The 54101-nt window shown below is 72.6% G+C and carries 57 protein-coding genes, 1 tRNA gene and 1 pseudogene (2 of these 59 cut by a window edge); 33 read left to right on the top strand and 26 right to left on the bottom strand.

The window, feature by feature from the left end:
- A protein-coding gene (locus D1J60_RS18840) for a hypothetical protein (RefSeq protein WP_241253316.1) crosses the window boundary here: on the bottom strand, positions 1-572 show its 5' portion. Its footprint begins 1126 nt before the window's first position; only the first 572 of its 1698 coding nucleotides appear in the window; the start codon lies at positions 570-572; its stop codon lies off the left edge, out of view.
- Between the two features lie 258 nt (positions 573-830).
- Between D1J60_RS18840 and D1J60_RS18845 the strand changes: the two genes are divergently transcribed.
- From D1J60_RS18845 to D1J60_RS18860, 4 genes are all read left to right on the top strand, one after another.
- On the top strand, positions 831-1418 hold the full coding sequence (locus tag D1J60_RS18845; RefSeq protein WP_125599908.1) for an AmfC protein: 588 nt from the start codon (positions 831-833) through the stop codon (positions 1416-1418).
- Positions 1419-1521: 103 nt separating this feature from the next.
- Positions 1522-2766 carry a GNAT family N-acetyltransferase gene (locus D1J60_RS18850; protein ID WP_125821871.1) on the top strand — a complete coding sequence of 415 codons (1245 nt, stop codon included), beginning with the start codon at positions 1522-1524 and terminating at the stop codon, positions 2764-2766.
- Between the two features lie 93 nt (positions 2767-2859).
- Positions 2860-3645: a putative protein N(5)-glutamine methyltransferase gene (locus tag D1J60_RS18855; RefSeq protein ID WP_125821872.1), complete on the top strand. Its 786-nt coding sequence runs from the start codon at positions 2860-2862 to the stop codon at positions 3643-3645.
- Between the two features lie 52 nt (positions 3646-3697).
- Positions 3698-4606 carry a sigma-70 family RNA polymerase sigma factor gene (locus D1J60_RS18860; protein ID WP_164721071.1) on the top strand — a complete coding sequence of 303 codons (909 nt, stop codon included), beginning with the start codon at positions 3698-3700 and terminating at the stop codon, positions 4604-4606.
- A 30-nt stretch (positions 4607-4636) separates the two neighbouring features.
- Here D1J60_RS18860 and D1J60_RS18865 read toward each other — a convergent pair whose 3' ends face one another.
- Positions 4637-4978, bottom strand: a complete 342-nt coding sequence (locus D1J60_RS18865; RefSeq protein ID WP_125603806.1) for a DoxX family protein — start codon at positions 4976-4978, stop codon at positions 4637-4639.
- A 122-nt stretch (positions 4979-5100) separates the two neighbouring features.
- Entirely contained in the window at positions 5101-6048 is a 948-nt protein-coding gene (locus tag D1J60_RS18870; RefSeq protein WP_125821874.1) for an NAD(P)-binding domain-containing protein, read from the bottom strand.
- Between the two features lie 66 nt (positions 6049-6114).
- On the opposite strand from D1J60_RS18870, the gene D1J60_RS18875 reads away from it, so the two are divergent.
- The gene (locus D1J60_RS18875; protein WP_125821875.1) at positions 6115-6468 is read left to right on the top strand and encodes a helix-turn-helix domain-containing protein; all 354 of its coding nucleotides are present in this window, start codon (positions 6115-6117) and stop codon (positions 6466-6468) included.
- A 94-nt stretch (positions 6469-6562) separates the two neighbouring features.
- On the opposite strand, the gene D1J60_RS18880 is transcribed toward D1J60_RS18875, so the two are convergent.
- Positions 6563-7225 (bottom strand): maleylpyruvate isomerase N-terminal domain-containing protein, encoded by a 663-nt coding sequence (locus D1J60_RS18880; protein ID WP_125603803.1) that lies wholly within the window; start codon positions 7223-7225, stop codon positions 6563-6565.
- Between the two features lie 122 nt (positions 7226-7347).
- Between D1J60_RS18880 and D1J60_RS18885 the strand changes: the two genes are divergently transcribed.
- From D1J60_RS18885 to D1J60_RS18895, 3 genes are all read left to right on the top strand, one after another.
- The gene (locus tag D1J60_RS18885; protein WP_125821876.1) at positions 7348-7776 is read left to right on the top strand and encodes a helix-turn-helix transcriptional regulator; all 429 of its coding nucleotides are present in this window, start codon (positions 7348-7350) and stop codon (positions 7774-7776) included.
- A gap of 23 nt (positions 7777-7799) precedes the next feature.
- Complete coding sequence (locus D1J60_RS18890; RefSeq protein WP_125821877.1) at positions 7800-8375, top strand: hypothetical protein; 576 nt, start codon at positions 7800-7802, stop codon at positions 8373-8375.
- Positions 8376-8499: 124 nt separating this feature from the next.
- Positions 8500-8838: a DUF2516 family protein gene (locus D1J60_RS18895; protein ID WP_125603800.1), complete on the top strand. Its 339-nt coding sequence runs from the start codon at positions 8500-8502 to the stop codon at positions 8836-8838.
- Positions 8839-8842: 4 nt separating this feature from the next.
- On the opposite strand, the gene D1J60_RS18900 is transcribed toward D1J60_RS18895, so the two are convergent.
- From D1J60_RS18900 to D1J60_RS18910, 3 genes are all read right to left on the bottom strand, one after another.
- On the bottom strand, positions 8843-10069 hold the full coding sequence (locus tag D1J60_RS18900) for a fused response regulator/phosphatase (RefSeq protein ID WP_125824092.1): 1227 nt from the start codon (positions 10067-10069) through the stop codon (positions 8843-8845).
- Between the two features lie 284 nt (positions 10070-10353).
- Entirely contained in the window at positions 10354-11484 is a 1131-nt protein-coding gene (locus D1J60_RS18905; RefSeq protein ID WP_125821878.1) for a C40 family peptidase, read from the bottom strand.
- Positions 11485-11727: 243 nt separating this feature from the next.
- Positions 11728-12540 carry a class I SAM-dependent methyltransferase gene (locus D1J60_RS18910; RefSeq protein ID WP_125821879.1) on the bottom strand — a complete coding sequence of 271 codons (813 nt, stop codon included), beginning with the start codon at positions 12538-12540 and terminating at the stop codon, positions 11728-11730.
- Positions 12541-12794: 254 nt separating this feature from the next.
- On the opposite strand from D1J60_RS18910, the gene mshA reads away from it, so the two are divergent.
- Complete coding sequence (mshA, locus tag D1J60_RS18915) at positions 12795-14144, top strand: D-inositol-3-phosphate glycosyltransferase (protein WP_125824093.1); 1350 nt, start codon at positions 12795-12797, stop codon at positions 14142-14144.
- A complete protein-coding gene (locus D1J60_RS18920) occupies positions 14137-14622 on the top strand; it encodes a YbjN domain-containing protein (protein ID WP_125605078.1) in 486 nt (161 codons plus the stop codon). The genes mshA and D1J60_RS18920 overlap by 8 nt, the downstream gene beginning before the upstream one ends.
- Before the next feature lie 64 nt (positions 14623-14686).
- Here the strand turns inward: D1J60_RS18920 and D1J60_RS18925 are convergent, their stop codons facing one another.
- The gene (locus D1J60_RS18925; RefSeq protein ID WP_125821880.1) at positions 14687-15961 is read right to left on the bottom strand and encodes an MFS transporter; all 1275 of its coding nucleotides are present in this window, start codon (positions 15959-15961) and stop codon (positions 14687-14689) included.
- 139 nt (positions 15962-16100) lie between these two features.
- Between D1J60_RS18925 and D1J60_RS18930 the strand changes: the two genes are divergently transcribed.
- Positions 16101-16859: a phosphoglyceromutase gene (locus D1J60_RS18930; RefSeq protein ID WP_125605574.1), complete on the top strand. Its 759-nt coding sequence runs from the start codon at positions 16101-16103 to the stop codon at positions 16857-16859.
- 626 nt (positions 16860-17485) lie between these two features.
- Here D1J60_RS18930 and D1J60_RS18940 read toward each other — a convergent pair.
- From D1J60_RS18940 to D1J60_RS18950, 3 genes and pseudogenes are all read right to left on the bottom strand, one after another.
- Positions 17486-18134: pseudogene (locus tag D1J60_RS18940) on the bottom strand (site-specific integrase); the annotation flags it as partial.
- Positions 18135-18350: 216 nt separating this feature from the next.
- Positions 18351-18842 (bottom strand): hypothetical protein, encoded by a 492-nt coding sequence (locus D1J60_RS18945; RefSeq protein WP_125821882.1) that lies wholly within the window; start codon positions 18840-18842, stop codon positions 18351-18353.
- Positions 18843-19174: 332 nt separating this feature from the next.
- A complete protein-coding gene (locus D1J60_RS18950; RefSeq protein WP_125821883.1) occupies positions 19175-19393 on the bottom strand; it encodes a hypothetical protein in 219 nt (72 codons plus the stop codon).
- A gap of 251 nt (positions 19394-19644) precedes the next feature.
- Here D1J60_RS18950 and D1J60_RS18955 point away from each other — a divergent pair, with 251 nt between their 5' ends.
- The 5 genes from D1J60_RS18955 (at position 19645) to D1J60_RS18975 (ending at position 22904) form a co-directional block, all read left to right on the top strand.
- Positions 19645-19938: a hypothetical protein gene (locus D1J60_RS18955; protein ID WP_125821884.1), complete on the top strand. Its 294-nt coding sequence runs from the start codon at positions 19645-19647 to the stop codon at positions 19936-19938.
- Entirely contained in the window at positions 19931-20926 is a 996-nt protein-coding gene (locus tag D1J60_RS18960; protein ID WP_125821885.1) for a hypothetical protein, read from the top strand. Before D1J60_RS18955 ends, D1J60_RS18960 begins: the two co-directional genes overlap by 8 nt.
- A gap of 269 nt (positions 20927-21195) precedes the next feature.
- Complete coding sequence (locus tag D1J60_RS18965; protein WP_007265508.1) at positions 21196-21456, top strand: hypothetical protein; 261 nt, start codon at positions 21196-21198, stop codon at positions 21454-21456.
- A gap of 54 nt (positions 21457-21510) precedes the next feature.
- Positions 21511-21831, top strand: a complete 321-nt coding sequence (locus tag D1J60_RS18970; RefSeq protein WP_125821886.1) for a hypothetical protein — start codon at positions 21511-21513, stop codon at positions 21829-21831.
- 146 nt (positions 21832-21977) lie between these two features.
- Positions 21978-22904 carry a helix-turn-helix transcriptional regulator gene (locus D1J60_RS18975; RefSeq protein ID WP_007265510.1) on the top strand — a complete coding sequence of 309 codons (927 nt, stop codon included), beginning with the start codon at positions 21978-21980 and terminating at the stop codon, positions 22902-22904.
- A 108-nt stretch (positions 22905-23012) separates the two neighbouring features.
- Here the strand turns inward: D1J60_RS18975 and D1J60_RS37320 are convergent, their stop codons facing one another.
- Both D1J60_RS37320 and phoU read right to left on the bottom strand, forming a co-directional pair.
- Positions 23013-23162, bottom strand: coding sequence for a hypothetical protein (locus D1J60_RS37320; RefSeq protein ID WP_164720922.1), 150 nt, complete (start codon positions 23160-23162; stop codon positions 23013-23015).
- 120 nt (positions 23163-23282) lie between these two features.
- Positions 23283-23960 carry a phosphate signaling complex protein PhoU gene (gene phoU / locus D1J60_RS18980; protein WP_007265512.1) on the bottom strand — a complete coding sequence of 226 codons (678 nt, stop codon included), beginning with the start codon at positions 23958-23960 and terminating at the stop codon, positions 23283-23285.
- 227 nt (positions 23961-24187) lie between these two features.
- Between phoU and D1J60_RS18985 the strand changes: the two genes are divergently transcribed.
- Positions 24188-25426 carry an ATP-binding protein gene (locus D1J60_RS18985; RefSeq protein ID WP_125821887.1) on the top strand — a complete coding sequence of 413 codons (1239 nt, stop codon included), beginning with the start codon at positions 24188-24190 and terminating at the stop codon, positions 25424-25426.
- Complete coding sequence (locus D1J60_RS18990; protein ID WP_007265514.1) at positions 25423-26103, top strand: response regulator transcription factor; 681 nt, start codon at positions 25423-25425, stop codon at positions 26101-26103. Before D1J60_RS18985 ends, D1J60_RS18990 begins: the two co-directional genes overlap by 4 nt.
- Before the next feature lie 98 nt (positions 26104-26201).
- On the opposite strand, the gene D1J60_RS18995 is transcribed toward D1J60_RS18990, so the two are convergent.
- Entirely contained in the window at positions 26202-26873 is a 672-nt protein-coding gene (locus tag D1J60_RS18995) for a DUF461 domain-containing protein (RefSeq protein WP_125821888.1), read from the bottom strand.
- 555 nt (positions 26874-27428) lie between these two features.
- Here D1J60_RS18995 and D1J60_RS19005 point away from each other — a divergent pair.
- From D1J60_RS19005 to D1J60_RS19030, 6 genes are all read left to right on the top strand, one after another.
- A complete protein-coding gene (locus D1J60_RS19005) occupies positions 27429-27911 on the top strand; it encodes a CarD family transcriptional regulator (RefSeq protein ID WP_003953493.1) in 483 nt (160 codons plus the stop codon).
- Between the two features lie 438 nt (positions 27912-28349).
- Positions 28350-29096 carry a 2-C-methyl-D-erythritol 4-phosphate cytidylyltransferase gene (gene ispD / locus D1J60_RS19010; RefSeq protein WP_125821889.1) on the top strand — a complete coding sequence of 249 codons (747 nt, stop codon included), beginning with the start codon at positions 28350-28352 and terminating at the stop codon, positions 29094-29096.
- On the top strand, positions 29086-29583 hold the full coding sequence (ispF, locus tag D1J60_RS19015) for a 2-C-methyl-D-erythritol 2,4-cyclodiphosphate synthase (RefSeq protein ID WP_125821890.1): 498 nt from the start codon (positions 29086-29088) through the stop codon (positions 29581-29583). The genes ispD and ispF overlap by 11 nt, the downstream gene beginning before the upstream one ends.
- Positions 29584-29698: 115 nt before the next feature.
- Positions 29699-31099, top strand: coding sequence for a cysteine--tRNA ligase (gene cysS, locus D1J60_RS19020; protein WP_125821891.1), 1401 nt, complete (start codon positions 29699-29701; stop codon positions 31097-31099).
- A gap of 101 nt (positions 31100-31200) precedes the next feature.
- Entirely contained in the window at positions 31201-32172 is a 972-nt protein-coding gene (gene rlmB / locus D1J60_RS19025; protein ID WP_007265519.1) for a 23S rRNA (guanosine(2251)-2'-O)-methyltransferase RlmB, read from the top strand.
- 156 nt (positions 32173-32328) lie between these two features.
- A complete protein-coding gene (locus D1J60_RS19030) occupies positions 32329-33885 on the top strand; it encodes a DoxX family protein (protein ID WP_125821892.1) in 1557 nt (518 codons plus the stop codon).
- A gap of 99 nt (positions 33886-33984) precedes the next feature.
- Here D1J60_RS19030 and D1J60_RS19035 read toward each other — a convergent pair whose 3' ends face one another.
- The 3 genes from D1J60_RS19035 to ugpC form a co-directional block, all read right to left on the bottom strand.
- Positions 33985-34755 carry a nucleotidyltransferase family protein gene (locus D1J60_RS19035; RefSeq protein WP_241253317.1) on the bottom strand — a complete coding sequence of 257 codons (771 nt, stop codon included), beginning with the start codon at positions 34753-34755 and terminating at the stop codon, positions 33985-33987.
- 54 nt (positions 34756-34809) lie between these two features.
- Positions 34810-35220, bottom strand: coding sequence for a hypothetical protein (locus tag D1J60_RS19040; protein ID WP_007265522.1), 411 nt, complete (start codon positions 35218-35220; stop codon positions 34810-34812).
- Positions 35221-35411: 191 nt separating this feature from the next.
- Complete coding sequence (gene ugpC, locus D1J60_RS19045) at positions 35412-36488, bottom strand: sn-glycerol-3-phosphate ABC transporter ATP-binding protein UgpC (protein WP_125821893.1); 1077 nt, start codon at positions 36486-36488, stop codon at positions 35412-35414.
- Positions 36489-36772: 284 nt separating this feature from the next.
- Between ugpC and D1J60_RS19050 the strand changes: the two genes are divergently transcribed.
- Positions 36773-36846: transfer RNA gene (locus D1J60_RS19050), tRNA-Thr, on the top strand.
- A gap of 86 nt (positions 36847-36932) precedes the next feature.
- On the opposite strand, the gene D1J60_RS19055 is transcribed toward D1J60_RS19050, so the two are convergent.
- Positions 36933-38312: an FAD-binding oxidoreductase gene (locus D1J60_RS19055; RefSeq protein WP_125821894.1), complete on the bottom strand. Its 1380-nt coding sequence runs from the start codon at positions 38310-38312 to the stop codon at positions 36933-36935.
- A 144-nt stretch (positions 38313-38456) separates the two neighbouring features.
- On the opposite strand from D1J60_RS19055, the gene D1J60_RS19060 reads away from it, so the two are divergent.
- Together D1J60_RS19060 and D1J60_RS19065 are read left to right on the top strand one after the other, a co-directional pair.
- Positions 38457-38933 carry a GNAT family N-acetyltransferase gene (locus D1J60_RS19060; protein ID WP_125821895.1) on the top strand — a complete coding sequence of 159 codons (477 nt, stop codon included), beginning with the start codon at positions 38457-38459 and terminating at the stop codon, positions 38931-38933.
- A 37-nt stretch (positions 38934-38970) separates the two neighbouring features.
- Positions 38971-39648 carry a pentapeptide repeat-containing protein gene (locus D1J60_RS19065; protein WP_125821896.1) on the top strand — a complete coding sequence of 226 codons (678 nt, stop codon included), beginning with the start codon at positions 38971-38973 and terminating at the stop codon, positions 39646-39648.
- Between the two features lie 67 nt (positions 39649-39715).
- Here D1J60_RS19065 and D1J60_RS19070 read toward each other — a convergent pair whose 3' ends face one another.
- From D1J60_RS19070 to D1J60_RS19085, 4 genes are all read right to left on the bottom strand, one after another.
- A complete protein-coding gene (locus D1J60_RS19070; protein ID WP_125821897.1) occupies positions 39716-41557 on the bottom strand; it encodes a serine/threonine-protein kinase in 1842 nt (613 codons plus the stop codon).
- 115 nt (positions 41558-41672) lie between these two features.
- Positions 41673-42176 (bottom strand): hypothetical protein, encoded by a 504-nt coding sequence (locus tag D1J60_RS19075; protein ID WP_125821898.1) that lies wholly within the window; start codon positions 42174-42176, stop codon positions 41673-41675.
- Between the two features lie 88 nt (positions 42177-42264).
- Positions 42265-43350: a M4 family metallopeptidase gene (locus tag D1J60_RS19080; RefSeq protein WP_125821899.1), complete on the bottom strand. Its 1086-nt coding sequence runs from the start codon at positions 43348-43350 to the stop codon at positions 42265-42267.
- A 391-nt stretch (positions 43351-43741) separates the two neighbouring features.
- Positions 43742-44971, bottom strand: a complete 1230-nt coding sequence (locus tag D1J60_RS19085) for a serine hydrolase domain-containing protein (RefSeq protein WP_125821900.1) — start codon at positions 44969-44971, stop codon at positions 43742-43744.
- A gap of 224 nt (positions 44972-45195) precedes the next feature.
- On the opposite strand from D1J60_RS19085, the gene D1J60_RS19090 reads away from it, so the two are divergent.
- Positions 45196-45963, top strand: coding sequence for a helix-turn-helix domain-containing protein (locus tag D1J60_RS19090; RefSeq protein WP_125821901.1), 768 nt, complete (start codon positions 45196-45198; stop codon positions 45961-45963).
- Here D1J60_RS19090 and D1J60_RS19095 read toward each other — a convergent pair.
- Both D1J60_RS19095 and D1J60_RS19100 read right to left on the bottom strand, forming a co-directional pair.
- Positions 45960-46583: a response regulator transcription factor gene (locus tag D1J60_RS19095; protein ID WP_007265532.1), complete on the bottom strand. Its 624-nt coding sequence runs from the start codon at positions 46581-46583 to the stop codon at positions 45960-45962. The two genes, D1J60_RS19090 and D1J60_RS19095, sit on opposite strands and share 4 nt — an antisense overlap.
- Positions 46580-47722, bottom strand: coding sequence for a sensor histidine kinase (locus D1J60_RS19100; protein ID WP_241253580.1), 1143 nt, complete (start codon positions 47720-47722; stop codon positions 46580-46582). The genes D1J60_RS19095 and D1J60_RS19100 overlap by 4 nt, the downstream gene beginning before the upstream one ends.
- A gap of 428 nt (positions 47723-48150) precedes the next feature.
- Between D1J60_RS19100 and D1J60_RS19105 the strand changes: the two genes are divergently transcribed.
- Together D1J60_RS19105 and D1J60_RS19110 are read left to right on the top strand one after the other, a co-directional pair.
- Positions 48151-48681 (top strand): heme-binding protein, encoded by a 531-nt coding sequence (locus tag D1J60_RS19105; RefSeq protein ID WP_125603215.1) that lies wholly within the window; start codon positions 48151-48153, stop codon positions 48679-48681.
- 29 nt (positions 48682-48710) lie between these two features.
- Positions 48711-50114: a M1 family metallopeptidase gene (locus D1J60_RS19110; protein ID WP_125821903.1), complete on the top strand. Its 1404-nt coding sequence runs from the start codon at positions 48711-48713 to the stop codon at positions 50112-50114.
- Between the two features lie 125 nt (positions 50115-50239).
- Here D1J60_RS19110 and D1J60_RS19115 read toward each other — a convergent pair whose 3' ends face one another.
- Positions 50240-50815, bottom strand: a complete 576-nt coding sequence (locus D1J60_RS19115) for a TerD family protein (RefSeq protein WP_125603209.1) — start codon at positions 50813-50815, stop codon at positions 50240-50242.
- A gap of 144 nt (positions 50816-50959) precedes the next feature.
- Between D1J60_RS19115 and arfB the strand changes: the two genes are divergently transcribed.
- Positions 50960-51385, top strand: a complete 426-nt coding sequence (gene arfB, locus D1J60_RS19120) for an alternative ribosome rescue aminoacyl-tRNA hydrolase ArfB (protein WP_125821904.1) — start codon at positions 50960-50962, stop codon at positions 51383-51385.
- Between the two features lie 17 nt (positions 51386-51402).
- On the opposite strand, the gene D1J60_RS19125 is transcribed toward arfB, so the two are convergent.
- Positions 51403-51975: a flavin reductase family protein gene (locus D1J60_RS19125; protein ID WP_241253318.1), complete on the bottom strand. Its 573-nt coding sequence runs from the start codon at positions 51973-51975 to the stop codon at positions 51403-51405.
- A 303-nt stretch (positions 51976-52278) separates the two neighbouring features.
- Here D1J60_RS19125 and cdgB point away from each other — a divergent pair, with 303 nt between their 5' ends.
- Positions 52279-54027, top strand: coding sequence for a diguanylate cyclase CdgB (cdgB, locus tag D1J60_RS19130; protein WP_125821905.1), 1749 nt, complete (start codon positions 52279-52281; stop codon positions 54025-54027).
- Positions 54028-54095: 68 nt separating this feature from the next.
- Positions 54096-54101: the 5' portion of a CBM35 domain-containing protein gene (locus D1J60_RS19135; RefSeq protein WP_125821906.1), read on the top strand. Its footprint extends 1023 nt past the window's final position; 6 of the gene's 1029 nt are visible here — the first part of the coding sequence; the start codon lies at positions 54096-54098; its stop codon lies beyond the right edge, outside the window.

Raw genomic sequence — 54101 nt, forward strand, 5'->3', positions numbered from 1 at the left:
GCGAGGTTGTGCCGTACCGTCGCCAGACGGCGGCCCCCCACCACGATCGCGGGCCGACCTGCATCGATCCGCTGCTCGAGCTCTGCCAGGCGCGCGGCGAGCACCTGCAGACGGCGCTGCTTCAGCGCCCGCTCCTGCTGGGTCGAGTAGCCCCGGACACCACCCGCGCGCTGACAGCACGGCACCGCCAAGCGCTGGGTGATCTTCGAGATGGTCCGGCGCAGGGAACCCCGCTCATCGAGCAGGCAGCGCAGGCTGAGCTGGTACTGGTCTTCTGATGCACGGGTGATGGTGCCCGCCCAGCGTGACGACGACATCCTCGTCAGCGCGCGCTTGCGGTCCGCCCGCCTGTTCTCACTGAGGGGCACGATCCCGATCCGGATTCGCTCGGCCAGATCGGCGCGGGCGTGGCGGCCGAGGTGGTCGCCGACGATCAGCAGGACCTCCGCGTCCCGGGCGGACAGCCGCAGACGGTCCCGGATACGGGCTCCCCGGGGTGGCGACACAGTGAAGGACTCGGTCGGCACGCGCAGTGCGCCCTTCCGTTTCCGCCCATCCGTTCCGCGCTTCACCGGTGGCCCCCTCCCGTTCTTCCCGACAGCACTGACGTTCTCCACTGAGACTGACGTCCCGGCCGGGTTCGGACGGCCGTTGCTGCCTCCGTTCACCCATACGGGATATCCGACGACAGGTCCTGGGCAAGACGCATCACGAGTTGGCATATCCTCCGGGGCCATCCGGTTGACTGGGACTGCGTACGGACCACGGAGAGTGGCACCATGCACGCAGGCGGTGCCCCCAGCACCGGTCGAGGGGACGGATACAACGTCATGAACACTTCTGGTACCTCCGCACCTGCACCCGCGTCACCCGCTCCGGACACCCCCGCGGGCACCACGGGGCGGCCTCCCGCGCAGCGCACCGGCGAGTCGCTGGGGCCGACCACCCCCGCCACCGCCCTGGGCCTGCCCGAGCTGCGCGCGCTGCGCCGCGACGCGCAGCGCGACGAAGCCGACCTGAGCTACGTACGCAGGCTCCTGCAGGGCCGCATCGACATCCTGCGCGCCGAACTGGCCCGCCGGACGGCCACCGAGGCGCCGGTGGTGGACCGGCTCTCGGAGATCCTCGCCGACGCCCCGTCGAGCCGCAGTGCCTCCGCCCGGCACGTCACCCTCGGTACCCCGCACAACGAGGAGTTCCGGCTGCTGGCGGCGGAGATGCTGTCCGACGTGGAGCTCTCCGACCTGGAGGCGCGCACGGACGGGGAGCTGCACGCCGCGATGGGCCGGCTGGTCCGCTACGAGCAGCAGGTCTCGCGGCGCCGGCAGCAGCTCCAGCGGATGGCCGACGACTCCAGCGCGGAGATCACGCGCCGCTACCGCGAGGGCGAGGCGCAGGTGGACGACCTGCTGGCGTAGGGCGGGGGCGGCCGCCGGGGCCGGTTGCCGGGCCGCTCGGGGGCCGCTGGGCTGCGGAAATTGGGGCGACCGGTGTGGGGCGCGGCGGTTAGCGTGGCCGGTTATGAGTGCTGACGTGCGGCCGATCGCCGCGTCCGAACTGCCCGCCTGGCTCACCACGCTGAACTCGGGCTTCCTGACTCCGGGCACCGCGACGGAATCCGATGTGGCCCAGCGTGCCGCGCACACCGATCTCGCGCGGGTACAGGGGGCCTTCGACAAGGAGACCGGCCGGTGCGTGGCCACCTTCCGGTCCTTCGCCCAGGAAGTGACCGTCCCGGGCGGTGCCGCCGTCGGGAGCAGTGCGGTCTCCAACGTGGCCGTGCTGCCCACCCACCGCCGGCAGGGGCTGCTGACGCGGATGATGGAGGCCGAGCTGGCCGCCGCGCACGCGCGCGGTGACGTCCTGTCGACGCTGATCGCCGCCGAGTACCCGATCTACGGGCGCTACGGCTACGGCGCCGCGACCGTTCACGCCGAGTGGGAGGTCGACGTCGCCCGCACGGGCCTGGACCGCAGCCGTCCGGCGCCGGTCGACGGCGGCCGGATCGACCTGGTCGACGCCGCCGAGGTGCGGCGCGTGGGTCCCGCCCTGCACGAGCGGCTGCGGGCCGCCCGGCACGGCATGGTCGACCGGGACGCGCGCTGGTGGAGCCTGAAGACGGGCCTGGAGCAGATGTCGCACCGCCCGTACCGGGAGAAGATGCAGGCCGTGTACCGGGACGCGGCCGGTGAGGTGGCGGGGCTGGCCGTCTACCAGGCCGACGACCACTGGACGGACGCGAAGACCCCGCTGAACACCGTCCAGGTCGTCGACTTCCTCGCGGCGACCCCGCAGGCGGAGCGTGCGCTGTGGCACTTCCTGTGTTCCATCGACTGGGTGCTGAAGGTCCGTACCGGCAACCGCGCCCCCGACGACCTGCTGCCGGAGCTGCTGCCCGACGCGCGGGCGGCCCGGCCGGTGTCGGCGGCCGACTTCCTGTGGGTGCGGGTCCTGGACGTCGTACGGGCGCTGGGGGCGCGGGCGTACGAGGTGCCGGGGGTGCTGGTGCTGGAGGTCGAGGACGCCACGGGTCCGGCGGGCGGCCGCTACCGGCTGGACGCGGGCGCCGGCACGTGTACGCGTACCGAGGGGCCGGCCGGGGTGCGGCTGGACGTGTCCGCGCTGGGGTCCCTGTACCTGGGGGACGCGTCGGCGGTGCGGCTGGCCGCGCTGGGCCGGGTCGCCGAGCTGGAGCCGGGGGCCGTCGCGCTGGCCGACGCGGTGTTCCGCACCGCGCGCCGGCCGTGGTGCCCGGACGTCTTCTGAGCCCCGGCGGGCGGTGACATGACGGACCGGGCCGTCCGGCCGGGTCCGGGCGCCGCCGGGGGCCTATCGTCGGCACCGGCAGAACCAAGAGGATTGAGCTACGTGACTTCGATTGTGGAACGGCTGCGCGCGGCGGGCTGTGTCTTCGCGGAGGAGGAGGCCGGCCTGCTGGTCGCGGCCGCCACCGACGACGGGCACCTGGCGGGCATGGTCGCCCGCCGGGTGGCGGGTGAACCGCTGGAGCACGTCGTGGGCTGGGCGGAGTTCTGCGGACTGCGGGTGGAGGTGGGCGCGGGGGCGTTCGTGCCGCGCAGGCGCACGGAGTTCCTGGTCCAGGAGGCGGTGGAGCTGGCCCGCCCCGGTGCGGTGGTGCTGGACCTGTGCTGCGGTGTCGGCGCGCTCGGCGCGGCGGTGGCGGCCCAGGTCCCGGGCGGGGTCGAGCTGCACGCGGCCGACGTGGACCCGGCGGCGCTGGTGTACGCGCGGCGCAACGTGGCCCCGTACGGCGGTGCGGTGTGGCAGGGCGACCTGTACGCGGCACTCCCGGCGGAGCTGCGGGGGCGGGTGGACGTGCTGGTGGTCAACGCCCCGTACGTGCCGACGGGGGAGATCGGGCTGATGCCGTCCGAGGCCCGCGACCACGAGCCGCTGGTGTCCCTGGACGGGGGCGCGGACGGCCTGGACGTGCACCGCCGGGTCGCGGCGGGGGCGCTGGAGTGGCTCGCGCCGGGCGGGCACCTGCTGATGGAGACCAGTGCCAGGCAGGCGCCGCTGACGGCGTCCGCGCTGACCGGGGGCGGTCTCGTGGTGCGGGCGGCCGGTTCGGAGGAGCTGTACGCGACGGTGGTCATCGGACGGGCGCCGGCTCCGGCTGCCTGAGGAAGCAAGGGGAGGGGCGGAAGTGGACGAGGTCGTGGACGCGGACGAGGGCGTGGGCGGGGGCGGCGACGCCGGTGGCGGGGCTGCGCTGACGGAGCTGTTCGAGGAGCACCGCAGCCACCTGCGGGCGGTCTCCTACCGGATGCTCGGTTCGCTCAGCGAGGCCGACGACGCCGTCCAGGAGACCTGGCTGCGGCTGAACCGCACGGACGTGAGCGGGGTGGAGAACCTCGGGGGCTGGCTGACGACGGTGGTCTCGCGGATCTGCCTCAACCTGCTGCGCTCGCGCGAGGCGCGGCGCGAGGACCCGGTGGAGCGGCTGGAGACGCGGGTCCCGGACCCGCTCATCAGCCCGGCGCGGCGGATCGACCCCGAGCAGGAGGTGCTGCTCGCCGACTCGGTGGGGCTGGCGCTGATGGTGGTGATGGAGTCGCTGGCTCCGGCGGAGCGGCTGGCGTTCGTCCTGCACGACATGTTCGCGGTGCCGTTCGACGAGATCGCGCCGCTGATCGAGAAGTCCGCGGCGGCGACCAGGCAGCTCGCCAGCCGGGCGCGCCGCAAGGTGCAGGGTCAGGCCCCGGCGCCCGACGCGGACCTGGCCCGTCAGCGGGAGGCGGTGGACGCGTTCTTCGCCGCCGCGCGGGACGGGGAGTTTGAGGCGCTGGTGGCGGTGCTCGACCCGGACGTGGTGCTGCGTTCCGACGGGGGTGTGGGCGGCCGGCAGACGGTGGTCTTCACCGGTGCGCGGGAAGTGGCGGGCCAGGCGGCGAGCTATCGCGCGCTCACGCCGTTCGTGCGGCCCGCGCTCGTCAACGGCGCGGCCGGGGTGGTCGTCGTACCGAAGGCGAACGCGGTGGCCGTCATGGCCTTCACGGTCGTCGGGGGGAAGATCGTGGCGATCGACGTGCTGTCCGACCTGGCGCGGCTCAAGGAGCTCGACCTGTCGGCGCTGGAGGGCTGAGGCGGCGGGGCCGCCGCCCCGCCCGGGCCGTCAGACGGTCAGGGCGAGGGCGACGGCCATCGGCGCGGAGTAGATCACCGGGAAGACGACGTGGGCGTAGTCCCGGGCCCGCAGGGTGACGATGACGGCGCCGATGAAGTACAGCACCAGGCCGGTGCCGGCGGCGATGCCGAGGGCGGGGACGACGAACCCGGCGAGGAGGCCGAGGCCGCCGGCGAGCTTCGCGGTGGCGAGCAGGTTCCACGTCTTCTCGGGGACGCCGTACTGGACGAGGGGCTCGACCGTGTACTTCGAGCGGGTGTAGAGCGAGATGGCCGAGTAGATGGCGAGGACGGCGGCGATGATGGTGAAGACGGTGGCGGTGGTGGACATCGGGGGCTCCTTCGGGGCGGTCTCGCTTGCTGCGACATCCCTTTGACCCGCCGCGCCGCGCGGATGTGACAGCCCGCCGGAAGTTTTTTCCGGCGGGCCGCGTGGGGGGTGTCGCGGGGGTGTCAGCCGGCCGCGGGGACGGCCGTCCTGCCGAGGAGTTCGGCGACGCGGATGAAGCCGTCGCCGCCGTGGCCGTGGGCGATGGCCCGCTGGGCCAGGCCCTCGGTCGCGCGCATCAGGGCGGCTTCGATGCCGTGCGCCTCGGAGGCGTGGATGATGTGGGCCATGGACGAGGCCCCGGAGGTCAGCGGGTTGAGCCGGCCGGAGTAGCTGCCGCTGTCCACGTCGGCGGCGAACTCCTCGAAGAGCGGCGGCAGGATCGTGGCGATGCCCTGGGCGAACGGGGTCAGTTCGCCGGCGCTGACGCCCTCGGCCTTCGCCACCGCCAGGGCGTGGGCGTAGCCGGCCATCGAGGTCCAGAAGATGTCCAGCAGGGCGATGTCGTACGCGGCCGCGCGGCCGATGTCCTGCCCGAGGTGGGTGTGGGTGCCGCCGAGGAGGTCGAGGAGGGGCCGGTGTTCGCGGTAGAGGTCCTCGGGGCCGCTGTGGATGAACACCGCGTCCGGGGTGCCGATGGTGGGGGTCGGGGTCATGATCGCCCCGTCGAGGTAGCGGATGCCGTGGCCGGAGGCCCAGGCGCCGGTGTCGCGGGCCCGGGCGGGGGTGTCGGCGGTCAGGTTGAGGAGGGTGCGGCCCTTCAGGGCGGCGGTGACGGCGTCGGGCCGCAGGATCGCGTCGGCGGCGTCGTAGTTGACCACGCAGACCACGGTCAGCGCGCTGGCGGCGACCGCCTCCTGGGCCGACGCGGCGGCGACGGCACCGCGTGCGACGAGGTCCTGGGCGCGGCCGGGGGTGCGGTTCCAGACGGTGGTGCGCACCCCGGCGTCGAGGAAGGCGCCGGCCAGGGCCCGGCCCATCGGGCCGAGGCCGAGCACGGTGACGGCGGGCTGCCGGGCGGAGGCGGAGGCGGACGTGGAGGTGGAGGTGGAGGTGGACGTGGACGTGGACATGAAGAACTCAACTCCCGTGGAAACATGGGTGGTACGAGAACGGGCCGGCAGGAGAGGGACGGGGAGATGACGCGGAGTCGCGCACAGGATCCGAACGTCTGCGGGGTCACCGCCGCGATGGCGGTGATCGACGGGAAGTGGAAGACGTCCCTGCTGTGGATGCTGGAGGACGGTCCCCAGCGTCCGGGCGAGCTGCGGCGCCGGATGCCGGGCCTCAGCGAGAAGGTGCTGACCCAGGCGCTGCGCGAGATGGAGGCCGACGAGATCGTGCACCGGGAGGTGCACGACGTGCTGCCGTTGAAGACCGAGTACTCGCTGACCGACTTCGGCCGGGCGCTCGCGCAGGCGGTGGCGCCGCTGTCCGACTGGGGTCACCAGCGGCTGGACCGTATGGCGGAGTCCCGCCGCGCGGCTTCCTGATCCCTTCCTTCCGGCCGCTGGACCAAGCTTCGCCGGGCGGCGGCGCCCCGCCAAGTACCCACCTTTTTGTGGGTACCCGGGGGCGGGGGCCGTTTCAGGCGAGGTGGAGCGGTACGCGCGCGCCCAGTTCCCCGGGCTGTGAGAGCGCGGCCTCCTCGGCCGGGGTCGGGGCGCGCCGGCCGGTGCCGACCAGCAGCGCGTCCTCGTCGCGGAACCCCGCCGGGAACGCCGCCCCGGCGATCCGTTCCAGCAGCGCCCGGGCCCCGGCGAGGGCCTGGGCGGGCGGCCGCGGCGCGTGCGGGAGGTGCGCGACCAGGTCGAGGTGGTGCAGCGTCCACTCCAGGACGTACGCGGACAGGTAGTCGCCGGCGGTGAGTACCTGGTCGCGGGTGCCGACGCGGGCCGAGGGGTCCGCGAGCGCGCCGGCGCGTCCGGCGGCGGAGCCGACGTCGTCGAGGTGGAACTGGAGCAGCCGGGGCTCCCCGTAGGCGGCGGCCAGCCGCACGGTCAGCGCGTCGAGCGGGTCCTGGCCGTCGGGGGCGTCTCCGGCCTGCCAGTAGCCGGCCGCGTCCCGGGTGGGCTCCGCGTCGGAGGGCGTGGCGAGGGTGATCAGCACGTCCTGGGCGTCGATGACCAGATGGCACACCAGGTCGCGTACGAGCCACCCGCGGCAGCCGGACGGCCGTGCGAAGTCCTCGTCGGCCAGGCCGGCGACCGCCGCGCGCAGCGCCGCCCACGACAGTGAGAAGAGGTCCACGCCCGCAAGCTAGCACCGGGCGGGCCGGGGAGGCGCGGACTTCGGCCGGGTGGGTCGGGCCCGGTGGGAGCTATTGCTAGCAAGCGCTTGCAATAGTTAGCAGGGTGCGGCAGGATCGGGGCATGGCATCGCTCAACGTCGGAAACCTCGGCGAATACCTCCGCGAGCAGCGGCGGCAGGCCCAGCTCTCGCTGCGGCAGCTCGCCGACGCGGCGGGGGTGTCGAATCCGTACCTGAGCCAGATCGAGCGCGGGCTGCGCAAGCCGAGCGCGGACATCCTCCAGCAGCTGGCCAAGGCGCTGCGGATCTCCGCCGAAACGCTGTACGTGCAGGCCGGGATCCTCGACGAGCGGGACCGGGACGAGGTGGAGACGCGGGCCGTCATCCTCTCCGACCCGTCGATCAACGAGCGGCAGAAGCAGGTGCTGCTCCAGATCTACGACGCGTTCCGCAAGGAGAACGCGCTGGAGGCCGACGAGGCTCCCGGCGAGGACGCGGCCGGCCGTGCCGGCGGCGCCGGTGACGACGTCGCGATGCCCCCTACGAATTGACTGTGATCCGGGAGGACCCGCACATGGCCATCGCCGATGACCTGAAGAAGACCCTCACCGACCCCACCCCCCTCTACTTCGCCGCCGGCACGGCCGACCTCGCCGTCCAGCAGGCCAAGAAGGTGCCCGCGCTCATCGAGCAGCTGCGCGCCGAGGCCCCCGCGCGCATCGAGGCCGTGAAGAACACCGACCCGAAGGCCGTGCAGGAGGCCGTCACCGCCAAGGTCACCGGCGTCCTCGGCTCGATCGACCCGAAGAAGCTCGGCGAGACCGCCCAGGACCTGGCGCTGCGCGGCGTCGGCGTGGCCGCCGAGTACGCCGTCCGGGCCAAGGAGACCTACGACAAGGTCGCCGAGCACGGCGAGCAGACCGTGCGCGCCTGGCGCGGCGAGGTCGCCGAGGAGATCGTGGACATCGCCGGGGCCGTGGAGCCGGAGCCCGTGCGGGAGCCGGCGCAGGAGCCCGCCCCGGCCGAGGCGTCGGGACAGGCGCCGGCGTCGGCCGAGTCCGCCGACGGGGAGAAGCCCGCCGCGAAGAAGCCCGCCGCGCGCCGCACCGCAGCGAAGAAGGCCACCGCCGAGGTCGGCGAAGGGGCCTGAACGACCCCATAACGGACCGGGCACCTGGCGGGTGCCCGGTTCGTTGTCGTTTGGGAAGACGGCTCCGGCGGTAGCGTGGAGCAGTGGAGCCAGTGGTACCGGATGCGAGAAGGCGGTCGAGACGATGCTGATGCAGGGGTTCGATAACGGGGTGCTCCCGTTGCTCGGCTACGCCATGCTGGCGCTCGCCGTCGTGGCCTTCGTGCTGGCGCTGCTGGCGCGCGAGGACGCGTACCGGGCCGCCGAGAAGCAGACGAAGACCTTCTGGCTGGTCATCCTCGGGATCACCGTCCTCGTGGACTTCTTCCTGGGGATGCTGTTCCTGCAGATCGCGGGCCTGGTCGCCAGCATCGTCTTCTTCGTCGACGTGCGCCCCGCCCTCAAGCAGGTCTCGGGCGGCGGCCCGCGCCGCGGCGGCAGCAGCAGCGACGGCCCCTACGGTCCGTACAACGGCGGCCGCTGAGCCCCTATCCGGCCGCGCGGGAGAGCAGGACCACGGCGACGTCGTCGGTGAGCTCGCCCCCGTTGAGGCGGCGGGCCTCGGTGACGGACGCCTCCAGCAGCGCCTCGCCGCTCAGGCCCCGCTCGATGTGCCGGTTGATCATCTCGACCATGCCGTCCTGCCCGAGGCGCTCGCGGCCGTCGCCGATGCGGCCCTCGATGAGCCCGTCGGTGTAGAGCATCAGGCTCCAGGTGCCGCCCAGGTCGACCTGGCGGCGGGGCCAGCGGGCCCGGGGGAGCAGCCCGAGCGCCGGGCCGCTGTTCTCGTACGGGAGCAGCCGGGCGGGCTTGCCCGGCCTCGATATCAGCGGGGCCGGATGCCCGGCCAGGCACAGGCCCGCGCGCCGGCCGTCCGGGGAGATGTCCACGGTGCACAGCGTCGCGAAGATCTCCTCGCAGGGCCGCTCCACCTCCAGGACCTCCTGGAGGGTGGCGAGCAGGTCGTCCCCGCACAGCCCCGCCAGCGTCAGCGCGCGCCAGGCGATGCGCAGCTCGACGCCGAGGGCCGCCTCGTCGGGGCCGTGGCCGCAGACGTCGCCGATCATGGCGTGCACGGTGCCGTCGGGGGTGCGGACGGTGTCGTAGAAGTCGCCGCCGAGCAGGGCCCGGCTGCGGCCGGGGCGGTAGCGGGCGGCGAAGCGGAGGTCGGAGCCGTCCAGGAGCGGGGTGGGGAGCAGGCCGCGCTCCAGGCGGGCGTTCTCCTGGGCGCGCAGTTTCGATTCTGCGAGCTTGTACTGGGCGATGTCCGCCCGCTTTCTCTCCACGGCGTAGCGGATGGCGCGGCTCAGCAGCCGGCCGTCGAGCTCGTCGCGGTAGAGGAAGTCCTGGGCGCCCACGCGGACGGCCTCGGCGGCGCGGTCGGCGTCCGCTTCGCCGGTCAGGACGAGCACGGCGTGGCGCGGGGCGATGCGGAGCACCTCGCGCAGGGCGCCGAGGCCGTCCTCGTCGGGGCCGGGCAGGGCCAGGTCGAGCAGTACGCAGTGCACGTCCGGGGTGAGCAGCCGTGCGGCCTCGGTGAGGTTGCGGGCGCTGCGGATCCGGATCCGGTGGCCGTCGGCGTCGAGGATCTCGGGGACGGTGAGGCCGCCGGCGGGGTCGTCCTCGACGACCAGCAGCGTCAGGGACGCCGCCGCCACCGCTGCCGTTGCCTGCGGGGCGGGAGTGTCCCGCTGCCGCGGTACGGGTACGGGCATCGTCTCCGGTTCCTTGCCTCCCCCCGAAGGTGCGCTCATGCGGTGACCCTAGCGGGCGGGTGCGGGCGAGCGGAATGGCCGCCGGCCGGGGGCCGCCGTCATATGCCCCTATCGCGGGGGAAAACCGCGCCCCCGGGATGACCAACGTCACGACCCCCGCCCCCGCCATCCCGCCCACCGAGACCCCGGCCCGGGCGCGGTAGCGCCGCCGGCGCGCGGTGCACGGCGGAGCCTGCGGGGCCCGGGGCCCGGGCCCCGGGTGGGGGGTGCCGCGCGGCCCGGGCTTACGCGTCGGGGCGGACCACGGCCTTGATCGGCATCGAGCCCGCCCCCGCCATCGTCACCGTGCGCCCCGGCCGCGGGGCGTGGACCATCGCGCCGTCGCCCACGTACATCCCGACGTGGGTCGCGTCGTCGAAGTAGATGATGAGGTCCCCCGGCCGCATGTCCTTCAGCGCCACCTTCGGCAGCAGCCGCAGCTGCTCCTGCGAGGTGCGCGGGATGCCCCGTCCCGCCGCCAGCCAGGCCTGGGAGGTCAGTCCTGAGCAGTCGAAGGAGTCCGGTCCCGTCGCGCCCCAGACGTACGGCTTGCCGATCTGCGCCGTGGCCCACTGCACGGCCCGCTTGCCCGCGTCCGTGGCGGCGCCGTTGACGTCCTTCATCCCGCCCGAGGACAGCCACGCCGTCTGCGCCTTGTACTGCGCTTCCTGCTCCAGCTGGATCAGCCGGGCCTTCTCCTCGGCCTCCAGCCGGTTCTCCAGGGCCTCCGCCGTCTTGATCTTCTCCTCGATCTCCTTCTTGGCGGCTTCCTTCTTGGCCCTGTTGTCCTCCATCTTCTGCCAGAGCGCGCCCGCTTCCTTCGCGTACCGCTCCAAGTCCGTCTGCGTGCGGTTCAGTTCGGACAGCAGGTCCGTGGTGGCCTTCTCGCCCTGCCGCAACCGGCCGGTTCCGTCCAGGTAGTCGGCCGGGCTCTCGCTCAACGCCAGCCGAGCGCCCGGCGGCAGGCCGCCCGAGCGGTACTGGGCGCGGGCGGCGGCGCCCGCGCGGGCCTTCAGGGAGGAGATCCGGTCCTGGCCCGCCACCACCAGGTTGGCGATCTGGACGATCCGCTCGGACTGGGCCTTCGTCTCGCCCTCCGCGAGGTTGTACGCGTCCGTCGCCGCGCCGGCCTGCCGGTAGAGGTCCTCTATCTCCTTGCGGACCTGCTCCAGGGACTTGGCCCCCGGCTCGGGCGCGGGAGCCGCCGGTGCGGCGGGGGCCGACGGGGCCGACGGGGCGGAGGGGGCGGAGGGCGCGCCCGGGGCGGCGTACGCGGTGCCCGCGAGGCCCGGCGCGGCCAGTATCGCCATGGCGCACAGCAGCGTGAGAGCGGACGCTCCCTGCCGACGCGACGACGCTCGCTTCACGGTCCCCATGGCTCCCCCAGGCGCCCCGGGTCAGACCGACGTCCCCGGTCAGGACGGGCGAACCGGACTGGACCGGACCGGACATCAGATCTGACTATTCATCAGTAACTTGGCACTGTCACCGGGATGGTGCCACGACTCGGTGAATTCCAACACCCTCCGGATGCCGCCCCGATCATGACCGCACCCGCCCCGGCCGTCCCAGCCGACTCAACGGACCGCCCCCAACGCCGGTTCCCCACCGCGCGAGGTTCACCCCGCCGGGCGCAACGCCTCCCACCGCACCGTCAGTTCCCCCTGCCGCCACCGCACCGGACCGTCCGCCAGCGGCCAGTCCGCGGCCAGCGCCCGCGCCGTCCGGATCCACCGCTGCCGCGCCCCGTACGAGGCGTACGGAGCAGCCGCCGCCCACGCCCGGTCGAAGTCGCGCAGGAACGCGTGCACCGGCTCACCCGGCACGTTCCGGTGGATCAGCGCCTTCGGCAGCCGCTCCGCCAGGTCCGAGGGCCGCTCCAGCGACCCCAGCCGCGTCGCGAACGTCACCGTCCGCGGCCCCTCCGGCCCCAGCGCCACCCACACGTGCCGCCGGCCGATCTCGTCGCAGGTCCCCTCCACCAGCAGCCCGCCCGGCGCCAGCCGCCCGCACAGCCGCTGCCACACCTGCGCGACCTGCTCCTCGTCGTACTGCCGCAGCACGTTCGCCGCGCGGATCAGCGCGGGCCGCTCACCGCCGTCCAGCGGCACCTCGAAGCCCCCGTGCCGGAAGCTCAGCCCCTCCCGCTCGTACGGCTTCGCCCCCGCCACCCGCGCCGGCTCGATCTCGATCCCGACGACCCGCACCCCCGGCGCCGCCTCCCTCAGCCGCGCCAGCAGCTCCACCGCCGTCCACGGCGCGGCCCCGTACCCCAGGTCCACCGCCACCGGCGCGTCCGCCCGGCGCAGCGCCGACCCGTGCGCGGCCGCGATCCAGCGGTCCATGCGGCGCAGCCGGTTCGGGTTCGTCGTCCCGCGCGTCACGGTGCCCACGGGGCGCTTCGAGGACGGCGGAGTGCTGCGGGAGACCATGCGCCGAGCGTAAGCGGAGGGCACGGCCAAGATAAAAATCCGGCAAACGGCCAGGAACATCCGGGCTCCCGGAATGCGGCGGACCGCCATCCGGGTTGCACTCCTTGCAGGGCGCCGACCGCGCTCCCGCAGTCATGCCGCCCCACCGGCGCTGCCGACCCGCCGCCGGAGCGGGCCGCAGAGGACCGTCGACCGTCGTCCGAGCGAGAGGAACTGCTCCCTTGAGCCAGTACGTGTCCCGTCTCGGCGGCAGCATCAGCGGACGCATCGCCGCCGCCCGCGCCACCCGCCCCGACACCCCCCGCCTGCGCCTCCCCGCCGTCGGCCACCACCGCAAGCCCCGCCGCGTGGCCATGCTCAGCGTGCACACCTCACCGCTGCACCAGCCCGGCACCGGCGACGCCGGCGGCATGAACGTCTACATCGTCGAGCTCGCCAAGCGCCTCGCCGCGATCAACATAGAGGTCGAGGTCTTCACCCGGGCCACCACCGGCGGCCTGCCGCCCGTGGTCGAGCTCGCCCCCGGGGTCCTCGTACGGCACGTCGACGCGGGCCCCTACGAAGGCCTCGCCAAGGAAGAGCTGCCCGCCCAGCTGTGCGCCTTCACCCACGGCGTCATGCAGGCCTGGGCCCGCCACCGCCCCGGCTACTACGACCTCGTCCACTCCCACTACTGGCTCTCCGGGCACGTCGGCTGGCTCGCCGCCGAACGCTGGGGCGTCCCGCTCGTCCACGCCATGCACACCATGGCCAAGGTCAAGAACGCCGCGCTCGCCGAGGGCGACACCCCCGAGCCCGCCGCCCGCGTCATCGGCGAGACCCAGATCGTCGCCGCCGCCGACCGGCTCATCGCCAACACCGCCGAAGAGGCCGAGGAACTCGTACGCCACTACGACGCCGACCCCGCCAAGGTCGCCGTCGTCCACCCCGGCGTCAACCTCGACCGCTTCACCGCGGGCGACGGCCGCGCCGCCGCCCGCGCCCGCCTGGGCCTCCCGCAGGACGCCGTGATACCGCTCTTCGCCGGCCGCATCCAGCCCCTCAAGGCCCCCGACATCCTGCTCCGCGCCGTCGCGGAACTCGTCGACCGCGAGCCCTCGCTGCGCCGCCGCCTCTTCGTCCCCGTCGTCGGCGGCCCCAGCGGAAGCGGCCTCGCCAAGCCCGAGGGCCTGCAGAAGCTCGCCGCCAGGCTCGGCATCACCGACCTCGTCCACTTCCACCCGCCGGTGGCCCAGGACGGCCTCGCCGACTGGTTCCGGGCCGCGTCCGTGCTGGTCATGCCGTCGTACAGCGAATCCTTCGGCCTCGTCGCCATCGAAGCCCAGGCCACCGGCACGCCGGTCCTCGCGGCGGAGGTCGGCGGGCTCCCGGTCGCCGTCAACGACGGGGTCACGGGCATCCTCGTACCCGGGCACGACCCGGTGGACTACGCCCGCGAGCTGCGCCGCTTCGTCGACGACCCCGGCCTCACGGACCGGATGGGCGCCGAGGCCGCGCGGCACGCGCAGTTCTTCGGCTGGGACACCGCAGCCGGCGGCACCGCGGACGTGTACACCGCCGCCATGCATGATCACCGCCGTCGCGTACGCTCCCACCATGGCTGACACCGCCGCGATCATCGAGTCCACGCTGGCCGGCGCCGAGCTGAGCTGGGAGAGCCCCGAACCGGGCACGTACGTCGTCCAGCTCCCCGGCACCCGCAAGCTGAGCACCACGTGCTCGCTCCGCATCGGCCGGCACTCCCTGTCGGTGAACGCCTTCGTCATCCGCCACCCCGACGAGAACGAGGCCGGCGTCCACCGCTGGCTGCTGGAACGCAACCTCAAGCTGTACGGGATGGCGTACGCGGTGGACCGCCTCGGCGACGTCTACCTCACGGCCCGGCTCCCGCTGTCGGTCATCACCCCTGAGGACCTCGACCGCCTCCTGGGCACGGTCCTGGAGGCGGCGGACGGCGCGTTCAACACCCTGCTGGAGCTGGGCTTCGCGAGCGCGATCCGGCGCGAGTACGACTGGCGCGTCGCGCGCGGGGAGCCGACGCGCAACCTGGACGCCTTCAAGCACCTGACGCAGCCCTCCTGACACCGCAGCGGCCCGCGCGGCCCGCGCGGCCCCGCAACACGCGGCCCGGCCCCGCCCCGGCCGGCTAGGCCTCGGCGGGGGCGGCCCGCGGGGCCGGCTCCGCCACCGCCGTACCCCTCCCGGAGGCGGCCACGGCCCCCGCCGGGAGCCCCCGCATCAGCAGCCAGTACCCCGCCGCCGCCACCGTCCCCAGGACCCCCGTGGCCGCCCACAGCCACCCCGCCCCGTACCGGTCGATCACGAACCCGGCCATCAGCGGAGCCACCAGCGCCGCCACCGCCCAGGACATCGTGTACATCCCCTGGTACCGCCCCCGCCCGTGCACCGGCGACAGCCGCACCACCAGCCCCATCTGCGTCGGCGAGTTCACGATCTCCGCCAGCGTCCACACGCACACCGTCAGCGCGTACGCCCACAGCGACCCCGCGAAGGCCGTCATCGCGAACCCGTACCCCGCCAGCAGCGCCGAGATCACCAGCAGCCGGCTCGGGTCGCGGTGCTCGATGAAGCGCGTCACCGGGATCTGGAGGATCACGATCAGCAGCCCGTTCGCCGCCACGACCAGCCCGTAGTCCCCCGGCGAGAACCCCGCCTGGCCCATCGCCACCGGCAGGCCCACCGAACCCTGCGTGAAGATCAGCGAGATCAGGAACGACAGCCCGACCACCGCCATGAACCGCCCGTCCCGCAGCACGGTCCCCAGCCCGGTCTCCGGCTCCGTCCCCTTCTCCGCCTCCTCCTTCACCGGACGCGACTCCGGCAGCTTCGCGAACACCAGCACCGCGCACAGCAGCGTCAGCGCGGCCTCACCCAGGAAGCCGGCCAGGTAGCTGTACTCGGCCACCACGCCCGCCACCACCGAGCTGATCCCGAAGCCCAGGTTGATCGCCCAGTAGTTCAGCGCGAAGGCCCGCACCCGGTCCTCGGGCGGGACGATGTCCGCCATCATCGCGGAGACCGCCGGGCGCGAGGCGTTCGACGCCATGCCCACCAGGCCCGCCACCGCCGCGATGGCCGCCGGGTGCTCCATGAAGCCCAGCAGCGCCACCGACAGCGCCGTCGACACGTTCGCCGCCAGCATCGTGGGACGCCGGCCCAGCCGGTCCGTCATCACGCCCGCCACCAGCGAGGACACCACCCCGCCCAGACCGTGCAGGGCGACCACGAGTCCCGCGAAGGAGGCCGAATAGCCCCGGTCCAGGGTCAGGTACAAGGTCATGAACGTGGCGACGAAAGCCCCGAGCCGGTTCACCAGCGTGCTGGCCCACAGCCACCAGAAGGCGCGCGGCAGCCCCGACACGCTCTCCCGGGCAGCCCGTCTCAAACTGGCAGCGGACATACGGATTCCCCCGAAGACGTAAGCACCGATCGGTCTCGTGGCACGTTACGAACGGGGGCCGCCGCCGTCCACTGGATTGACGCCGTCCGTCAATCGGGGGGAGCGCAGGCGTCCTGCGGCGTCCACTAGGCTCGTACGCATGGCCGACGCACCGTACAAGCTGATCCTCCTCCGCCACGGCGAGAGCGAATGGAACGCGAAGAACCTGTTCACCGGCTGGGTGGACGTCAACCTCAACGAGAAGGGCGAGAAGGAGGCGGTCCGCGGCGGTGAGCTGCTCAAGGACGCCGGCCTGCTCCCCGATGTCGTGCACACCTCGCTCCAGAAGCGCGCGATCCGCACCTCCCAGCTCGCGCTGGAGGCCGCCGACCGCCACTGGATCCCCGTGCACCGCTCGTGGCGCCTGAACGAGCGCCACTACGGCGCCCTCCAGGGCAAGGACAAGGCCCAGACCCTCGCCGAGTTCGGCGAGGAGCAGTTCATGCTGTGGCGCCGCTCCTACGACACCCCGCCGCCGCCGCTCGCGGACGGCACCGAGTTCTCCCAGTCCGAGGACCCGCGCTACGCCTCCATCCCGCCGGAGCTGCGCCCGCGCACGGAGTGCCTCAAGGACGTCGTCGTCCGCATGCTGCCGTACTGGTACGACGCCATCGTCCCGGACCTCCTCGACGGTCGCACCGTCCTGGTCGCCGCCCACGGCAACAGCCTCCGCGCCCTGGTCAAGCACCTGGACGGCATCTCCGACGCCGACATCGCGGGCCTGAACATCCCCACCGGCATCCCGCTCTCCTACGAGCTCGACGCCGACTTCAAGCCCCTCAACCCGGGCGGCACCTACCTCGACCCGACGGCCGCAGCGGCCGCCATCGAAGCCGTCAAGAACCAGGGCAAGAAGTAGTACTCAGGCACGAAACAGCCCCCCACCTGCCGTTTCCCGGCGGGTGGGGGGCTTCTCGTTGCCCTGGGGCCGTCTGTGGGCCGTCAGGCGCGCCGGGCGTGCCGTCGGACGCGGATCTGCGCTGCGACCAGGATGGCTACGGGCAGCGCGGCGGCCGGCGGGACGTCGGTCCAGGCCGGGAGGGCGGCAGCCCCGGTGCTGATGGCGAGGAACGGTAGTTCGCGTAATGAAATGTCGATGGTCAAACCTGGGCGTGGCACCATGAAGGCTCCAGATGTGCTCGTAGGTCCAAGACAAGAGTTCATGCAGGCACGTATGGAAGCGAGAGCCGCCCTGGCCGGGGCGGCTCTCTTTTTGTGCGCTGGCGACTTTACAGACCTTTCTCTTGGGTCGCAAAATTCCCAGGTAGAGGGCTTTCGCTGGGTGAATCTAGTATTTTTCTAAGTGTTGGAAGGGTGCTTCATGCCCCTGACCTGCTGATACTCTCCTGTCTAGTCATCGAACGCCCGTTCTTACAATTTTGCATTTCTGCGCGCAAAAGTGCATGCGAGCCAGTGGTCTGCGGTTTTATGCGAGTGATGCATGGGCGGTATTGTTGTTTACTGACGGTGCTCGGTGAGGGTGATTTAATCCGTTCTGGATGAGTGGTTGTACAGCTTTGCTACGGCGCTCCGAGTCCGCTCCTGGCTGCTGGGCATGAGGTGGGCGTATACCCGCAGTGTCAGGCCCGCGTCGGAGTGGCCGAGGTGCTCGGCGAGCGCCTTCACGTTCTCTCCCGCGTCCAGCAGCACCGATGCGTGGAAATGCCGCAACGCGTGCATCCCGTGCTCCCGGGCGGCGGCGTACGTCTCCTGCCCCTCCGCCCGTTCGGAGATCACCCCAGCGGCCGCAAGGGCGGGCTTCCACTGGTCGGTGTTGAACATCCCCCGCCACACGTGCCCGCCCATCGGCGCCGTGAAGACGAGCCGCTTCGTCACCAGCGGTCCGCCGGTCACGCCCCAGGGCAGGGTGATGGCGACGGGCGGGCACCGCTGCATGTGCGCGCAGCGCATCGGCCACCGGACCCGGCAGCGGGACGTCCCGGAGCTTCCCGCCCTTCGGGGAAGCGGACACGGCCTTGCTCCGGCTCAGCTTCAGCTGCTGGACGACGTGGAGCGTGTCCGTGTCGAAGTCGATCGCGTCCACGTCGATGCGCAGGATTTCGCCCTGCCGCAGTCCGCATCCGGCGCCCAGATCCACCAGCGCGCGGTACCGCTCCGGCAGCTCAGCCTGCACCACGGGGCGCTCAGGCTCCGAGATGGCGGGGGCGCCGCGCGCGAGTGCCGGCCGTATGTGGCTGAGGCTGGGGAACTCCCATCCCGTCTGCCGTCGCCCCAGGACAAGCCGAGCGCCACATGCGTGGGGGTCGACGGCAGACGGGATGGGAGTTGGGGCCAGTGCTGGGCACAGGCCAGCGGGAGCCGATCTGTGACAGATTCCGCCCCCACCGCCTCACACATCGATTTCAGACTTGCCGAGCCATGCGTCCCGAGCGGCCTTCACCGCTTCGTCCAGACTTGCTGCTAGTGACACCATGCGGTCAGCAAGCTCATCGATGTCACTCACTGCAACCTCTCGCTCCTGGTATCCCTTCCGGTATCGGCTTCGAACGACATGGAACAGGCGATCATCGAGTGGCGAGTGCTGGGGGCGCTGTTCGCAGTCCTCATCCAGGAAGCACTCCGCAGCCCATAGCCCATGGACAATGAAGTTGCGAGTGCGGTTGACCTCCTGGATCTCCGGCAGAAGGTGCAGAAGCCGCTCATTCTGTTCGGCCGGCCACCGTTTCATCGCCGCGTGCTGACCGAGGACTGCTCGGCCGTTGGAGATCAGCCAGTCAACCGACTGCCCCTCGAAGACGATCCAGCCGGCGTCGTCGTCGCCAGCAAGCCAGCTCAAGGTGTGGCGAAGCCGGGACTCCAGTTCGGCGCTCTCAACCGCCAACCTACCGACGGCGCGGTACAGGCTCTCGACATGTGCTGCTGGCGCCCGATCTATATCTCTCACTCAATCAAGGTCCCCTATTGCGGGGCGAGTTGCATCGACTTTGTTGAGTCGAACCAGAGCCGGGAACCGCTGGGCTGGGCCGTCCGTGGGCTGTGGAACGGTGGCCAAGCTCGACCAGGGGGACAAGCCCTGACCGCTCGACCGCAGGTCAGGGGCGGTGTGACGGTAGCGCCCCAGGTCGGAGCAACAACCAGGGCAAGAAGTAGCCCGAAAGCGCGACGAAACCGCCCCCCACCTGCTGGTCTTCCGGCGGGTGGGGGGCCTTTCCGTCAGCGGGGGGTGGCGTCGGGGGCGTGGGGCGGGGGTGGCGGTGGGAGGGGTCTCGTCGCTGCCACGTGGCGGGACAGGACGTCTCCGAAGTGTTCGTGGCGCCGTAGTTCACGGACGTCCAGGGGGTGCATGCGGCCAATGCCCGACGTGGTCAGGGCGGTGACGCCCGTGCCCAGTGCGGAGCAGATCAGCGCGAACCACAGGAGGGTGTCTGTCACTGCGGGTCCTCTCCGGTGCAGGTGATCGGGGAGGGGGCTCCGGCGCCCCCGGCGACATCGTCATAACGTGGGGGCATATGCCGGGTTGCGTGCTGTCAGCCGTTTGCCGCCACGCGCCGCCGGAGAGCGCAGAACCGACAAAAGACACCGGTCAACCTTGCTCTGTTTCGGCCACCCTCACCTGGATGGCGCACACCCTCCCCGGTACCCGGAGCGTTGGGTGGACTATGACAACAGCAAACCACGCGGCAATGTCCCCGCTGAGCGCGGACGACGGCGTGCGCGACGGTCGGATCCGGGCCGCGAGGGTCGGGAAATGGACGTACACGCCTGTCTCGCAGGACCCGGCCCCGGAGAAGGGCGCGACCCTTCGGCATGAGGAGCTGGAGGTCGGCCTCCACTACTCGTCCTCGATCTTCGAGGACTTCCTGGTCGCGGTAGGCAGGATCCAGACCGAGTTCCACCGCAGGTCCCAGGTGAACCAGGAGGCCGCACCGCTGACGGCGCCGGCCGGGGAACGTCCGGGGCGGACGCCCCGTGTATGAGCGGTACGGCCACTACGCTCCTCGACCGGAGCCGCCGGTGTACTGGCCGGGGCCGGACCAGGAGCAGCACGCCGCCTACGTCGGGCGGCCGCTCTTCGGGCCGGCCGGGGCGGGCGCCTCGTGGGATCCGTCGGAGGAACTGGCCCATCTCTGCCGGGACGCCATGCCGCCGGGTCCGGCGGAGCCGGTCGACCGCGCCGCCTACGACGACACCGCCGGCGAGACGGTCAGCGGCATCGGCCTCGCGTCAGGCCTCGAGTCAGGCCTCGGGCCCGGTCTCGCCTCCGGCTTCGCGCCCGGTCCCGGGCCGGGCCCGGGACCCGGCTTCGTCCCCGGACTGGACGACGGGGGGATCCCGGCGGGCGGCGGGCACCGGCTCCGGGCGCCGGCCCCGGCCGGGCACCGGAGGGGCGGCGCGGTGAAGACGTCTGTGATGACCCTGCTGCACACCGGCAGCCTGTGCACCGCGGTGCTCGTGGCCGTCATCGCCGCCGTCGTCAGCATGTTCAGCGGCCTGGCCATCTGCGAAGCCCTGCGCCACAGCGCCGGGCCGGGCACCGCGCACGGTGTCTCCAGCTGGTGGCCGCTGCTGATCTACGGACCCTGGATGGTCGCCTCCCTGTCCATCCTGCGGGCCGCCCTGCACCAGCGCCGGGCCGTGCATTCCTGGTCGATCGTCCTGCTGTTCTCCACCCTGGCCACACTGCTCTGCCTGGCGCAGGCACCGCGCACGTTCGCCGCGCAGGCGGCGGCCACCCTGCCCCCCATCGCCGCGCTGGCCTGCTTCCAGCAACTCGTCCGGCAGATCACGCTGACGCGCCCGCCCCGGCAACCCGCTCCGCGGCACCGCGGCCGCCGCCGGCCCGCACCGCTCCGGCCGCCGACGCCGGCGGGCAGCCCTGGCGGCGTGCTCCCCGAATACCCCGTGCGGGACCGGACGGACTCCGTCCGTGCCCCCGCCGGATACCGGCTCCGCTACGGATCATGAAGGCCGCGAGCCCCGGCCGGAGGGGGGCCGGGCGCCCGAGGCGTGCCGGGGTGGCCACGACCGCACCGCGGAGCAGGCCGTCGTCGGCGCTCGACGCGATGCGGTCGGGGGTCGCTAACTTCTCGGGCACCTCAAGCCTTCCAGACTTCAACGAACACGTGCATCACAGGAACGAAGATCGAAACCCATAGGTCACGGGCTGCGGACGGTCTCAGTCCTACGAGCATCCCGCCCCTGCGCCCCTTCCCCCAGAGAGAGAGGACGACAGCATGCCCTACGAGCTCACCCACGCCGAGCGCCTCCGGTACAAGCGGCGCCAGGACGCCGCGTACCAGGCCGGTGAGGAAGCCGTCACCAACCTCCAGGCCGCCCTCGCGCTCGCCGGTCTGACCCTGCCCTCGCTGTACAACGACGGACCCGTAGGCTGCCGGGGCTTCGTCCGGCTCGGGGGGTGCAGCGTCGCCCTCGCCAACCAGCTCGCCGAGGTCATCGCCGCGGGCGCCCACGCCCTGGGAGGCGAGCAGCTGTGAACCCCGTACCGCGGGCGGGGGCGTCCGGCCGGTGACCGGTTCGGAGAGCCCCGCATGAACGAGTGGCTGACCGACCCCTACCGGTTCCCCGGCTTACGGAGCCACCCGTACGACGACGATGCGGAGGCCGGGGCGCCCGTGGATGCGTGGCCCGGCCCCTCACCGGCACCCGGGCCCCCTCCCGCACCGGCCCGCCGGCCGGGCGCGGACGCCACCCCCGACTCCGCCGACCGCCGGCGGCTCGACCTCCACACGTGGCTGACCAGTGCGGGCGTCCGCCCCCACACCGACGACCCGCACGCCATCGCCGTCCTCTCCACGGTGGACGACACCACCCACGCGGCCCTTCGACGGTGGATCACCGGCGGTCTGTGACCGGGCGCACGGCGGCGCGTTGGGCCGAACAGGTGGTGCTCGCCACGCGGATGCACGGCCTGTTCGGCCGCGTATGCACAATGCGTTGCGTCGGTGTCGGCCGTGGGATGAGTGCCTGCGCGTCTGGAGCTGGAGGTAGACCGCCCATGGCGGTGAACGGACAACCCACGGTCAGAAGGCGCCGACTGGGCGCGGAGCTCCGGCAACTGCGCAAGGCCGCGGGCATGACGTCCACGCAGGCGGCGGGGCATCTGCTGGTGTCGCAGTCCAAGATCAGCCTCATCGAGACCGGCCGTCGTCCCATCAACCCGCGGGACGTGCGCGACCTGTGCCGGCTCTACAGGGTCACCGACCAGGACGTCGTCGACTCGATGATGCGGATGGCGAAGGAGTCGGGCCGCCAGGGCTGGTGGGTCTCCTGCGGCGACGTCCCCTACGGCGTCTACATCGGGCTGGAGACGGGGGCCGCCTCCATCCACACCTACGAGCCACTGGTCGTTCCCGGTCTGCTGCAGACCCCCGCGTACGCCGCCGCGCTCATCAACGAAACGGTCCCTCACATCACCCCGGAGCAGGCCGCCGTCAGCCTGGAGGTGCGGCTGCGCCGCCAGCACCGGGCGCACCACCCGGCCCGCCCCTTCCGGTTATGGGCGATCCTGGACGAATCCGCGCTGCGCCGCGAGGTCGGCGGCCGCGAGGTCGTGCGCGAGCAGCTGGAGCACCTCAACACCCTCGGCGCCCAGCCGCACATCACCGTGCAGGTCCTGCCGCACGCCGCCGGAGCCCATGCCGGCCTCCTGGGGCAGTTCTCCATCCTCGGGTTTGCCGACGCCGAGGCGGGAGTCGTCTACCTGGAGCGGTTCACCAGCGATCTCTACCTGGAGAAGTACACCGACCGCCACCCGTACTACGTCACGTACGCCCACCTCCAGGCGCAGGCCCTCAACCCCGAGGAGACGCGTCACTTCATCAACGACCTGGTCAAGGCGTTCCAGGAGGAGCCGGGCCCGGCCTCGGGGCGACGTACCGCGCGGGCGGCCGCGGGTGTCGGGCCCCGGGATCCGGGCGCCTGACGGGGACACCGGCCACGGGCCGGCTCACGGGCCGGGCCGTGCGCGCAGGGCCCCGTCCGGCCTTGTCGGACGGGGCCCTGCGGGCTGAGCGGACGGCGGTGCGGTCCGTCAGCCGCCGCACTGGCACGGGGCGCCGGACTGGCAGCCGCAGCCGCAGCCCGAGCCGCAGCCGCAGGCCGCGAGCAGCGGGAGGCGCAGCGGCTCCGGACGGGGCGGCTGCTCCTGTTCCGGGGTGATGGGGACAGGGGTATCGGGCATGGTGCCTCCTCGCAGGCGGCGTACGGGAAGTCGTGGTGCCTTCGCCTCATTCATGCCCAGCCACCCCGGCGCGTCAACGGCGCATTGGGGCGTGCCGCGCGGAGTGCCGCGCGAAGCGGCTCAGACGCCCTCGACCTGCGTCGGCTGCTGCAGCTCGTCCGCGTGCTCGCCCGTCACCAGGTACACCACGCGCTTGGCCACCGACACCGCGTGGTCCGCGAAACGCTCGTAGTAGCGGCCCAGCAGCGTCACGTCGACGGCCGTCTCGATGCCGTGCTTCCAGCGGTCGTCCATCAGGTGCTGGAACAGCGTGCGGTGCAGCTGGTCCATCTCGTCGTCGTCCTGCTCCAGCTGGAGCGCCAGGTCCACGTCCTTGGTGATGATGACCTCGGCCGCCTTCGCCATCAGGCGCTGCGCCAGCTGACCCATCTCCAGGATCGTCGCGTGCAGGTCGCGCGGGACCGCCGTGTCCGGGAAGCGCAGCCGGGCCAGCTTCGCCACGTGCTGCGCCAGGTCGCCGGAGCGCTCCAGGTCGGCGCTCATGCGCAGCGAGGTGACGACGATGCGCAGGTCGGTGGCGACCGGCTGCTGCCGGGCCAGCAGGGCGATGGCGCGCGCCTCCAGGTCGTGCTGGAGGTCGTCGACCTTCTGGTCCGCGGCGATGACGCTCTCCGCGAGCTTCAGGTCGGCGTCCAGCATGGAGGTCGTGGCCCGGCCGATCGCGGAACCGACGAGCCGGGCCATCTCGACCAGGCTCTCTCCGATCGAGTCCAGTTCCTCGTGGTACGCGTCGCGCATGGTGTCCCTCTCCGGCCTGCTTGCCTACTGCTCGCTGCTGCTTGTCTGCTCGGTGCTGCTCGTGCGGGGCTCTCGGCCCCACGTTTACACGTTCGGTCGCCAACGCGTCCGACTCCGGCATCACAAATGAATCAACCCCGTCGTCAGGGTGAACTCTGGGCGACGACTGTTCGAGGTGCCACCCGAACGGCTGTGGAAGTGTCCGCGCGCCTGCTTAACCTGGATCCATGGACGTGAACGCGGCGGTCGCCGCAGCTGCCGCGATCGCCGGTCTCTGTACCGGTGTGATCGCCATGCTGGCGTTCCGCTGGAGCGAGCGCGACCAGGCCCGCCCCACCCGGAGCTCCATGCGCCCCGACATCAACGCGGTGCTGCCGCCCGGAGTGGACACCGTCCTCTCCGTGCTCCGCTCCTCCGCCGTCGTCCTCGACGAGGGCGACGCGGTGGTCAAGGCCAGCTCGGCCGCCTACGCGCTCGGGCTGGTCCGCGGCGGGAAGCTGGCGGTGGAGCCCATGCTCCACATGGCCCGCGACACCCGCCGGGACGGCGAGATACGCCAGATCGAGCTCGACCTGCCCCGGCGCGGCACCGGCCGCGGCGAGGCCCTCGCGGTCTCCGCCCGCGTCGCCCCGCTGGGCTCGCGCCTGGTGCTGCTGCTGGTCGAGGACCTGACCGAGGCCCGCCGCATCGAGGCGGTGCGCCGTGACTTCGTCGCGAACGTGTCGCACGAGCTGAAGACCCCGGTCGGCGCGATCTCGCTGCTCTCCGAGGCGGTCATGGACGCGTCCGACGACCCCGAGGCGGTCACCCGTTTCGCGGGCCGCATGCAGATCGAGTCCACCCGTCTGATCAACCTCGTGCAGGAGCTCATCGACCTCTCCCGAGTGCAGAACGACGAGGCACTGGAGGACGCCGAGCCCGTACGGGTGGACACGCTCGTGGCGGAGGCCATCGACCGCTGCCGGCACACGGCCACCTCCAAGCAGATCACCATGGCCGCCGGCGGCACCGCCGACCTGCGGGTATGGGGACACCGGGGGCAGCTGGCCGCGGCCCTCGGGAACCTGGTGGAGAACGCCGTGAACTACAGCCCCGCCCGCACCCGCGTCGGCATCGCCGCGCGCAGGGTGACGGCGCCGGGCGGAGACTTGATCGAGATAGCCGTGACCGACCAGGGCATAGGCATCCCGGAGAAGGACCGCGAGCGCGTCTTCGAGCGCTTCTACCGCGTCGACCCGGCCCGCTCCCGCGCCACGGGCGGAACCGGTCTGGGCCTCGCGATCGTGAAGCACGTGGCGGCCTCGCACGGCGGGGAGGTGTCGGTGTGGAGCTCCGAGGGCCAGGGCTCCACGTTCACCCTGCGACTCCCCGAGGCGGCCGCGCCGGCCCCGGCGACCGCCCCCGATCCCGCCCGACCCCAGCTTGACCCAGAACCTGTCATCCCTGCCCCGGAGGTCCTTCCGTGACCCGAGTGCTCGTCGTCGAGGATGAGGAATCCTTCAGCGACGCCCTGTCCTACATGCTCCGCAAGGAAGGCTTCGAGGTCGCCATCGCCGCGACGGGGCCCGACGGGCTCGACGAGTTCGAGCGCAACGGCGCCGACCTCGTCCTCCTCGACCTGATGCTGCCCGGCCTGCCGGGCACCGAGGTCTGCCGGCAGCTGCGCGGGCGCTCCAACGTCCCCGTGATCATGGTGACGGCCAAGGACAGCGAGATCGACAAGGTCGTCGGGCTGGAGATAGGAGCCGACGACTACGTCACCAAGCCCTTCTCCTCCCGGGAGCTGGTCGCCCGCATCCGCGCGGTCCTGCGCCGCCGCGGAGAGCCGGAGGAGGTCACCCCGGCGGCCCTGGAGGCCGGGCCCGTACGCATGGACGTGGACCGGCACGTGGTCACCGTCGCCGGGGCCAAGGTCGACCTCCCGCTGAAGGAGTTCGACCTGCTGGAGATGCTCCTGCGCAACGCGGGCCGCGTGCTGACCCGCATGCAGCTGATCGACCGGGTCTGGGGCGCGGACTACGTCGGCGACACCAAGACCCTGGACGTCCACGTCAAGCGCCTCCGCGCCAAGATCGAGCCCGACCCGGGCGCGCCGCGCTACCTGGTCACCGTCCGCGGCCTGGGCTACAAGTTCGAGCCGTAGGCCGTAGGCCGTCGGGCGCCCTGCGGCGTTCCCGGAGAAAAAGGGGGAGGGCCCCAGCCGTACCGCGGCTGGGGCCCTCCCCTTTACTGCTGCTGCGCTCAGTGGCCCGCGCTGCGCGACGGCGACGCCGACGCGGCGCCCGACGGGCTGGTGCCGGCGGACGGAGAGCCCGACGCGGCGGGGGAGCCCGACGCGGCCGGGGAGGGGGAGCCGGAGGGGCTGGTGGACGGGGCGGGGGCGGGGGCGGCCGCCGGGGCCTCCGTCGGCCCGTAGCCCGCGTACATGCCGGCGGCCGGGACGACGAAGGCGCCCAGCTCCACGTCGCCCGTGTTGCTCAGCTGGAAGACGACGTCCTGCACGTTGCCGTTCTGGACGGCCTCGCGGCCGCCCTCGATGACGGCGGAGGCGTTGCCCTTGCCGCCCAGCACCACGGAGCCGCCGGCGGGCACGATGACCTTGCCGGAGCCCTCGGCGGGCTTCAGGACCACCTTGGACTTGCCACCCTTCAGGGTGATCCCGTCCAGGGTCTGGGCCTTGGTGCCGGAGTTGAAGACGGTCGCCGAGAGGGCGGCCGGACCCTTCTTGTCCTTCTCGCCCTTGGTGATCACCAGCGCGTTCTGGATCTTGATGTCGCCCTTGGTGACAGCGGCGTTGTCCGGCTTGATCTCGAGAGTCTGCGCGTCGTTGCCCGCACCGCACGCTGCGAGCGATGCAAGGGAGAACACGACGGCGGTAGCGGCGAGAGCGCCGCGTCGAAGGCTGCGGCTCACGGCGGCGGCAACTCCTTGGACGTACGGACGGGACGGGTACAGACTCAGGGTGGCCGAGGTAAAGCCGCCCTAAGGGTGTGTCAGCGCGCTTAGGTTACCGAGCCGCCGCCCCGCCCCCGCACCCGACCCTCCGCAGGGCGCGCACCGTGCTGCGCCGGTCCCGCGATCTTGCATTCCACTATCCCGTCCCGGGCCGCTCCGTGATCAATTCCGGGATTCCCTCGAACGCGGCGGCGTGATCAATTGCAGATTGGGCCTGAACCCGCTGCGTACGGGTGGCCGCCAGTCGAACGGAGTACTTCCGTTTCGCGTCGGGGAACCCGGCAAAACGGGACGTACGTCACACTCGTGGCCGGGGCCGCCAGGTGTAACGTGGTCGTTTCGCCCGGTCCGCACAGCGCCTCCGACCTGCGAATACCCCCCTCCGGAACCCTTTCGCAGCACGTTCGTGTCGCTGTTGTCAAGCCCCGAGATGTGCCCTGACCTGCGAAAACGCCATTCATAACAGTCAGTTCTCGTGTTACCCTGGATAGCCACGGAAGGGGTACCTGTCACATGACGTTCAAGGTTGGCGACACCGTGGTCTATCCCCATCACGGGGCCGCGCTGATCGAGGCCATCGAAACTCGCCAGATCAAAGGCGTGGACAAGACCTACTTGGTGCTCAAGGTCGCCCAGGGCGACCTGACGGTTCGTGTGCCTGCGGACAATGCGGAGTTCGTCGGCGTTCGCGACGTAGTCGGCCAGGACGGGCTGGACCGGGTCTTCGAGGTGCTCCGCGCACCGTACGCAGAAGAGCCCACGAACTGGTCCCGTCGTTACAAGGCGAATCTGGAGAAGCTCGCTTCTGGCGATGTCATCAAGGTCGCCGAAGTAGTGCGCGACCTCTGGCGTCGTGAGCGCGAGCGCGGTCTCTCCGCAGGAGAGAAGCGCATGCTCGCGAAGGCGCGTCAGATCCTGGTGAGCGAGCTCGCGCTCGCCGAGAACACCAACGAGGACAAGGCCGAGGCCCTCCTCGACGAGGTTCTTGCGTCCTGACGCACGAACCGGCCACAGTGTGCCGCGGTGCCCGATGACCCGCCCTCTCGGTTTCGAGGGGGCTGTTGCCGGGCGCTGCGGCATGTCCGCGTCCGGGCACCTGCATCACACCCGCCCGCACACACCCGCCCGCGCGGCACCGGCCCGCACCGCCGCACCCGCACGGCCTGGCACCTCACCCGGTCCCCGGCCGCCCGGCCGGCCCCGGGTCGCACGCCCGTACCCTGACGGCCGTACCCTGCGCTCATCCCGCCGTACCCTGCGTGTGCACACCCGCACGGTCCCGGTACTGGCGTGCCGGGTCCGGGCAGCCGGCTCGACCGGTCGTCACGGAAGGGGCGAGGGCGTCGCACCCGGCACCGCCCCCGGCCGGAGCCGGGGTACGCCCAAGGCCATACCCATGTCGGCCGAAGTCACAAACCTGGCTCGGAGCTACTGATGTCTGACGAATCCCGCCCCCACCGCACGGCGGCGGTGATCCCGGCCGCCGGCCGCGGGGTACGCCTCGGCCCCGGCGCCCCCAAGGCCCTGCGGGCCCTCGGCGGGACCCCGATGCTGATCCACGCCGTTCGCGCCATGGCCCGCTCCCGCGCGGTCGCCCTGGTCGTGGTCGTCGCCCCGCCGGACGGCGCCCCCGAGGTGCGCAACCTCCTCGACGAGCACGCCCTGCCCGGGAGCACCGAGATCCTGGTCGTCCCCGGCGGCGACACCCGCCAGGAGTCGGTGCGCGCCGGCCTGGCCGCCCTCCCCGCCGACATCACCTCCGTGCTGATCCACGACGCGGCCCGGCCGCTGGTCCCCGTCGACACCGTGGACTCCGTCGTCGAGGCCGTCCGCGCCGGAGCCCCCGCCGTGGTCCCCGCACTGCCCCTGGCCGACACGGTCAAGGAGGTCGAGCCCGGCGCGCCCGGCGAGCCCGAGCCGGTCGTCGCCACGCCCGAGCGGGCCCGGCTGCGTGCCGTGCAGACCCCGCAGGGCTTCGACCTCGCCACCCTGCTGCGCGCGCACGAGGCCATCGCCGTCAGCGGCGAGGGCGCCACCGACGACGCGGGCATGGTGGAGCGCACCGGGGTCACCGTGGTGACCGTCCCCGGTCACGAGGAGGCGTTCAAGGTCACCCGTCCGCTCGACCTGGTCCTCGCCGAGGCCGTACTCGCCCGCAGGAGGGCCACCGATGTCTACTGACCTGCCCCTGATCCCGCTCGTCGGGATCGGCACCGACGTGCACGCCTTCGAGACGGGCCGCGAGCTGTGGTGCGCCGGCCTGCTGTGGGAGGGCGAGGACGGCCTTGCCGGCCACTCCGACGGCGACGTCGCCGCCCACGCCGCCTGCGACGCCCTCTTCTCCGCCGCCGGCGTCGGCGACCTCGGCGCGCACTTCGGCACCTCCCGCCCCGAGTGGTCCGGCGCCGCCGGGGTCACCCTCCTGGCGGAGGCCGCCCGGATCGTCCGCGCCGAGGGCTTCGAGATCGGCAACATCGCGATCCAGGTGATCGGCGTGCGCCCGAAGATCGGCAAGCGGCGCGAGGAAGCGCAGAAGGCGCTCGCGGCGGCGGCGGGCGCCCCCGTCTCCGTCTCCGGCACCACCACCGACGGACTCGGCCTCACCGGCCGCGCCGAAGGCCTGGCCGCCATCGCGACCGCCCTCGTCTACCGGACGAACCGGGCCTGAGCACGACGTACGGCCACGGGCCGCCCGCCACGGATGTCACCTCTTCGGCAACAAACCGTACGGGCGGCCTCAAACGGTCGCTGGGCACTGCCGTGGGCGCACTACCCTGGATGCCGTGACTATTCGCCTGTACGACACCAGCGCCCGGCAGATCCGCGACTTCGTCCCGCTCGAACAGAGCTGCGTCTCGATCTACCTGTGTGGCGCGACCGTGCAGGCCGCCCCCCACATCGGGCACATCCGCTCGGGCCTCAACTTCGACATGATGCGCCGCTGGTTCACGTACCGCGGCTACGACGTCACGTTCATCCGCAACGTGACGGACATCGACGACAAGATCATCGCGAAGTCGGCCGAGCAGCGCCGCCCCTGGTGGTCCATCGGCTACGACAACGAGCGCGCGTTCAACGACGGCTACACCGCCCTCGGCTGCCTGCCGCCCACGTACGAGCCGCGCGCGACCGGGCACGTCACCGAGATGGTCGAGATGATGCGCGGGCTCATCGAGCGCGGTCACGCGTACGAGTCCGAGGGCAACGTCTACTTCGACGTGAAGTCCTTCCCGGGCTACCTCTCGCTCTCCCGCCAGGAGCTCGACAACATCCGCCAGCCGGAGTCCACCGGCGAGACCGGCAAGCGCGACCCCCGCGACTTCGCCATGTGGAAGTCCGTCAAGCCCGGCGAGCCCTCCTGGGAGACCCCGTGGGGCCGCGGCCGTCCCGGCTGGCACCTGGAGTGCTCCGCGATGGCGCACAAGTACCTGGGCGAGGCCTTCGACATCCACGGCGGCGGGCTCGACCTGATCTTCCCGCACCACGAGAACGAGATCGCCCAGGCCAAGGCCTTCGGTGACGCGTTCGCGAACTACTGGGTGCACAACGCCTGGGTCACCATGTCGGGCGAGAAGATGTCGAAGTCGCTCGGCAACTCGGTGCTGGTCTCCGAGATGGTCAAGCAGTGGCGTCCGATCGTCCTGCGCTACTACCTCGGCACCCCGCACTACCGGTCGATGATCGAGTACAGCGAGGAGGCGCTGCGCGAGGCGGAGTCCGCCTTCGCCCGCATCGAGGGCTTCTACCAGCGCGTCATCGAGAAGGCGGGCGGTCCCGTCGAGGCCGCCGCCGAGGTCCCGCCGGCCTTCGCCGAGGCGATGGACGACGACCTGGGCGTCCCGCAGGCACTGGCCATCGTCCACACCACCGTCCGCCAGGGCAACAGCGCGCTCGCCGCGGACGACAAGGACGAGGCCATCGCCCGGCTGTCCGAGGTCCGCGCGATGCTCGGCGTCCTCGGCCTGGACCCGCTCGACCCGCACTGGGCCGGTGAGGCCGACCGCGGCGAGGACCTCCACGGCGCGGTCGACACCCTCGTACGCCTCGTCCTGGAGCAGCGCGAGTCCGCCCGCGCCCGCAAGGACTGGGCGACCGCCGACGCCATCCGCGACCAGCTGAACCAGTCCGGCTTGGTCATCGAGGACAGCCCCAGCGGCCCGCGCTGGACCCTCGGCGCCCGCTGATCCGGACCCACCCGGACCAGCCGTGTTGTGCCGCCCGGGCTTCCGGGCGGCACACTCTTCATACGTACATATCGCAGCACGAACGAAAACAGGTAGAGGTCATGGCCGGGAACAGCCAGCGCAGGAACCGCCGCACGTCCAACAAGAAGGGCGCCACGGTCGGCAGCGGTGGCCAGCGGCGCAAGGGCCTCGAGGGCAAGGGCCCCACGCCCAAGGCCGAGGACCGCAAGAAGCACAAGGCGAACCGCATCGCCAACGCCATGGCCCGCCAGGCCGCCAAGCGCCGCCCCGCGCCCCGCCGCGGCGGCCCCAAGGGCACCAGCGAGATGGTCGTCGGCCGCAACCCGGTCTTCGAGGCGCTGCGCGACGGCGTGCCCGCCACCACCCTCTACGTGCAGCAGTTCATCGACAACGACGAGCGCGTCCGCGACGCCCTCAAGCTCGCCGGCGAGCGCGGCAACATCAACCTGATGGAAGCCCCGCGCCCCGAGCTGGACCGCATGACCAACGGGCTCAACCACCAGGGCCTCGTCCTCCAGGTCCCGCCGTACGAGTACGCGCACCCCGAGGACCTCCTCGACGCCGCCCACGACAACGGCGAGGACGCCCTCATCGTCGCCCTCGACGGCGTCACCGACCCCCGCAACCTCGGCGCGATCGTCCGCTCCGTCTCCGCCTTCGGCGGCCACGGCGTGGTCATCCCCGAGCGCCGCGCCGCCGGCATGACCGCCGGCGCCTGGAAGACCTCCGCCGGCACCGCCGCCCGCACCCCGGTCTCCCGCGTCACCAACCTCACCCGCGCCCTCCAGGACTACAAGAAGGCCGGCATCACCGTCGTCGGCCTCGCCGCCGAGGGCACCCACGAGGTCCAGGACCTCGACGCGCTCGGGGGTCCGGTCGTCATCGTCGTCGGCTCCGAGGGCAAGGGCCTCGGCCGCCTCGTCGGCGAGAACTGCGACTACCTCGTCCGCATCCCGATGCCGGGTGGCGCCGAGTCCCTCAACGCCGGTGTCGCCGCGGGCGTCGTCCTCTACGAGGCGGCCCGCAAGCGCGCCCAGCGCGGCCGCGTCTGACCCGGACGGCGGCAGCCGCTTGATCCACCTGGCCCACGGGACGTGACCCGTGAGCGTGTCGCCCCGCCCTCCACGGGCGGGGCGACTTGATCTTGACGGGTCTCGGACAGATCCCTCGTGTCAAGGCAGTGTCCTAAACACTCATCACTCGGTTAGATGAGTGTGGACACCAGAACGTCAGGGTTCGACGACCAGCCCGCGCTGAGCATGGTCAAGGTGCCGTGCGACCCCGCACAGGTCATCGTCAACCACGCCAGCTTCCGCGTGCGGCTCGCACCGAGCCCGAGCGCGCGTTCCAAGCCCGCGAAAGCCCCCGGCCGCGCGCCCCTCCTCGGCGCCGCCGCCGTCGCGACCGCCGGAGCCGCCCGCCGCCGCGCACCCGTCGTCTGGAGCGGCAAGTCCGCCCCCGGCGACGCCGCGGCCATGGGAGGACTCCTCCAGGCGGTACGCGAAGCAGGCCGCGGCCACGACGACTACGACGGCGGAGCCGCCACCCAGACCATCCCCCGGGTCGACCTGGCACACGACCTGGGCGAGGACACCCTCGCCAGCCCCACCGTCATCGGCCAGCGCACCTACGGCGACCCCGACGAGACCCGTCCCCTCGCCGCCGTGCGCGACCTCCCGCGCGAGCCCTACCCCCCGTACGGCCGCTACGACGGCGACCACCAGGGCCCCGACACCGGCCCCGACAGCCGCCGCCCCGCCCCCGACGCCCGCGGCCAGGCCTCCTATTACCCCGGCCGCCGCATGAACCTCGGCGTCGTCCTGCTCCCCCTGCGCGTCTTCCTCGGCTTCATCTCCATCTACGCCGGCATGGGCAAGCTCTGCGACCCCGTCTACTTCGACGGCGGCGAACGCGGCTCCATGGTCACCTGGCTCCAGACCCTGCACCCCTGGGCCCTCGCCGAACCCCTGCGCGACTTCGCGCTCGCCCACCCCGTCGGGGCCGGCCTCAGCGTCGCCTTCCTCCAGGTCATCGTCGGCGTGCTCACCGTCTTCGGCCTCTGGCAGCGCTTCGCCGCCTGCATCGGCGCCCTGCTCTCCGCCGCCCTCCTCATGACGGTCAGCTGGAAGACCGTCCCCGCCTACGACGCCCCCGACATCATCTACCTCGCCGCCTGGAGCCCGCTGGTCATCGCGGGCGCCCCCGTCTACTCCCTCGACGCCCGCCTGTCCGGCGAGGCCTGGCGCACCCTCGGCCCCCGCTCCGAGATCTGGCGGCTGCGCCGCCGCGTCCTGCGGCGCGGGGCCGTCATGGCCACCGTCGTCTGCGGACTCACCCTCCTCATCGGCTCCCTCCTCGGCGGAGCCGTCCGCTCCTCCACCGTCGTCACCGTCCCCGGCCCCGGCCAGGCCCCCAGCAACTACCTCCCCGGCAGCCCGCTCCCGCAGGCCCCCGCCAAGCAGACCGCCCCCGGCAGGCAGCAGCAGCCCTCGAAGCAGGCCTCGCCCTCCGCGGCCCCCTCCCAGCCCGCCGCCACCTCCGGCCGCCCCGGCAGCAGCGCCCCGACCCGCAACAGCTCCACCACCGGCTCCGGAGCGCCCACCGCCGGCAAGACGTCCGGCAGCGGCGGCCAGACCCCGCGCGGCAGCACCCCGAAGCAGTCCAGCCCGCAGCAGCCGCCGGCCACCTCCTCCGGGAGCCGCAGCGGCTCCGGCGGGGACGCCCCGGCCAAGAAGCCCGGCCTCGTCGGCGGCCTCCTCGGCTGACCGGCACCCCCAGGCCGAAGGGCCCGGCGCGCGTACGGCGCACCGGGCCCTTCCGCATGCCGCCGGCGGCACGAGACGACGTAGCAACACGGAAACCGCTCAGACGCCGCCCTGCGCCGCCAACTCCCGCGCCGCCTCGGTGAGGTCCTTCGCCGTGTCGATCGCCCGCCAGTACGCCCCCTGCGGCAGCGGAAAGCCCGCCAGCCGCCGCTCCCGCGCCAGCCGCGGGAACGTCGTCCGCTCGTGGTCCCCCAAGTCCGGCAGCAGCGAGGCGAATCCGGGAGCGAACACGTACACCCCGGCATTGATCGGATAGGGCGACGGCGGGGCCTCGATGAAGTCCAGCACCTGCCCGAACTCGTTCGTCTCCACCACCCCCCACGGCATCCGCGGCCGCGCCAGCGCCAGCGTCGCCACCGCCTCGCGCTCCGCGTGGAACGCCGCCATCTCCCGCAGCGGGAAACGCGTCCACACGTCCCCGTTGGTCGCGTACCAGGCCCCGTCCGGCCGCGGCAGCCCGCGCGCCGCGAACTTCAGCCCGCCGCCGCGCCCCAGCGGCTCCTCCTCCACCACCGTCGTCACCCGCAGCGGCAGCACGGCCGTCGCCAGCCATTCCTGGAGCACCTCCGCCAGGTGCCCGCACGACACCACCACATCGGTCACCCCCTCGGCCGCCAGCCACACCAACTGGTGGCCGATGATGGGCAGTCCGGTACCCGGGATCTCCACCATCGGCTTCGGCCGGTCGTCCGTATACGGCCGCAGCCGCGTCCCCTGCCCGCCCGCCAGGACGACAGCCTGGGTGGGAGGGGCCGGGAACGCGGCCGCGTCATCGGTGGTTTGGGGTGGTTCGGGGCCGGTCTCGGTCATGGCCGCCAGCGTAGGGACGGCCCCCGCCCCCGACGGGGCAGGCGCGACGGGACGTCAGCCCATCGAGGCGACACCGGTCGCGTAGGAGGTGTCGCACACGGGGCGCGCGTACGACTGGGCCTTCGTCGGCCCGTACGCCTCCACCGCGGCCCGGCCCAGCGCCCGCGCGATGCTCACGCAGTGCTCCGCCAGCGACGGCCGCCCGTTCACCTCCTGCTGGAGGTGGGTGAGCACCGTGCCCGGCTGCTCACCCTGCTGGAGCTCGCCGAGGAGCTTGTCGCGCAGCAGGTCCTGGGGCGCGGCCGGCTTCTTCGGGACGGAGACGTCCTCGGCGGAGGCGGTCAGGATCTGGGAGGAATTGTCCGCCCAGGGGACCATCGTGACCGCGAGGGTCCCGGACAGGACCAGGACGACGGGCAGGACCAGGGCGAGGGAACGGCCGATTCGGCGGGCAGTGTGGGTCACGAGGGCGAGAGTAGCGCTCGGTGAGGATTTGGCGACATTTAGTCACCCGGTCGGGGGATGGTTCGACGTGGCTTTTCGATTTAAGGGTTGACGGGTGCGGCCGAATGGCCCGGTCTGCCGGGGTTCGGGGGGTGCGTCCGCGCAACTGCCGCGGCAGGGGCGCCCCTTGGCGGAACGCCCCTGCCGGTCACTCAGTTGGACAGCCGTGCACCGGTCGACGTCGAGAAAACATGGATCTCGTCCGGACGCGGCACGACGTGCAGCGAGGAGCCCTTCTCGGGCACCTGGCGGCCGTTGACGCGGACCACGAGGTCCTGGCCGTCGCGGCTGCCGTACACGTAGCCGTCGGCGCCCAGCTCCTCGACGACGTTCACGGTGATCGTCAGACCGCCGGTGTCGCCGATGTCGAAGTGCTCGGGGCGCACGCCGACGGTGACGGTCTTGTCGCCCGAGCCGGCGGCGGCGGAGAGCGCCTCGCGCGACACCGGGACCACGCTCTCGCCGAACTTCACCCCGCCGTCGGTGATCGGCACCTCGACGAGGTTCATGGCGGGCGAGCCGATGAACCCGGCGACGAAGAGGTTCGCCGGCCGGTCGTACATGTTGCGCGGGGTGTCGACCTGCTGGAGCAGGCCGTCCTTCAGCACGGCCACGCGGTCGCCCATGGTCATGGCCTCGACCTGGTCGTGGGTGACGTACACGGTGGTGATGCCGAGGTCGCGCTGGAGCGCGGCGATCTGCGTACGGGTGGACACGCGGAGCTTGGCGTCGAGGTTCGACAGCGGCTCGTCCATGAGGAACACCTGCGGCTTGCGCACGATGGCCCGGCCCATGGCGACGCGCTGGCGCTGGCCGCCGGAGAGCGCCTTGGGCTTGCGGTCGAGGTACTGGGTGAGGTCCAGCATCTTCGCCGCCTCCTCCACCTTGCGGCGGATGGTGGCCTTGTCCTCGCCGGCGATCTTGAGCGCGAAGCCCATGTTGTCGGCGACGGTCATGTGCGGGTAGAGCGCGTAGTTCTGGAACACCATCGCGATGTCCCGGTCCTTGGGCGGCAGGTGCGTGACGTCGCGGTTGCCGATGCGGATGGCGCCGCCGTTGACGTCCTCCAGGCCGGCGAGCATGCGCAGCGAGGTGGACTTGCCGCAGCCGGAGGGGCCGACGAGGACGAGGAACTCGCCGTCCTCGATCTCCAGCTCCAGCTGGTCGACGGCGGGCTTGTCGCCGCCCGGGTAGAGGCGGGTCGCCTTGTCGAAGGTGACAGAAGCCATGGTGATGAATCCCTTCTACCGGCAGGAACGTGCCGGACGATCCGAGTGGAAGGTCTAGTCCAGTCGACTGGACTCCGCCCGACGCTACCTGGCGGTACGGCTCCTGTCAGCAATCTGACGGCCCGGATTGCGTGCGGGCACGCCGGCGCCTTGGCGTGGCGGGCGGAGCACCGCCTGGCCCGGGCCCCGTCATTACGGGTGCGGATCAATGTGATGGCTCGGGGAATCGGGCGCTGTGTAGAGTGATGGCGGCTCCACGCGCAGTAGGTCGCGGGTGGTGTTGTGCCGCCTTAGCTCAGTTGGCTAGAGCGCTTGACTTGTAATCTTGAGGTCGTCGGTTCGATTCCGACAGGCGGCTCCTTCCCAGGTCAGATGGCATCTGATCGAGGGAATTCGTACAGAAGCGGAAGGCCCCGGGTGATCACCCGGGGCCTTTTGCGTGCCTCAGGCGCGGCCCGAGATGTGGTTGGCCAGGCGGGCCAGGGGGGTCGTCGTGGGGCGGTGGGTGGCGGATTCGTGGTGGTCCGCCTTGCGGTAGGCGGCGTAGAGGGCGTGGACGCCGAGCCAGCGGAAGGGTTCCGGCTCCCAGCGGCGGACGCGGTGGTGGACCCAGGGGAGGGAGGTGAGGTCCGTGGGGTCGCCGAGGACCAGGTCGCGCAGGGTGCGGCCGGCGAGGTTGGCGGTGGCCACGCCGGAGCCGACGTAGCCGCCGGCCCAGCCCAGGCCGGTGCCGGCGTCCAGGGTGACCGTGGCGCACCAGTCGCGGGGGACGCCGAGGACGCCCGACCAGGCGTGGGTGATCGGGGTGCCGGTCAGCTGCGGGAAGAACGTGAAGAGGAGGTCGCGCAGGGCGGTGACGGTGGCCGGCTGGGTGCGGCCGTCGTTGTCGGTGCGGGAGCCGAAGCGGTACGGGACCCCGCGGCCGCCGATCGCGATGCGGTCGTCGGCGGTGCGCTGGGCGTACATGTAGGCGTGGGCCATGTCGCCGAGGAGCGGGGCGTCCTGCCAGTTGAGGTGCTTCCAGACCGAGGGCGGGAGGGGGGCGGTGACGATCATCGAGGAGTTCATGGGGAGCCAGGTGCGCTTGTGGCCCTTGAGGGCGGCGGTGAAGCCCTCGGTGCAGCGCAGGACGTAGGGGGCGCGGACGGTGCCGTAGGGGGTGACGGCGCGGCGGGGGGCGATCTCGGTGACCGGGGTGGCTTCGTGGATCACGACGCCGAGGCGGTCGCATGCGTCGGCGAGGCCGCGGACGAGCTTGAGGGGGTGGACGCGGGCGCCGTGGGGGGTCCAGCTGGAGCCGACGGCGTCGGCGACGTCGATGCGGGCGCGGGTGGCGGGGGCGTCGTACAGTTCGCGTCCGGTTTCGCCGAAGGAGAGCTCGGCGGCGTGGAAGGCCTTCAGTCGGGCGAGCTGGGCGGGGGTGCGGGCGACCTCGAGGACGCCGCCGCGGTGGATGTCCGCGTCGATCCCTTCCTTCGCGGCGACGTCGATGACCTCCGTGACCGTGTCGTTCATGGCGAGCTGGAGCCGACGGGCGGCTTCGTGCCCGTGCAGGGCGGCGTAGCGGTCGCGGCCGGCGATGCCGTTGTAGAGCCAGCCGCCGTTGCGGCCGGAGGCGCCGTAGCCGCAGAACTTCTGCTCCAGGACGGTGACGCGCAGGTCCGGGGCCGCGCGCTTGAGGTAGTAGGCGGTCCACAGGCCGGTGTAGCCGCCGCCGACGATGACGACGTCCGCCGTGGCGTCGGTGGTGAGGGGGGCGCGGGGCGGCTGGTGGGCCGTCGTGCCGGTCGCGTACCAGAAGGAGATGCCGCCGTTGATCGTCATGGGGGAGTTGGTACACGGGGTCCCGCGGGGGTGTCCAGGTACCGGATGTCGTGGCCGGGGGCCGGTTGCGCGGCGGGATGTTCGGTGTGCGGGCGGGGTGGTCCGGCGTAGGGGGAGTTTGACGACAGACCCTAGGGTGGCGCCATGATCCGTGCCGCGGTGGTTGATGACGTTGCCGAAATCCACTCCATGATCCGGGAGTTGGCCGAGTACGAGAAGGTGCCGCACGAGGCGCGCGCGACGGAGGAGCAGTTGCGCGGGGCGTTGTTCGGGGAGCGGCCGGCGGTGTTCGCGCACATCGCGGAGAGCGGGTCCGGGGAGGTGGTGGGGTTCGCGGTGTGGTTCCTGAGCTTCTCGACCTGGCGGGGGGTGCACGGGATCTACCTCGAGGACCTGTACGTACGGCCGGGCGCGCGCGGCGGCGGGTACGGCAGGGCGCTGCTCGCGGAGCTGGCGCGGACGTGCGTGGAGCGCGGGTACGAGCGGCTGGAGTGGTCGGTGCTGAAGTGGAACGCGCCGACGATCGGGTTCTACGAGGCGCTGGGCGCGCGGCCGCAGGACGAGTGGTCGGTGTACCGGCTGACGGACGGGGCGCTGGCGCGGCTGGGCGGGGCGGGTTAGCCGGGGCGTTGTCGGTGCGGTGGGCCACGATGGGCGCATGGCGCGGAACGAGCGGGCGAAGGTGAAGGTGGCGCAGGCGCGGCGGCCGGAGGTGCGGCTGCCGGAGCTGGTGGTGTGGGGCGGTGGGGGGCTGGAGCCGGACGGGGATTACGACGGGCTGGAGTTCGCGGACCTGGACCTGGGGGCGGAGGACGGGACCGGGGCGCGGTTCATGGACTGTGCGCTGCGACGGTGTGCGCTGGACGGGGCGCGGTTGCCGAAGGCGCGGTTCCTGGACGCGGTGCTGGAGGGCGTCCGGGGTGTGGGGACGGACCTGTCGGGGGTGACGCTGCGGGACGTCGAGCTGGTGGAGGCGCGCCTGGGCGGGGTGCAGTTGCACGGTGCGGTGCTGGAGCGGGTCCTCGTGCGCGGCGGCAAGATCGACTATCTGAACCTGCGGGCGGCGCGCCTGCGGGACGTGGTGTTCGAGGGGTGCGTGCTGGTGGAGCCGGATTTCGGGGGTGCGGTGCTGGAGCGGGTGGAGTTCCGGGACTGTGTGGTGCGGGGGGCGGATCTGACGGGCGCGCGGCTGGCGGACGTGGACCTGCGGGGGGCCGTGGAGCTGGGGATCGCGCGGGGGGTGGAGGCGCTGGCGGGGGCGGTGATCAGCCCGGGGCAGTTGTTCGAGCTGGCTCCGGTGCTGGCCGCGCACCTGGGGCTGCGGGTGGTGGGGTAGCGGGTCCGGCCCGTACGGACGGGGGTCGTACGGGCCGGGCGCCGCCGGGGGCGGTGGGGCGGTGGCGTCAGTGCTTCTTCGGGTCCTCGGCGTTGCGCCAGACGGTGAGGTCGACGGTGATGTAGTTGCTGGCGTCCTTGGCGTCGGACTTGCCGCGGTAGGTGAGGACCGCGATGTGTCCGGCGTTGCTGAGCACGCAGATCTCGGAGCCGTTGGTGAGCTGGTCGAGGCCGATCTTCTCGGCGTAGCGGGTCTCGGTGCGGCAGGTTTCCAGGGAGCCCTTCTGGGCGTTGTTCAGGACGACGAGCTTGCCGTTGGCGGTGCCGACCTTGGTCTCGCCGAACAGGGAGTCGCGGTAGTAGAAGAAGTCCCCGCCGTTGTAGAGGACGCCGTTGCTGCCGCCGGTGACCGGGCGCGGCGGGTTGTCGGCGAGCATGACCTGGTAGTTGGCCGTGATGTCGATGCCCTGGTAGGTGGCCGGGGTGGGGTCGGGCCGCTTCTGGTTCTTGTTCTGGTTCTGGGCGGCCGAGCTGCCGGGGGCGGGGGTGGTGGCGGCGCCGCGGTCGCCGGCGGCGCTGCTCCCCTTGTCCTTGGCGGAGCCGTCCGGGAGCAGGGAGACGATGACGGCGATCCCGATGAGCCCGCCGATGACGGCCCCGGCGATGACCCGCCCGTTGGGCCCGGACTTCGGCGGGGTGGCGGGCGGGTAGCCCGGCTGGTGGAGCGGGGGCGGGGTCGGGTAGCCGGGGGCGGCGGTCGGGTAGCCGGGCGGCGGGGTGGGGTAGCCGGGCGGGGGCGTCTGGTAGCCGGGCGGCTGGGTGGGGTGGCCCGGGGCGGCCGCCGGGGGCGCGGGGGCCGTCTGGGTGGGCGCGTACGCGGGGGCCGGCGGCCGGAGCGGGTAGTCGGCGGGCCGGGCCGGCGCGGTGGGCGGCTGCGCGGGGGCGGAGAGTTCGGTCGGGGTGGGTGCGGCCGAGGGCTGCGGGGGCGGGGTCCTGGCCGGTTCGGGCAGCCGCAGGCGTTCGGTGATGGAACCGGCGACGGCCTTCGGGAGCCAGTCCTCGCCCTGGCGCAGCGGCGCGGGGGAGATGGCGTGGCACGTCTCGATGATTTCGGAGAGGCTGGGGCGCCCGGCGGGGTCGCGGCTCAGGCAGCGGGCCACGAGGGGCTTCAGCTCGGCGGGCAGGGCGCTGAGGTCGGGGTCCTCGTGGACGATGCGGTAGAGGATCGCGTGCGAGTTCCCGTCCCCGTAGGCGGGCGCGCCGATCGCCGCGAACGCCATGATCTGGCCGAGGGCGAAGACGTCGGTGGCGGCGGTGACCGTGCCGGTGGAGGCCTGCTCGGGGGCCATGAAGGCGGGCGTGCCGACGCTGACGCCGCTGCTGGTGAGGGAGGTGGCGTCGGCGGCGCGGGCGATGCCGAAGTCGATGACGCGGGGGCCGTCGGAGGCGAGGAGGACGTTCGCGGGCTTGAGGTCGCGGTGGACGATGTCCGCGCCGTGGATGACCTGGAGGGCTTCGGCGACGCCGATGGTCAGCAGCAGGACGCTGCGCAGCGGCAGCCGGCCGTGGACGGAGACGGCGTGCGCGAGGGAGGGGCCGGGTACGTACGCGGTGGCCAGCCAGGGCTGCGCGCCGTCGGTGTCGAAGTCGATGACGGGTGCCGTGTACAGGCCCTGGACCCGTTGGGCGGCGCGTACTTCCTGCTGGAACCGCCGCCGGAACTCGGCGTCCTCGCTGAACTCGGGCCGGATCACCTTGAGTGCGACGGGCCGCCCGCCGAGCGTGTACGAGAGGTACACCTTGCCCATGCCGCCCGAGCCGAGCACGGCGCTGAGCCGGTAGCCGCCCACCGTGGCGGGGTCGTCCTGTCCGAGCGGCTGGAAGAGTTCGGCAGGATGCGTGTCGCTCATGAAAAGTCCGTCCCCCATCAGGCAGTTCAAAGCCTGCCGACGCCTGAAGCCAACCGGGAGAGGGTAGCCGACACCTTCCCCGGCGGGCCGTCGGCCGTGGTGGGACGGGCGCGTCTCAGGCGGGGACGCGGGGGAAGCGGGACTGGAGCGTCCAGATGACCGGGTTGTCGCCGAGTCCCTCGTGCATGTCGACGAGGTCGGCGATCAGGTCGTGGAGGAAGTCGCGGGCCTCGCGGCGCAGCAGGCGGTGGCTGAAGGTGAGGGGTTCTTCCTCGGGGGCCATCCAGTCGGCTTCGATGTCGACCCAGCCGAAGCGGCGTTCGAAGAGCATGCGGTCGGCGGACTCGGTGAAGTCGAGTTCGGCGTACTGGCGGTTGGCGGAGCGGCTGCCGCGGGGGTCCTCGTCGAGCTGTTCGACGATGTCGCACAGCGCCCAGGCGAAGTCGAGTACGGGTACCCATCCCCAGGCTGTGGACACTTCCGTGTCCTTCTCGGTGTCGGCGAGGTAGACGTCGCCGCAGAACAGGTCGTGGCGCAGCGTGTGGACGTCCGCGGAGCGGTAGTCGGTCTGCGGGGGGTCGGGGAAGCGCCGGGAGAGGGAGTAGCCGATGTCGAGCACGCTCCCGATGGTGTCACGGGTGCGCCTCTCCCGGCGCGGGGGGCCTTGCGGGGGTGGTGGTGCCGTCCGCGTGGTGGTGCCGTCCGGGTCAGCGGACGTTGACGGCGGTCCAGGCGGCGGCGACGCGGGCGGTCTCGGGGGCGGAGGGGCCGTAGAGGTCGGCGGCGGCGCGGAGGGTGGCGGTGCGGGCGCCGGCGTAGTTGGTGGTGGAGCGCATGTGGAGGGTCAGTGCCCGGTACCAGATGCGGGTGGCCTTGTCGCGGCCGATGCCGAGGAGCTTGGAGCCGTCGTGGGTGGGGGAGTCGTAGGCGACGCCGTCGATGACCTTGGGGCCGCTGCCTTCGGCGAGGAGGTAGTAGAAGTGGCGGGCGGGGCCGGAGCCGGCGTGGGGGTCGAGGGCGGCGATGTCGGACGACCAGTAGTCGCGGGAGACGCCGTCGGCGCTGGGGCGGTCCATGCGGCGGGGCGGGCCGTCGAAGACGCGCTCGCCGAGGAGGTAGTCGCCGGGGTCGGCCTTGTTCTCCGCGAAGAACTCGCCGGCGGTGGCGAGGATGTCCGAGGTGCCCTCGTTGAGTGCGCCGGGCTCCCCGCTGTAGCCGAGGCGGGCGGTGGAGGCGGTCAGGCCGTGGGCCAGTTCGTGGCCGACGACGTCGAGGGAGGTCGGCGGGCGTCCGGGGGTGGTGCCGTCGCCGTAGGTGACGCAGGCGCAGCTGTCGCTCCAGAAGGCGTTGCCGAAGCCGCTGCCGTAGTGGACGCGGGAGGTGGTGCCGGCGCCGTCGCCGCGGACGCCGTTGCGGTTGAAGGCGGCCTTGTAGAAGTCCCAGGTCATGGCGGTGGCGTAGTGGACGTCGGCGGCCGCGGTCTGGCGGTGGGCGGGGGTGCCGTCGCCCCAGGTGTTGTCGGCGTCGGTGAAGGGGACGCCGGGGTTGTCGGTCTGGTTGAGGGCGTCGAGGGTGCGTTGGCCGCCGCGGGTGGGGTCCTGGAGCTGGTAGGCGGTGGGGGTGGTGCCGGTGGAGGTGGTGCCGAGGGGGACGGTGGCGGAGTACTGGGTGATGCCGGTGCCGGTGGCTGCGCCGGTTCCCGCTGTGGCGGGGGTGGTGGAGGCGAGGGCGGCTGCGCCGAGCAGGGCGGCGGCGGTGAGGGCGAGGCGGCGGGGGCGGTGGGGGTGTGACACGCGGGCTCCTTCGCGGTTCGCGGTTCGCGGTGGCCGGGGTGGTGGCCGGGTGACGGCGGGGCGAGCGTGTCATCGGGGGGTGGGGGTGGGGGAGGTGTGCGGTGGGGGGTTGTCCGAAGAGCGGGGCGGAGTGTCCGGATCCGGGCCCTTGCTCTGGCCGGGCGGGGAGGGGGTGGGGCCGGGTGGGGGCCGCTGCGCGGGGCCGTCCCCTACCCGCCCTTCCACCGTTCCCCGGGCTCCGCCCGGACCCGCGCCTCAAACGCCGGCGGGGCTGGAGGGTCCCGGGCTGGGCCCGGGCCCGCTTCTGGGGGCTCCGCCCCCAGACCCCCGCGCCTCAAACGCCGACGGGGCTGGAGGGGCCGGCGGGGCTGGAGGGTCCCGGGGGGTGGGGTCAGTTCTCCAGGGCCTGGTAGGTCGTGGTCCAGAAGTCGTGGATGACCCGGGCCGGGGCCGGGTTGGTGAGGCCCACCTGCATGAGGAGGATGCCGGTGAGCTGGTTGTGCGGGTCGGCGTAGGCCGAGGTGCCGGTGCCGCCGTCCCAGCCGAACTGGCCGACGGGCGCGTAGTCGCCGCGGTAGGTGCGGACCGCCATGCCGAAGCCCCAGCCGCCCTGCTGGCCCTGGCCGAAGGACACGTGGACGCTGTTGCGGGCCAGGGCGGAGCGGGTGGCCTCCTGCTCGGCCGTGAGGCTGTTGGTGGTCATGAGCTCGACGGCGGGCCGGGACAGGATCCGCTCGCCTCCGTGCGTGCCCTGGTTCAGCAGCATGCGGAAGTACGCGTGGTAGTCGTCGACGGTGGAGACCAGCCCGCCGCCGCCGGACTGGAACGCCGGGGGCGCGCTGTAGCGGCCGCCCGCGGCCTCGTCCCACACGTGGAACTCACCGGTCTGCGGGTCGGGGGCGTAGCTGGGAGGAAGCCGGTCGATCTTGTCGGCGGGCACGTGGAAGCCCGTGTCCTTCATGCCCAGCGGGTCGAGGACCCGCTCGCGCAGGAACGTTTCGAACGGCTTGCCCGTGACCCTGGAGACGAGGACGCCGAGCACGTCGTGGCTGATGTGGTACTGCCACTGCTCTCCGGGCTGGCGCATCAGGGGGAGCGTGCCCAGGCGGCGCATCCACTCGTCCTGCTCGGGTGCGGGCTCGCCGCCCTGGGTGAAGACGCCCCGTTCGAAGAGGGCGGCCGTGATCGGGGAGCCCATCGCCGTCAGGTCGATGCCGAGTCCGAAGGTGGAGTTCAGCAGGTCCCGTACGGTGATCGGCCGCCGGGCGGGGACGGTCTCGTCCAGCGGGCCGTCGATCCGCGCCAGCACCTGGCGGCCGGCGAGTTCGGGCAGCCACTGCTCGACGGTGTCGTCCAGCCGGATCTCGCAGTCGTCGACGAGGGCCATCGCGGCCGCCATCGCGACGGGCTTGGACGTGGAGGCCATCCGGAAGATCGTGTCCCGGCGCATCGGGGCGCCGCCGTCGTGGCGCATGGTGCCGATCGCCTCGACGTGCGTCTCGTCGCCGCGGCTGACGAGGGCGACGAGGCCGGGGATCCTCCCCGATTCGACGTGCCGGGTCAGCACGTCGCGCATCTTGCGCAGGCCCGCCTCGGTGAAGCCGTTCTGTCCCATCGTCATGTCTCCCCGTGAGTGTTTGAGAACCGCTGAACTCGCTCGAAGCTACATTGCGTTTATGGATGCGTCAACGAACTTTTGGGGGGTGATTTTGCTGGTGGTGATGGAAGTTGGGGTAAGTGTTGCAATGGTTCTGGGGGTGAACGCAATGGGGTGTCGGAGGGTGGATTGCAATGGGGTGGGGGTGGATGCATACTGCGGCTGTCGACGAGGGGAGACGAGCACCGATGCCCGGAGGACGGCTCACCGGCGAGGAACGCCGGCACATCGCCACCTGGCTGGCCGAGGGCCTCGGATACGCGGAGATCGGCCGCCGGATGGCCCGGCCCGCCTCGACCGTCATGCGGGAGGTCACCCGCAACGGTGGCCCCGGGGGCTACGGCGCGGACCGGGCTCAGGAGGCCGCGCGGCACCGTGCGCGGCGGCGCAAGGAGGTGCGTCCGGCGGCGCCGCCGGTTCCCGACGCCGGTCACGGGCGGGACCCGCGGGCGGTGCGGGAGTTCACCGAGTCCTTCACCGGGCTGCTGGCCGGGCAGGGGCTGCCGCCGATGGTCTCCAGGGTGCTGGCCTGCCTCTACACCACCGACTCGGGCGCCCTCACCGCCGCCGAGCTGGTCGAGCGGCTCCACGTGAGCCCGGCGTCCGTCTCGCACGCCGTCGCCTGGCTCGAAGGGCAGGGGATGCTCAGGCGGGAACGGACTCCCGGGGCGCGCCGCGAGCGCTACGCCATCGACGACCAGCTCTGGCTGCGGTCGCTGCTCTCGGCCGCGCAGATGAACGACGTCCTGGTGGCGGCGTCGCAGCGCGGGGCCGAGATCCTCGGGGCCTCGACTCCGGCGGGGGCCCGCTTCGAGTCCTCCGTCGAGCTGCTGACGCTCGTGAACGAGTCCCTGCGCGGGGTCATGGAGCAGTGGCGGCTGAGGCTGGCCGAGCGCGCCGCGGCCGGGGCCGCGGACGCGGGCCCGGGCACGGCTGCGGACGCGGACACGGTCTAGGAGGGCAGCAGGCGCTGTTCCTTGGCCACCGCCACCGCGCCCGCGCGCGTGTCGACGCCGAGCTTGTCGTAGATGCGGCCCAGGTGGGTCTTGACGGTGGCCTCGCTGATGAACAGCGCGCGGGCGATGTCGCGGTTGCCCAGGCCCCGGGCCAGCTGCCCCAGGATGTCGAGTTCGCGGTCGGTGAGGGTGGGCCGCGTACCGCGCATGTGGGCCATGACCCGGCTCGCGACGGGTGCGGACAGCGTGGTGCGGCCGGCCGCCGCCGAGTGGATGGCGGCGAACAGTTCCTCGGGGCGTTCCGCCTTCAGCAGGTAGCCGGTCGCGCCCGCGCCGATCGCCCGGGTGATGTCCGCGTCCGTGTCGTACGTGGTGAGGACCAGGACGTGCGGCGGGCCGGGGAGGGCGGTGATGCGGCGGGTGGCTTCGACGCCGTCGATGCCCTCGCCCAGCTGGAGGTCCATCAGGACCACGTCCGGGCGGAGTTTGGCGGCCAGCGCGACCGCCTCCTCGCCGCTGCCCGCCTCGCCGAGCACCTCGATGTCCGGCTCGCTGCCGAGGAGCGCGAGGAGTCCGGCGCGGACCACCACGTGGTCGTCGCAGAGGAGGATCGTCGTCATCCGGCGGGCTCCAGGGGGATCGAGGCGGAGAGGACGGTGCCTTCGCCGGGGGTGGATTCGATCGTCAGGCTGCCGCCCAGCTGGCGCACGCGGGCGCGCATGGCCGGGAGGCCGTGACCGCGGCCGGGGTCGGAGGCGGCGGCGGTGAAGCCGGCGCCGTCGTCCGCGATGTCCAGGACCACCTGGTCGCCGAGGAAGCTCAGGGTGAGGGCGGCGGTGTGCGCGTGGGCGTGCTCGCGGATGTTGGCCAGGGCGCCCTGGGCGATGCGCAGGAGGGCCGACTCGGTGCGGTCCGGGAGGAGGGCCGGTACGCCCTCCAGGTGGAAGCGGACCTCGACGCCGGGCCCGGCGTCCAGCGCGCGCAGGGCCTCGGCGAGGCCGGCGCCGTTGTCCAGCTCGGGCGGGGCCAGGTCGTGGACGAGGCGGCGGGCCTCGGCGAGGCCGCGGGCGGCGATGCCGTTGGCGGTGCGGACGTGGGCGCGGGCGGTGGCCGGGTCGCTGTCCCAGGTGCGGTCGGCGGCCTGGAGCAGCATCTGCTGGCTGGACAGGTGCTGGGCCAGGGTGTCGTGGATCTCCATGGACAGCCGCTGCCGTTCGGCGAGGGTGCCTTCGCGGCGTTCGGTGGCGGCGAGTTCCCGGCGGGTGCGGATCAGGTCGTCGATCAGCGCGCGCTGGGCGCGGGCCTGGCGCTCCATGTGGACGAAGACGGCCGTGGCGAGGGCGGCGATGGCGGGCGGGGCCAGCAGGAGGTTGGGGTCGAAGGCGGTGGAGAGCTTCATCTGGGCCGCGACGACGAAGACGGTGAGTACGGCGACCAGGGCCACGGCGGCGCGCGGGGGGAGGGTGCGCAGGGCGGTGAAGAACAGCGGTACGGCGCACCAGGCGAAGCTCGGGGCGAGCACGACGAGGACCACCCAGGTGGCGACGACGAGCCCGAGCCAGAGCCTGCGGCGCAGGGTGGGGGCCGGCCGGTCGGTGGCGTGGGCGGCCTGGGTGACGCCGACGGCGGGGCCGAGGACGTACAGCAGGGCGAGGGCGATGCCGAGGGAGATCACCCAGGGGGTGCGGGGTTCGCCGGGGTGGCGCAGCAGGAAGCGGGCCACCGAGGCGCCGAGCAGGAGGAAGAACGCCGTGTGCATGACGGTGGCGAGGGTGCGGGTGTCGGGTGCCCGGGTCACTGCGTGGCTCCTGGGGGTGGGGCTGTGGTGTCCATACTGCCTCTGCCCTGGCCGGGCGGGTACGGGTGTCCCGCTGCGCGGGGTTCCCTGGGGGCTCCGCCCCCAGACCCCCGCGCCTCAAACGCCGGCGGGGCTGTGAACAGCCCCGCCGGCGTTTGAGGCGACGGGCGCGGAGCGCCCGTACGGGGTCCGGGGCGGAGCCCCGGGGAGCGGGCGAAGGGCGGGTAGGGGACAGCCAAGCGGGCGGCCGGGCCCGCCGCATCGGCCGATCGGATGACCCCCGGGTCAACCGGTGCGGTCGCCGGGCTCAGCCGGTACGGGGACGGCCCGGGGCGGGGGGCGGGGCGAGGCTTGGGGGGAGCCAAGCCGACGACCCACCAGGAGCTGACATGAACACCCGCACCCGCGTCCTCACCGGCACCGCCCTCGCCGTCGTCCTCGGCGCCGGGACCTTCGGCGCCGTCACCGCCAGCGCCACCCCGGCCGCGCCGGCCAAGAAGGACTCGGACAAGAACTTCACCACCTCCACGCACCTCACCATCGGCGCCGCCACCCGTGCCGCGCAGGCCGCGCTGGAGGCCGCGGAGAAGGAGAACCAGAAGGTCACCGTGGCCGTCGTCGACCGCAACGGCAACACGATCGTCACCCTGCGCGGCGACGGTGCGGGCCCGCAGTCCTACGAGTCGGCGCAGCGCAAGGCCTTCACCGCCGTGTCCTGGAACGCCCCGACCTCCGTCCTCGTGGGCCGCCTCGCGCAGGCCCCGAACCTGAAGGACATCCCCGGCACCCTCTTCCTGGGCGGCGGCGCCCCTGTGCAGGCGAACGGCGCCCCGGTCGCCGGCATCGGCGTGGCCGGCGCCCCGAGCGGCGACCTGGACGAGAAGTTCGCCAAGGCCGGCGTGGAGTCCCTGCAGCAGTGAGTGCGGGCTCCGCTCCTTAGGATCGGGGCGTGGAACTCAAGCGCCTGGCCGTCCCCGCCGTCACCGCCCTCCTCGTCCTCGCGACGGGATGTACGGGCGCGACGGTGCAGGGGCGGCCCGGTGCGTCCGGGCTGCGGGACCCGTTCTTCCCGCGGGCGGGCAACGGCGGCTACCAGGTCGAGCACTACGCGCTGGACCTCGCCTACGACCCCGCCGACGGCCGGCTGCACGGCACGGCCGTCATCACCGCCCGCGCCGAGCAGGGACTCAGCTCCTTCAACCTCGACCTGAGCGGGCTGAAGGTCGAGGCCGTGGACGTGCAGGGCGCGGGGGCGCGGTTCAACCGGACCGGCAACGAGCTGACGGTGCGCCCGGCCAAGGACCTGAAGAAGGGCGAGGTCTTCCGTACGAGGGTGGACTACACCGGCCGGCCGAAGCCCGTCGTCGATCCCGACGGGGCGCGCGAGGGCTGGATCACCACCGAGGACGGTGCGGTCGCCGTCGGCGAGCCGGTCGGGTCGATGGGCTGGTTCCCCGGCAACCACCACCCGAGCGACAAGGCCGCGTACGACGTGACGGTCACCGTCCCGGACGGGTACGAGGCCGTGTCCAACGGGCAGCTGCGCTCCCGCCGGGAGGTGGGGGACGGGCGGACGGAGTTCGCGTGGCACAGCCCGGAGCCGATGGCCAGCTACCTGGCGACCGTGGCCATCGGGAAGTTCGAGGTGAGCACCGGGCGGACCCCGTCGGGGGTCGCGGTGTACCAGGCCGTCGCTCCCGGTGAGGCGGCGGGCAGCGGGGCGGCGCTGAAGCGGCTGCCGGAGGTCGTGGAGTGGGGCGGCGCCCGGTTCGGCCCGTACCCCTTCGGTACCGCCGGTTCGATCGTGATGCCCGCGCGGACCCTCGCGTACGCGCTGGAGACGCAGACCAAGCCCGTCTACTCGGGCGCGCCCGACGAGGGTCTCGTGGTGCACGAGATGGCCCACCAGTGGTTCGGGAACTCGGTGTCGCCGAAGACCTGGAAGGACATGTGGCTCAACGAGGGCTTCGCCACGTACGCGGAGTGGCTGTGGTCCGAGGACCACGGCGGGGTGGGCGCACAGCGCCGCTTCGAGGCGTTCCTGACGGGTGACACCTCGGTCGACGACCAGGCCGGCGGGGACTGGGCGGCGTTCCCGCCCGCCGCGCCGCCCGGTGCCGGCCACGTCTCGGACGCGCCGGTGTACTACCGGGGTGCGATGGTGCTGCACCGGATCCGGCAGGAGGTGGGGGACGAGAAGTTCTTCGACCTGCTGCGCGGCTGGGTCGCCGACCACCGGTACGGCAACGCGAGCACCGCGGACTTCACGGCGTACGCGGAGCGGCGCACGGGCCACGACCTGAAGAAGGTGTGGGACGTGTGGCTGTACGGGGAGGGGCGCCCCAAGGCGTAGGCCGCGGGCGTGGCCGTGGCCGCCGGGTCGGGCCGCCCGGTCGGGCCCCCGGGTGGCCGGCGGCGAAGCCGGAGCCCCCTCCCGGACGCGGCCGGGCAGGGGGCTTCGGCTCGGTGGGACGCGGGTCAGACGTTGACGCCGAAGTCCTGGGCGATGCCGACGAGGCCGGAGGCGTAGCCCTGGCCGACGGCGCGGAACTTCCACTCGGCGCCGTTGCGGTAGAGCTCGCCGAAGACCATGGCGGTCTCGGTGGCCGCGTCCTCGGAGAGGTCGTAGCGGGCGATCTCGGCGCCGCCGGCCTGGTTCACGACGCGGATGTAGGCGTTGCGGACCTGGCCGAAGTTCTGGCTGCGGTTCTCGGCGTCGTAGATCGAGACCGGGAAGACGATCTTGTCGACGTCGGCGGGCAGGCCCGCGAGGTTCACGTTGATGGCCTCGTCGTCGCCCGCGCCCGCGCCCGTGCGGTTGTCGCCGGTGTGGACGATGGTCTGGTCCGGGGTGGACTTGTTGTTGAAGAAGACGAAGTGGCCGTCGGAGACGACCTTGCCCATCGCGTTGACCGCGATGGCCGAGGCGTCGAGGTCGAAGTCGACACCGGTCGTCGTGCGCACGTCCCAGCCGAGGCCTACCGTGACGGCGCTGAGGCCGGGGGCCTCCTTCGAGAGCGAGACGTTGCCGCCCTTGGACAGGCTTACTGCCATTTTGACTGGTGTCCTTCCTCGACGCTTGACCGCGATGTGGGGTCAAGTTACCGCTGCCCTTCATAACGCGGCGAGGGGGCGCGGAGGTTCCAGGACGCGGAAATGCGGGTGACGGCGGCGCGGGCGGGGGCCGATCATAGGGCCATGCCTGGTCCCCATGTCATCCGCGGTTCCGTCGTTCTCCCCGAGGCGGAGCTCGCCTGGCGGTTCTCGCGTTCCTCCGGACCGGGCGGGCAGCACGTCAACACCTCGGACTCGCGCGTGGAGCTCTCGTTCGACCTGGCGGCGACCAAGGCGCTGCCGGAGGTGTGGAAGGAGCGGGCGCTGGAGCGGCTCGCGTCGCGGCTGGTGGACGGGGTGGTGACGGTACGGGCCTCCGAGCACCGCTCGCAGCTGCGCAACAGGGAGATGGCGCTGGTCCGGCTGGCCTCGCTGCTGGCGGAGGCCACGGCCCCGCCGCCGAAGCCGCGCCGGGCGACGAAGATCCCCCGCGGCATCAACGAGCGGCGCCTGCGGGAGAAGAAGGCCCGCGGCGAGACCAAGCGGAACCGCAGCTCGCGCGACTGGTAGCGGCGCGCGACCGGTTCCTACGGGGCCAGGTGGCGGTAGCGGCCGCGGAAGTACGTCAGCGGCGGCGCGTCCGGGACCGGCAGGCCGGCGCCGAGGACGCGGCCGATGACGAGGGTGTGGTCGCCGGCGGTGACGCGGGACTCGGTGCGGCACTCCAGGGTGGCGAGCGAGCCGGTCAGCAGGAGCGCGCCGGACAGGGCGCCGCGTACGAGGGGCAGCCCCTCGAACAGCAGCCGGTCGCTGATCCGGCCCTTCATCGAGAACCGGCCGGCCACCTGGAGCTGGCTGTCCGCGAGGAGGGAGACCGCCCACAGCGGCTGCTCGGCGAGCAGGTCGTCCATCCGGGACCCCTCGCGGACGCTGACCAGGACGAGCGGCGGGTCCAGGGAGACCGACATGAAGGCGGTGGCCGTCATGCCGACGTCCTCGCCGCGCGGGCCGTCCGCGGTCAGGGGCGGCTCGTGCGCGGTGATCAGGCACACGCCCGCGGCCAGCCGGGACATGGCGGCCCGGAACTCGTCGTTGCTCACCCCCTCAGGATGGGGGGTGGTGAGCACGGGGGCCGGGTGTACGGGGGTCGTCTTGGGCACGTACCGAACGCTAGTCCCGCCCCCGTGCGGCGCACATCGGCCCCTGGTCCGAGCCGTGTCCCCGCCCCGCGGCCTAGGCCGGGCGTATCGTTTGCTTCCGGGAAGGAAGGGGAGCGCTCCCACTCCGTGCGCCCCTTCCGGCGCGGCCCTTCTTCATCTCATGTGACTTGAGTCACAGAGGGCAAGATTTGTTGACCCTGTGTACCTGGCGCACAGCTCACTGTGATTCAGTGGACGGGACACCGCAACGAAACGCCGATGACAAACCTGGAGTTGCTGTCGAGGTCTCGGGGAGAGCGAGCAATGGAGACCGAGTCGGAGCCGTACGTCCGTCTTGCGACCCTGCGGCAGCTGCACCAGGCGGTGGCCGAGCTCAACACCGCCCGGAGCCTGGCGGACACCCTGCAGACCGTCGTGGACGGCATCGTCAGGGGCCTCGGCTACGAACTCGCCTGTGTCAACCTCGTCCGCCCCGACGGGGACCTCGTCGTGGCCGCCTTCGCAGGTGACCCCGCCGCCGAGGCCCTGATCACCGGACGCGTCGGCTCCCGCCCCGCCTGGGAACGCCGCCTGACCATGGGCGAGAACTGGGACGGCCTGCGCTTCATCCCGCACACCGAGGGCTGGGTCCTGATGGAGGACGACGTCCCCCAGTGGCACACCGACGGACCCGATCCGCGCTTCCAGGACGAGTGGCACCCCGAGGACCGGCTCTACGCCCCCATGTACGCGACCGGCGGGGAACTTCTGGGTGTCATTTCGGTGGACAGGCCGCGCAACGGGCGCCGCCCCGGCGCGTGGGGGCGCGAAGCGCTCCAGATGTACGCCTTCCAGGCCGCCATTGCGATCAGCAACGCGAGGCTGCGCGCGAACATGCAGCGGGCCCTCGTCCGCCTCGAGCGCGAGCAGCAGGCGCTGCGCGCGAGTGAAGAGTCGTTCCGGCAGGCCTTCGAGTACGCGCCCAGCGGCATGGCCATCGCCGAGATGGGCGGCGACCAGCACGGCCGGCTGCTGCGCACCAACGACGCCCTGTGCCGCCTGCTGGGCCGGCCCGCCTCCGTGCTGCGCCGCTACTCCTTCTCCGACCTCGTCCACCCCGAGGACATCGGCACCCTGCTGCGCACCTCCGCCGAGGGCGGCCGCGCCGAACTGCGCCTGGGCCGGCGCGACGGCACGTACGTATGGGTCTCGCTGCGCAACTCCGTCGTCGCCGACGCCGCCGACGGCCCCCGCTTCCTCCTCACCCACGTCGAGGACATCGAGGAGCGCAAGCGGCACGAACTCCAGCTCGCCCACCGCGCCAGCCACGACTCCCTCACCGGCCTCCCCAACAGCGCCGAACTGCGCTCCCGGCTCGGCGCGCGCCTCTGTCGCCGCCCCCAGTCCGTACGGGCCGGAGCGGTCGAGGCGCTGGACGCGGCGTACGAGGGCCGCCCCGAGGCGGGTGGTGCCGGCGAGCACGGCTTTCCACCCGAGGGGCAGCACCCCGGGCAGTACCACGCCTACGACGGCGGCTTCCCCGCCGCACCCGCCCCCGCCCCCGGGCAGGCGGCCGACGCCTTCGACTTCCCCGGCGCCTTCCCGGGCAGCGCGGACGGCCCGTACGACCACCACGTGCACACCGTGGCGCCCGCCACCGACGTCGACGACGGCACGAAGGGGCTCGCCGTCCTCTTCTGCGACCTCGACGGCTTCAAGTCGATCAACGACCGGTTCGGCCACCACACCGGCGACGCCGTCCTCATCGAGGTCGCCCGCCGCCTGACGACGTGCGTCAGGGACGGTGACACCGTCGCCCGGCTGGGTGGTGACGAGTTCGTCGTCCTCGCCGACGGCCTGGGCGCCGCCGACGCCGCCGACCTCGCCGTACGGCTGCGCAACGCGATCATCCCGCCGATCCGGGTCGACGGCCGCGCGGTCCGCGTGGGCGCGAGTTTCGGCATCGGCTGGGCCAGCTGCGGGATGTCCGCGGACGAGGTGCTGCGCTCCGCCGACCAGCGGATGTACATCGAGAAGCGGTCCCGTTCCAAGGCGCACCGGCGGGCCGGCTGAGGCCGAGGGCCGCCCGTGTGCGCACGTGTTCGGGGTAGGCTCCCGTGGGTCGAAAGGAGTGACCTGCGATGACG

It is taken from the genome of Streptomyces sp. W1SF4, assembly GCF_003950035.1.
Lineage (GTDB): Bacteria > Actinomycetota > Actinomycetes > Streptomycetales > Streptomycetaceae > Streptomyces > Streptomyces racemochromogenes.

What these genes read in the sequence shown, in the direction of transcription:
- D1J60_RS18965 (WP_007265508.1), top strand. Translation starts at nt 21,196, where the DNA reads ATGCCCTACGAGCTCACCCACGCCGAGCGCCTCCGGTACAAGCGGCGC.
- rlmB (WP_007265519.1), top strand. Translation starts at nt 31,201, where the DNA reads ATGGCCGGGAACAGCCAGCGCAGGAACCGCCGCACGTCCAACAAGAAG.
- D1J60_RS19065 (WP_125821896.1), top strand. Translation starts at nt 38,971, where the DNA reads ATGGCGCGGAACGAGCGGGCGAAGGTGAAGGTGGCGCAGGCGCGGCGG.
- D1J60_RS18905 (WP_125821878.1), bottom strand. Translation starts at nt 11,484, where the DNA reads ATGGGGACCGTGAAGCGAGCGTCGTCGCGTCGGCAGGGAGCGTCCGCT.
- D1J60_RS19085 (WP_125821900.1), bottom strand. Translation starts at nt 44,971, where the DNA reads ATGACGATGGGACAGAACGGCTTCACCGAGGCGGGCCTGCGCAAGATG.
- D1J60_RS18910 (WP_125821879.1), bottom strand. Translation starts at nt 12,540, where the DNA reads ATGGTCTCCCGCAGCACTCCGCCGTCCTCGAAGCGCCCCGTGGGCACC.
- D1J60_RS19055 (WP_125821894.1), bottom strand. Translation starts at nt 38,312, where the DNA reads ATGACGATCAACGGCGGCATCTCCTTCTGGTACGCGACCGGCACGACG.
- D1J60_RS18870 (WP_125821874.1), bottom strand. Translation starts at nt 6,048, where the DNA reads ATGTCCACGTCCACGTCCACCTCCACCTCCACCTCCACGTCCGCCTCC.
- D1J60_RS18850 (WP_125821871.1), top strand. Translation starts at nt 1,522, where the DNA reads ATGAGTGCTGACGTGCGGCCGATCGCCGCGTCCGAACTGCCCGCCTGG.
- ispF (WP_125821890.1), top strand. Translation starts at nt 29,086, where the DNA reads ATGTCTACTGACCTGCCCCTGATCCCGCTCGTCGGGATCGGCACCGAC.
- ispD (WP_125821889.1), top strand. Translation starts at nt 28,350, where the DNA reads ATGTCTGACGAATCCCGCCCCCACCGCACGGCGGCGGTGATCCCGGCC.
- D1J60_RS18970 (WP_125821886.1), top strand. Translation starts at nt 21,511, where the DNA reads ATGAACGAGTGGCTGACCGACCCCTACCGGTTCCCCGGCTTACGGAGC.
- D1J60_RS18955 (WP_125821884.1), top strand. Translation starts at nt 19,645, where the DNA reads ATGTCCCCGCTGAGCGCGGACGACGGCGTGCGCGACGGTCGGATCCGG.
- D1J60_RS19060 (WP_125821895.1), top strand. Translation starts at nt 38,457, where the DNA reads ATGATCCGTGCCGCGGTGGTTGATGACGTTGCCGAAATCCACTCCATG.
- D1J60_RS18885 (WP_125821876.1), top strand. Translation starts at nt 7,348, where the DNA reads ATGGCATCGCTCAACGTCGGAAACCTCGGCGAATACCTCCGCGAGCAG.
- D1J60_RS37320 (WP_164720922.1), bottom strand. Translation starts at nt 23,162, where the DNA reads ATGCCCGATACCCCTGTCCCCATCACCCCGGAACAGGAGCAGCCGCCC.
- D1J60_RS19005 (WP_003953493.1), top strand. Translation starts at nt 27,429, where the DNA reads ATGACGTTCAAGGTTGGCGACACCGTGGTCTATCCCCATCACGGGGCC.
- D1J60_RS19100 (WP_241253580.1), bottom strand. Translation starts at nt 47,722, where the DNA reads ATGCACACGGCGTTCTTCCTCCTGCTCGGCGCCTCGGTGGCCCGCTTC.
- D1J60_RS19030 (WP_125821892.1), top strand. Translation starts at nt 32,329, where the DNA reads ATGAGTGTGGACACCAGAACGTCAGGGTTCGACGACCAGCCCGCGCTG.
- D1J60_RS18865 (WP_125603806.1), bottom strand. Translation starts at nt 4,978, where the DNA reads ATGTCCACCACCGCCACCGTCTTCACCATCATCGCCGCCGTCCTCGCC.
- D1J60_RS18985 (WP_125821887.1), top strand. Translation starts at nt 24,188, where the DNA reads ATGGACGTGAACGCGGCGGTCGCCGCAGCTGCCGCGATCGCCGGTCTC.
- D1J60_RS18895 (WP_125603800.1), top strand. Translation starts at nt 8,500, where the DNA reads ATGCTGATGCAGGGGTTCGATAACGGGGTGCTCCCGTTGCTCGGCTAC.
- D1J60_RS18900 (WP_125824092.1), bottom strand. Translation starts at nt 10,069, where the DNA reads ATGCCCGTACCCGTACCGCGGCAGCGGGACACTCCCGCCCCGCAGGCA.
- D1J60_RS18920 (WP_125605078.1), top strand. Translation starts at nt 14,137, where the DNA reads ATGGCTGACACCGCCGCGATCATCGAGTCCACGCTGGCCGGCGCCGAG.
- D1J60_RS19070 (WP_125821897.1), bottom strand. Translation starts at nt 41,557, where the DNA reads ATGAGCGACACGCATCCTGCCGAACTCTTCCAGCCGCTCGGACAGGAC.
- arfB (WP_125821904.1), top strand. Translation starts at nt 50,960, where the DNA reads ATGCCTGGTCCCCATGTCATCCGCGGTTCCGTCGTTCTCCCCGAGGCG.
- D1J60_RS19090 (WP_125821901.1), top strand. Translation starts at nt 45,196, where the DNA reads ATGCCCGGAGGACGGCTCACCGGCGAGGAACGCCGGCACATCGCCACC.
- D1J60_RS19095 (WP_007265532.1), bottom strand. Translation starts at nt 46,583, where the DNA reads ATGACGACGATCCTCCTCTGCGACGACCACGTGGTGGTCCGCGCCGGA.
- D1J60_RS18925 (WP_125821880.1), bottom strand. Translation starts at nt 15,961, where the DNA reads ATGTCCGCTGCCAGTTTGAGACGGGCTGCCCGGGAGAGCGTGTCGGGG.
- D1J60_RS19105 (WP_125603215.1), top strand. Translation starts at nt 48,151, where the DNA reads ATGAACACCCGCACCCGCGTCCTCACCGGCACCGCCCTCGCCGTCGTC.
- D1J60_RS19115 (WP_125603209.1), bottom strand. Translation starts at nt 50,815, where the DNA reads ATGGCAGTAAGCCTGTCCAAGGGCGGCAACGTCTCGCTCTCGAAGGAG.
- D1J60_RS18930 (WP_125605574.1), top strand. Translation starts at nt 16,101, where the DNA reads ATGGCCGACGCACCGTACAAGCTGATCCTCCTCCGCCACGGCGAGAGC.
- D1J60_RS18890 (WP_125821877.1), top strand. Translation starts at nt 7,800, where the DNA reads ATGGCCATCGCCGATGACCTGAAGAAGACCCTCACCGACCCCACCCCC.
- D1J60_RS18875 (WP_125821875.1), top strand. Translation starts at nt 6,115, where the DNA reads ATGACGCGGAGTCGCGCACAGGATCCGAACGTCTGCGGGGTCACCGCC.
- D1J60_RS19035 (WP_241253317.1), bottom strand. Translation starts at nt 34,755, where the DNA reads ATGACCGAGACCGGCCCCGAACCACCCCAAACCACCGATGACGCGGCC.
- phoU (WP_007265512.1), bottom strand. Translation starts at nt 23,960, where the DNA reads ATGCGCGACGCGTACCACGAGGAACTGGACTCGATCGGAGAGAGCCTG.
- D1J60_RS18975 (WP_007265510.1), top strand. Translation starts at nt 21,978, where the DNA reads ATGGCGGTGAACGGACAACCCACGGTCAGAAGGCGCCGACTGGGCGCG.
- ugpC (WP_125821893.1), bottom strand. Translation starts at nt 36,488, where the DNA reads ATGGCTTCTGTCACCTTCGACAAGGCGACCCGCCTCTACCCGGGCGGC.
- cdgB (WP_125821905.1), top strand. Translation starts at nt 52,279, where the DNA reads ATGGAGACCGAGTCGGAGCCGTACGTCCGTCTTGCGACCCTGCGGCAG.
- D1J60_RS18845 (WP_125599908.1), top strand. Translation starts at nt 831, where the DNA reads ATGAACACTTCTGGTACCTCCGCACCTGCACCCGCGTCACCCGCTCCG.